We start from the raw sequence: 57,671 nt of genomic DNA on the forward strand, positions 1-57,671 counted from the left end.
GGGCTTATTCTCAAGCATGCGCTTCGCTACTTGCCAACTCCCTTTGGTTCCGTGTACACCAAGTGGGATAGAGCGCTCATCGTACGTATGGCTCGGTCGAATAATCGTGATCGGGAAGCCTTGTTCTCTGTATTGCTTGACCAAATATTCTTCACAAGCGATTTTGTTTCGGGAATAGGCCCATAATGGGTTGGATAATGGCGTGCCTTCGGTGATGCGATAATCCGAAAGCGGCGTTTGATAAGCCGAGGCCGAGCTAATGAACATGAATTGCTTTGTTTTGCCTTCAAATAAACGATAATCCCGCTCCAGCTGTGATGGCTCGAACGCGATAAAATCCGCGACAACATCGAACGATAAGTCCTCGATCAGCTTCGCCACATGAGCTTCATCGTTAATGTCAGCTTGCAGGATACGTGCACCTGCTGGCAAGTCCGCATTGCGAGTGCCTCGATTCAATAGATACAGCTCGCACCCTGCGGCTAACAGCTGTCTGGTAATTGCCGAGCTAATGGTTCCTGTTCCGCCAATGAATAGCGCCTTCATACGATCGCCTCCGTCCTTTTTATGTACAGCATATTACGCTTGATCGGTCATGTATGGATCTGTAAGCTGCTTGTATTTCTCATACCATACAGCCCATATTTCTTTACGCGAGGTGATGGTTCTTCCCTCCAATAATGCCTCGATCACATCCAGGCACACATGCCACCCAGCCAAGTCCCTTGGCGTATGGGTTGTTATTTTATGTAAATGCTCGCTGAAAATTAATCGACATCCGCCATCTGATTCTGCATATAGCTCAAATAGTACCCGGTCCTCGTCCCAGGTGTACGCCAGCACAGATTGGGTTGTAAGCTCCAGAATCTCCATTGGAATAAACGTTCCGTCCGGCATATTAAACTTAATGATACCGCCTGCTCGCAGCTCCTCGACCTCTAGCTCCGGGAACCACTGCACCAGCTTATCGTTCTCCGTTAACCATGACCACACATCCTCTACAGAATGATGCCAATGACGCTCATAACGCGCTAAATATCCACCTTGAACCGGTTGAAAGTCAGCTAACATGTGATTCCTCCTCAGATCTCTATCTAAGAAATGATGACAACTTTTCCTAGTTTCATATTACCTGTTGATGCTTGTTCAATCAAGAAATGAGCAGATACTCGCATGTAGATACGCTCCGAAAGACTTTCGTAAGATTTAGGAAAGAGTCTTGCATGGTGTGTCCAGTAAGATAAGCGTATGAAACTTAACTTATTGGAGGTACGCACATGAACATTCAACCCGTAGTCGAAGTTCGCCAGCTGACGAAACGGATTCGAAATAAGAACATTGTGGATCAGATCAGTTTTGATCTTTTTCCTGGAGAGGTATTCGGCTTTCTCGGGCCTAATGGGGCCGGCAAAACAACCACCATCCGCATGATGGTCGGCCTGATCGGAATGAGCGACGGTGATGTCGCCATTCATGGTCACAGCATTCGCAGCAGCTTCCGGGAAGCGATTCGTCACGTCGGCGCGATTATCGAGAATCCCGAGCTATATAAGCATCTCACGGGGATGCAAAATCTAAAGCAATTCGCCCGCATGGTAGAGGGGATCCCGCAGAGCCGCATCGACCAGATCGTACAGCTAGTCGGGCTGTCAGCCCGCATCCACGACAAAGTGAAGACGTACTCGCTCGGCATGCGCCAACGATTGGGTATCGCCCAAGCCCTCCTGCATAAGCCAGCTGTGCTCATTCTAGATGAGCCGACCAATGGCCTCGATCCCGCAGGCATTCGTGAAATGCGCCAGCTCGTCCGCAAGCTCGCCGCTGAAGAAGGCATTGCCGTAATGGTGTCCTCTCATCTACTCGCCGAAATGGAGCAAATGTGCGACCGCTTCGGTGTCGTGACGGAAGGCCGTCTGCGAACAACCTTCTCGCTGTCGGACTTACAGACTCAGACTGAAACGCAAACACTCGAAGAGAAGTACATCAGGCTAACGGAGGTTGCCAACTATGCGTAATTTTACAACTTTAGTACAGAATGAATTCATTAAAATATTCACCAAAATCGGCAGCTGGGTGATGATTGCGTTCGTGCCGATCCTAGTGATCACAGCAGGCTTACTCTGTCGATACGCAGATCAAGATGAGCTTAAAGTGAACAATGTGTGGGAGTTCATGGACTTAATCCTCTCCGCTATTCCAAATCTCATGGATATCGTTACTTTGTTTACGATCATCCTCGCCGCGGGCATTGTGGCCTCCGAGTTCTCTGGCGGTACGATTAAATTGCTGCTAATCCGTCCGTTTAGCCGCTCCACGATCTTGCTTTCCAAGTTCGGGACCGTCCTCTTGTACGGACTGGGACTTACGCTACTGCTCTTACTGTCTGCGTATATTACCGGAGGTATCCTATTCGGATTCGGCGGTGCTTCTGATCTTCATACTGGGGCTGCTTTCTCCAATGTTGCTTACTTCTGGAAAGCTATAGGTTACAGCAGCATCGAAATGATCGTCATGGTCACACTTGCGTTTATGTTCTCGTCCGTATTCCGCGCAAGCTCCATGGCCATTGGAATTTCCTTGTTTTTCTTATTAACTGGTGGGCAGCTTGCCTACGTTCTCAAAAAATTTGAATGGTCCAAATTCCTGATTTTCGCTAATACAAATTTGCTTAGTTATCTAGACGGCAGGCTGCTCATGCCTAGTATGTCACTCTCTTTTTCATTGATCATGTTGGCGTGCTATCAGCTTCTTTTCCTTGGCCTTGCTTGGTACGTATTCGCAAAGCGTGATGTTTCTATTTAATCGTGGTGTGGTTTCAATATGCGCGAGGAAAGAAGTATACTGAAAGCACATGAAGTAAAAAGGTGGAAACGACATGTCCAATCACATTTTGCTTGTAGAAGATGACACGGCAATCGCTGAAATGGTGGAAAGCCATTTATTGAAGGAGGGTCTCACCGTTCGTCATGCCCCTGATGGGGAGGCAGCGCTGCGGCTCTTTGCCGAGGAAGCTTATGATATGATCCTGCTCGATCTGATGCTGCCTGGCGTGGATGGCATGGAAGTTCTGCGCAGGGTACGGAGCGGCAGCACAGTGCCGGTTCTCATTCTGTCTGCGAAGGATAGTGATGTGGAGAAAGCGCTGGGTCTCGGCTTCGGAGCTGACGATTATTTGGCCAAGCCCTTCTCACTCATCGAGCTCTCCGCACGGGTCAAAGCAATGCTGCGAAGAGCATCCCAATATGCCAGCCCTCCCGCGAGTGCTGAGCTTGCCCTCTTGCGCATCCATGAGCTGACACTTCATCCAGAAGAGCATCTCGTTACCAAAAATGGAACCCCCTTGGGCCTCACGGCGAAAGAGCTCCTTATTTTAAAACTGCTAATGTCCCATCCGAAACGCGCCTTCTCCAAGGAGCAGATCTATCGCTCGGTATGGAATGACGCCTATTACGACGATGTGAATGCCATTCAGGTCCATATTTCCCGTCTAAGGGATAAAATTGAGGACGATCCTGCGAACCCTCGATACATCAAGACCGTATGGGGGATCGGTTACAAAATGGGGGATTTCTGATATGAATCTGCTTTGGCCCAGCTTGTGTATCCTGTTCGGGATATTTACCATCGTTCAATTAAGACAGCGCATCAACCTATCGCGTGAACTCCGCTATTTACAGACGAAGCTCACTGACATTCTTGATAAAGAATCCGCTGAGAAAATTCTCCTTCATACCGATTCTGCTCAGCTCCAAGGCTTGTTAATCGCCATCAACCGGCTCTTAGATGCGAATCGCAAAGGCGAAGCGGATTACACCCGCAAGGAAAATGCGATCAAAAAAATGATCGCCAACATGTCCCATGACCTGAAAACACCGCTAACGGTTGTGCTGGGTCTGACGGAAACGATCGTGCACGACCATTCGGCCAGCAATGAGGAGCGCAGACGCCTCTCTCTCAAGGTTCACGATAGAACGCTCGATATTCTTAATCTGACGAATCAGTTTTTCGATCTGGCGCGGCTAGAATCGGGGGATCGTCCTGTCCCTTTGTCCAAAATTAATCTCAGTGAGGCGTGCCGGAACGGCATCCTTTTCTATTACGACATGATCGAAGCACAAGGTCTGGATGTCGATGTAGCTATACCAGAGGAACCGATCTATGCGTACGGGAACACTGAAGCACTCGGGCGTGTGCTGCAGAATCTGCTGTTCAACGCAATACGATACGGAAAAGACGGCGGTATCGTTGGCATTACGTTGCGACAAGATGCAGACAGCGTCTATATCGACGTCTGGGATCAAGGAAAAGGCATCGGGGAACGTGACCGCATGCATGTCTTTGAGCGACTTTATACACTGGAGGATTCCAGAAATCAGACCTATCAGGGCAGCGGCCTAGGTCTAACCATTACGAAGCGGCTGGTTGAGCTGATGGAGGGGAGCATTTCCCTGCACAGTGTTCCCCATGTGAAAACCGTGTTTACGGTCCGTTTTCCCACACTCCGCTTTTGAAAGGAAACCGATCTGAATGAGTATCATCCTTCAAACGAAGCAATTATCGAAAAGGTTCAAAAAGTCCGAGGTCATCTCTGATGTCAATATGCAGGTTCGTCGTGGTGAGATCTATGGTTTTCTTGGTCCCAATGGTGCGGGGAAAACGACGGTGATGCGCATGATTACGAATCTAATTCGCCCAACAAGCGGAGAAATTGAACTGTTCGGTGCCCCTCTGACTCCCCACTCCTATGAAGCAATGAAACGAATGGGCAGTATCATCGAATATCCTATCTTCTATGAACATCTGTCTGCACGCGGTAACTTGGGGCTGCACTGCGAATATATGGGCTATTATGATAAAAAGGCGATTAGCGAAACGCTCGATCTGGTCGGACTTTCTGACATTGGCAACAAGCCGGTGAAGGATTTTTCGCTTGGTATGAAGCAGCGGCTGGGCATCGCTAGGGCTATCTGTACGAAGCCAGAGCTGCTCATCTTAGATGAGCCTGTCAATGGCATGGATCCGTCGGGGATCCGGGAGATCCGCGATCTGTTTCGCATGTTGAGCAAGGAATACGGCATGACGCTGCTTATTTCGAGCCATATTTTACAGGAAATGGAGCAACTAGCCGATACGATTGGTATCATCAACCATGGCAAGCTGCTTGAAGAAGTATCGATGGAGCAGATTCGTGGACGGCACAGCGAATATATCGAAATTGTCGTAACTGATGTACGTCGAGCTGTTATTGTGCTGGAAGATAATCTCGCTATCACCAATTATAAAATCATGGACCGTGGCACCTTACGGATCTATGATCCAAGCCTTGCACCTGCCGTGCTGAATCGCTTGTTGGTGCAGCACGAGATTGGCGTCGAGGCACTAAATAAAATGACGCGCTCACTCGAAGACTATTTCCTCGGATTAATTAAAGGAGGAAACCGTGATGCTGTGGAAGCTCATCAAGCTGGAAATTAAGAAAACCAAATGGCGTGGGTTGTTGCTCAGCGTTGTGATCACCAATATCTTGCTGATGCTGTGGGTCGTGGGTAGCGACGTGCCGAATAATGAAATCCATACCTATGACCGTGCCTTTCTGAGCATCATGAATTATGCCGGGATCACGTTTATCGTCTTCGCCTCGGTGCTCATGTCCCGTATGGTCATCGACGAGTATCGGAACAAAACGATTACGCTTCTCTTCGCTTACCCAATGCCTCGCAACTTGTTGTTCCTAGCGAAGCTTGTCATTATCGGAGTTTGGACATTTGCCACGGTGTTGATTGCCGACGTCTTCATTCTATCCGCGCTCTTGTTCGTCAATTCGCATCAACACTACATTACCGAAACGCTGACACAAGATCGGCTTATGGCAGAAGCCATTCGTATACTGATCTTCGCCTTTACATGCGCGAGCGTATCGATGATTCCGCTGTATTTCGGCATGCTTCGGAAGACCATGCCTGCGCTGATCGTGAGTGCATTCATTTTATCTAACGCTGCGATGGTGATCGTCAATAATATATCCGTCGATGATGGCTACAGTAATTATTTGATGGCGGCCTTGTTGTGCTTCGCTCTCGGGGCTCTCATGGCTTACGCGGGTGTGCGCAGGAGTCAGTTGTAGTTGGGTAAACGATGGACGTCACAAATAAAGTAAAATACCATCCTTAATAGGGATGGTATTTTTTGCTGCGCTTTTATAATTTAATTAATAAAATCTACGTATTGCATCAACCGCTTCAACATAACAACAGCTTGAGCGCGACTTGCATTAGCAGAAGGCACCAAAGTCGTATCCGTCATTCCGGAGATGATCTTGGCTTCAATTGACTGTGCTACAGCCACTTGAGCCCAGCTGCTAATGGAGGCTCTGTCATCGAAACTAGCCAAGGACTTGCTAGACGTAGTGGGGTCAGCAACTTTTTTTCCTGCGGCGCTAATGGAACTTGCGATCATAACCGCCATTTGTTCGCGTGTGATGGTATCATTCGGCTTGAAGCTATTATCTTCAAAGCCACTGACAAGCTTAGCTTTGACTGCTGCGCCTACAGAGCCAGCAAACCAATCACTGGATAACACATCTGTAAAAGTTGCTGAAGCTGCATCCGAAGTTAATCCTAGTGCACGAACCAACAAGGCCGTAAATTCCGCTCGGGTGATATTATTATCGGGAGCAAAACTAGTATCCGTTGCCCCTTTGACGATGAGTTTATTAGCCATCAATATATTCGATCCGCAACCAAGGTACGGATAAATACGTATTATAACTCATGCTTCTAGCCCCCATGCCTGAATCCTCTATCACCCTAGCTCTTCTATGTTATCAAACTTGCCATGAAATTTGTTGATTTTTAGCGAAATAAAGAGAAGCAACGCAAAAAGGCCGAAACCTATCTGAAGGGCTCCAACCTTTTTTTGTCAAAATCAACCAATCACCGTATAATTATGCTATACAATTATTCTATGGGGGGTTCAGTGTATATGGAAGTTCGAAAAGACTTCATGACAAAGGCAGAAGCAATGGACAAGCTTATGAATGTTTACAACAAAGAAATTAGCACATCTGCCATATTCGCCATTGTTCATCAAATCTTTCAATTCGATATCGAATCCATTTCCGACTTGCCCACGATGCCTAGAACTGTCATAGACGCGTACTTAGCAATCGCTGAGAACGATAGGACTGGCCCAGGTATCCGCCGCCTAATTAATCAAACATTAGGCATCAATCTCGATGCCCTCTCCGCCTTGGAAGCGGCGCGATTTTCCTTGTACTCCAAAGGTCATTGGATGCTTCAGCAGCCGAAAGACTTATTCATCATTCATACCGGAACCGGAGATGTAGATGTGCGCATTGTCACAACGCCCTACTTTGCTGATCAAACCGGCTCCGATAAGCTGCCAATTGATTTAATTAACGAGTTACTTCCATTGGGGTTCAACTATGAGGAGAAATCCAGAGGCTACTATTACGCAAATCCGACAGGTGAAGCTGTTTCGGATGCCTTCAAGGGACAAACGATTATGGCGATCCGGAAAATTATTCAGCAATCTTACTCTCAGATCTAAGCTGCTCAATTATTTCCCAAACGAGGATAGAAATTTAACGCGATCCCCCATTGGGGGCGTATTGTTGTCTTGCAGGGCGACTTCCAGAATAGAAGGTCCATTTGCATGGAGTAACCCTTGAATGACATCAGATTGGATCTCGTCCAATTGGTTAATTCGATAGCTTGGAATACCCATCGCCGCAGCCATCGCTGCAATATCAACAGGTTCCTGCTCGAAGGAAGGATGCGTGCGCTTAAACTGCAAGGAATGTCCGTGATACACCATGCCTAAACGGGCATTGTTCATGACAACAAACAGGATCGGCAAGCCTTGCTCTTTGGCTGTCAAAATTTCCATGCCATGCATGAAAAAGCAACCATCCCCTGTGATACATACGACAGGACGCTCAGGTTCCGCTAATTTGGAGCCTATCGCTGCGCCAATGCCCACGCCCATCGCTCCAAAATGAACATTAATCCCAAAAGAATCATAATCTAGGACCTTCATGTGGTGAATGACATAGGACATAAATTCACCAATGTCTACGGCATATCGCGTATTGACAGGCAGACACTTTTGAATCGAAAGCAGAACATTCTTCGTATTGTATTCCTCTGTTTCATGGACAGAAACCTCACTCTCTTGAAAGACCAGATGAGTGCTTCCCCGCGTCACGCCCAAAACTCTCAATTCCTCAATAATCATCAATAAAGCCAAATGAATATCCCCTAGAACTGGAATATCAATTTTATATTTCCGATTGAATACGGTCTGATCAAAATCAAGTTGAATCGTGAACCGACCTTTCGTCAGGTTCTCATTATAGTTATTCGTCGCGGTTTCACCCAGGCTTGAACCTATGATGAGCAGGGCTTTGCCTGCTCCATCCGCAATCAAAGATGAGGCCGCTTCATGTCCTGCAAAGCCAAACACACCTACAAGCAACGGGTGATCCTCGGGAATATATCCTTTGGCTTGCGGCGTTGTGAGAATCGGCCAATTCAGCATCTCAGCCAGCTCAATCAAGAAGTCGACGGAGCCTCTAACGCCTTGCCCCACAAGGATGTAGCCATCTCCATGTTGCAATAAGGCTTGAGCCGCCGATAGGATCGTTTCCAACTTAGGGAGAATCGGCTTTCTTTCAGCGAGCACGGGTATCTCTGGGTTGCCGACATCTGCATGCTGCACATCAATCGGAATGGCAATGTGAACAGGCCCTGGCACGCCAGATATCGCGATTTGACTAGCTTTAACCACTTCGCGAAGCAATTCCTTGCCATCTTTCACCATTACGCTATATTTCGTAACGGAACTGAAGACAGGAACAAGATCCAATTCTTGCGATGCATTCAATCCCATTGTGTTAACAGGAACAGCTCCTGTTATAAATAGTACAGGTAAATGCTCGCGCATGGCATTGGCTGCCCCAGTGACTAAATTAGCCCCTCCAGGGCCGCTGCAGCCGATGCTCACACTCATTTGCCCTGCGTACTTCGCATAAGCTGCTGCCATGTAGGCTGCGGCTCCTTCATGCTTAGTTACCACCGTTTCGATTTCTGGCATTTCATAAAGCTGATCAAAGAAGGCATTGACAGAGCCTGCCGGAATGCCAAAAATATGCTTAACGCCACTTCCTTTTAAGAACTCTAATACTGCACGCGCTGCTTTCATCGTAGTCATCCTCCGGAACTAAAGTTGAACGCAATTGACAAGGAATTTCTCTGCAATATCTGCTGCATTCATAGGTCGACTGAAATAATAGCCCTGCATCAAATAACAGTTTCGAGCGGATAGGAACTGCGCATGTTGATTGGTTTCAACACCTTCGGCAATCACGCTAAGATTAAGATTTTGTGCCAACGTAATAATTGTGTTGGTGATAGCTTCGTTTTTCTCATCCTTGGTAATATCCTGAAGGAAAGATTTGTCGATTTTCAATGTGTCGATCGGCAAGCTTTTCAAGTAACCCAAGGAAGAATAGCCCGTCCCGAAATCGTCGATGGCGATTTTGATACCCAAACCTTTTAAATCTATCATTGTTTGTAACGTCAGGTCTCTGTTCTTAATAATTAAATTCTCGGTAAGCTCCAACTGTAGATACTCAGGGGACATATCCACTTCCTGCAGGGCGCTTTTGACCATTTCAAATAAATTATTCTGCTCAAATTGACGCGCCGACAAATTAACCGACATATTGATCAAAGGATATCCTAAATCGTGCCATTCCTTTAATTGGCGGCAAGCCTCTCTTAATACCCACTCCCCAATAGGCACAATGAGAGCCGTTTCTTCCGCAATTGGAATGAACTGGTCGGGTGCGATCATACCCTTCTTCGGATGGTTCCATCTCAGCAGTGCCTCTACACCTACAATTTGATTCGTCGTATAGTTGATTTGCGGTTGATAATAAAGGATAAGCTCCTTCTGATCCAAAGCTCGGTATAACGCATTCTCAAGTTTAACGCTCTCAAATGTCCGTGTATCCATGCCTTCACTGAAGAAATGATAACTATTTCCCGATATTTCTTTCGATTTATACATCGCTGTATCGGCGTTTTTAATTAATGTTTCTGATGTATCGCCATTATCGGGATACAGACTGATACCAATACTAGCTTTCATATAAATTTCGTTGTCCATCAATTGGAATGGATCCATAAATGAATCGATAACCAGATGAATGACCTCTTTCACTTCATTTTCACCTGTTATATGAGGTAAAACGATCGTGAATTCATCGCCCCCTTGTCTGGATACAGTTGCACCCTTAGGCACACAAAGACTTAACCGTTTCGCAACATCACGTAATACATCATCGCCATAACTATGTCCTAACGAATCGTTGATAAATTTAAACCGATCTAAATCCAAGTAAAGAACGGCTAACTTTTCACCCTTTTTCTGCGCGTACGTGATGCCTTGATTCAGTCTATCCTTCAAGAGAACCCGATTAGGTAAATCGGTTACACTATCAAAATAAGCATGGTACTTTATTTCTTCCTCCATTTGCTTCCTTTGGGTAATGTCCTTGAACGTGACAACTTCGCCTACCATCTCATTGCCTTCTCGGATGGAGGAAATGACGAACTCTACGGGAAAACTAGAATTATCATTTCTATAAAATCGACTATCCTTATCGTAGTTGTTCCAATTACTATCACATGCAGGTGAGGTGCCCTCCTGATTCTCTTGGTTCTTCCCGTTGAAAATAAGGCTGGCTTTCTGCCCGACTAACTCACGCTTCGTGTCGTAGCCCAACATGGCAACACCAGCTGGATTACAAAACGTAATGTTTCGGTCAAGATCTAGACCAAATATCCCTTCACCCGCCGAGTTCAGAATCAATTCCTTTTCCCGACTAAGCTGCTTTAATTCCGTGACAACTCTCTCGAGTTCTTTATTTTTCACCGTGATTTCAGAAGTGCGCTCTTCAATAATGATCTCTTGCTTTTCCATATACAATAAGTTGGAAAGCGTCGAGGCTGTAGCATCCACAATCGATTGAGCAAGTTGCATCGTGGCCAACGAATATATAAGCTGCCCTTCGTCTAAATTAACAACTGATATAACACCCAAGACCTCGCCCATGGAAACTAGAGGAAGCATAAATAGGCCTTTTATACCAAAATTACGACAAAGCTCATAGTTAGGTCGTTCATCTGCAAAAACATCGGGAATGAGGATCGCTTTTTTCGTCCGAATAACCTCTTGGAAGACAAGGTCGTTGCTTTCGTCAATGCGCATTTTGCCATGTGTCTGCATCCAGTCTTCTTCGGTCCAGTCACTGTCCTTACTTAATCTCGCTGGCCTAATTTTTCTTTTCGTAATCGGGTCTAAGAGATGAACGCCAATGTTAGAGTTATTCAACACTTTTCCCATGTAGAAAAAACAGCTGTCTAGGCTTTCTTGCATAGTGGAGCACATCGCCAAATCGCTTGTTACATCAAGCAGCAACTGCTTTTCGGCAATGAGATTTTCTTTGAACGTTAGATTATTGGCGTTTTGGATAGCAACAGCCGCCATGTTCACATACGCCTCAACCGTTTGAATTTCTGACTCCGTCAAGTTCATTGGAATCCCATAATCAAATAGGAAAACAAGTCCAAACAAGTCTTGCTCGAAGGAAATCGGAAGAACGAGTAATGACTTTATTTGAAATCCTTCTACAGCCCTAGGATCAGGTCGATTGTCCTTGGATGTATCCGGGATGTACACGGTTTTTTTGGTTTCGACGACCTCTTTGGCAAGTAAGTCGACTTCCATGTCAATGACATGCATATCCAGTGTCCAACCGTTAATGACCTGCGGTTTGCCAACATATCCTCTGAATGTCCCGTCTTCCTGCGGCAAATAAATCCCGACAGAATTACATTGAACGATTTCTTCCGATATAGCCGTCGTCACGTGCTGCAGAACTTCACGTAATTCGAGCTTGGTATTGATCAATTTGGTGAGATGAGCAAGGCGAGAATATCTCATTTGTTCTTTAAACATGCATCAAACCTCGCTTCCGGAAAATGTGCGCTATTTTCAATAATGAATCATCGTTTCTGCGTTTACTTACCCTCAATTATTTCTTATTCTACAAAGTTCTACAATAAGTACTTGTTTCCTTTTATTAACCTAAATAATTCATGCCCTAATTATGGAAATAGGTCTAAAGAACGAGAGAGCACCCTCTCGGGTGCCCTCTTTTACGCTTATATCATGTTACGCAGCCACATCTCGCTTTGTAAACACGAGCCATGCAGTTAGATTGAACAGGATGAAATAGATACTCAGCATGAGAATCGAAAAGTCCATCGTCATCCCTTTTTGATACGGACGACCGCTAAGGTACTGCGACAGGTCAATATTGGCGAACAACAAGTATTTACTCCACGCGTACGGCTGCAGGAGCCCCATAAAGATCGTGCCTGCAAACAGAGCAAAGATGGAGAATCCGATTGCCATGATACTGCTGCGGAAGGCAGAGGAGATCATGAACGCCATCGTGACGAAAATAATGGTCGATACCCCGTTCAGCAAATACGACTTCCACAAGTGCCCAAACATATTACTCTCGACGATGCTGCCAGCGTCGTTCATGCTCACAAGCGGCAAGTTCCACAGCTCAAACTTATACAGCAGTCCGTTCAATAGAACAGAAACGATAAACAGGATGACGAGCAGAAGCAAACCAAATATAATCATTGATACATATTTCGACACTAAAATTTTGGTGCGGTTCGCAGGCCGAATCAGCAGCAGCTTAATCGTCCCCGTTGTGAATTCCCCAGCCAAGCTATCCCCCGCTACGATGACGGTGAACAACGTGATTAACATAATCAGTTGTGCAGAACCGTTAATTCCGCTCCACATCGTCCCCCCTTCCGGGTGAACATTATGTTCTAGGTGGTAATCGTACACGGCGATTCGCTCTTGAAAGGACTTCCTGCTCTGCTCATTCAATTTCGCTTCCTTCAGCACTTCTGTGAGTTCCTGCTTTTGCTCAATCACATGATCCCGCCAAGCATCTGTCTCTCCCGATTTGTCATCATAATACCAATCCATAAAACTGCCTAGGAATACGACAGCAATCATAATGGCGACCATGAGCCATGTACGTGCACGCCGATAGAGCTTCATATTCTCGTTAAGAATTAAATTAACCAACTTGTTCGCCTCCTGTCATTTCCAAGAACCGATCTTCCAGTGATTGCCGCACTACTTGTACACCATAGATGCGAACATCCTGACGCATGAGATGGGCTAGGATATCAGGTATGCAATCCCGCTCCGTAACGACTTCCACACCCTCAGGAACAACCTTCAACTCTTTCACGCCAGTCATGCCAATAAGTGCCGCATGAACCTGTTCAGGCGGCGACGCTTCGATCAGATAGGTTTGTGTCCCATCCTTCGATTCTTGCATGAAATCTTGTATCGTCTTCACATCGACAAGCTTTCCTTGCTGAAGAATCGCAACCCGATCACACATCAGCTCCATTTCGGTTAACAAATGGCTGGACACGATGACGGTGATTCCCTCGGTTCGCGTCAAATAACGCAAGTAATCTCGCAGCTCACGGATGCCCGCAGGGTCAAGACCGTTCGTCGGTTCGTCCAAGATGAGCAGCGACGGTCTGTGGAGCAGTGCTTGCGCAACACCCAGCCGCTGACGCATGCCTAGCGAGTACTTCTTCACTTTGTCATGAATCCGAGTTTCCAACCTTACTAGCTTGACCACTTCGTCGATCCGTTCCTTCGTAACCCCAGGCACCATGCGTGCGTAATGAACCAAGTTGTGATAGCCGCTCAAGTACTTGTACATTTCGGGGTTCTCAACAATAGCGCCAACATGGCGGATGGCCTGCTCAAATTCATGCTGAATGTTCTTCCCTTTAATCACAATTTCTCCCTGCGTGATGGACATTAAGCCAACCATCATGCGGATGGTTGTCGTCTTTCCTGCCCCATTGGGCCCTAGGAATCCAAATATCTCACCTTTCGGCACATCAAAGGTCAGATTATCAATAACCGTGGTGCGGCCGATTCGCTTAGTAACGCCCCGCAGACTTACGATAGGCTCACTACTCATGAGGAGACCTCCTTCTCAATTCGATTGGTTTTGCAGCAATCATTAGTTAACTTGAAAGGTCATATCGCCCGACTTCAACTTGGCGTCTACTTTCCTTGTTCCTTTTCCCACAACGCCGCTCATGCGGGTTTCATATTCGCTGTCTTTCACCTTTTGGATCGGTATTGGCAGCAGGGTCCGAATGCTTCCCTCACTCACCGCGGCATCCAACGTATAGCCCTCTTCTTTCGACAAAATGAATGTCATATTGCCTCCTGCGTTCGAGACCACTCGGGTATCACCCTGGATATGGTCGAATTGCATATCGGAGCCGCGTCCTATTACGTCTACAGAACCCTTTATTCCTCGATAATAAACAGAGCCATATTGCGCATCCCCGGTAACCTTACCCGTTATGTCAGTTATGTTGGTATTACCGGATTGGCTGTTGAGATCAAGATTACCCTGTGAATTGTCAATATTCACTTTACTAGAGCGGCTTACCAGTGCCATATTCCCCGTAATATTGGCCATATATAGACTTCCATACGAGGATTTTACCGAAAGATCACCCTTTACATCGACGATTTCCATAAGGCCACTAGTCGAAGTAGCTGAAACATTCCCGTTAACTCCGCTGATTCGTACGGCTCCCTCTTCATTCTGGACCGTCACCTTCATGGCATCGGGAATAGAGAGCACATAATCAATCGCGATGAAGTCTTGATCAATGGGCTTGTCATTGGCCTTCGTCACGAGGGTTAGCTGTCCACTCTGGATTTCCTCTTCTACCTTGACGGCATCTCGTCTGCGATTGGCTGACTCTGTATCCGCGGCCGTTGCTGTAACGGTATATTGCAACCGAATGTTGGGAGACTCCGAGCGTATGACAGATATTTTGCCGCTGCGACTAGAGAGCAGCACTTCTTTGATGTCTTGCTTCGTGATATCCGATTGAAGCTGAGCTGTTGCCGTTGCGGCTCGATTCGCCCCCCAATAGTCATCCATCTTCTCTTCATTCACAAATTGCTCACCAAAAGTTTGAAAAACATCTTCCTTACGGAAGGACACATCCAGAATCGCGAGTACGAACAGAATGACAACCGAGGCTAGAAGAACACTCCTTTTTTTGTGAAAAGACATCTTCACACCTCCACTTCTTTCTCAAAAATAAAACCATTCAGGGCAGTTAACCCGATACTAAGCAAGGCAAGTCCAATAAAAGGACCCGAATGTAAAAAGGCCATATCTGAACCTTCATGTCCAATAACGATCTCTGGCGTCCAAGTCAGCAGGTTAGCTAGCAACGGGCTGAATCGGAGAACCAACCAGCTGATGCCAAAAAATGCGCTGAGCATCACAAGCCATTTGAACTTTGCAACGAGCTGCCCACATAGAAACGTGAACTGCACGACAATTAAAAAGAACAAAATAACAAAAATGCCGATCCAAAACATATGAACCGCTAGACTAAGAAGACTCGGACCTAAATCGGTCCAATCCTCGCTTGCGCCTACTTCATCCCACATGACACGCAGTAGCACGATCGCAAAGCTTGCGCTAATCCATAGGGACGTTGCAATGAGCCAAGTTAGCACTGCCGCCAGCTTGGCCGTCAACACCTTCCACCCGCGAATAGGCAAGGACAAAAGGAGATAAATCGAGTTCGTTCTCCACTCCACATGTAGCTGATAATAACCTGTCCCTATCGCTATGACGGCTAGGAATAAGTACGGACCAAATAGGGATAGCGCGACAGCCGAATCGATATCCAAGGCGGCATTTTTGAATAATAGAAACAAATGCAGGGCAACAACCGCCACCGCGAAAAAACCGTATAAGGGAAAAATACTCTTTACTTCTTTCTTGAATAGGTTCCAGAATGCCATCTACCCGTACACCTTCTCCCAAATGTTCTCTAACGAACAACCGTACGCCTCACGCAAATTTTCGGTTGAGTCGAATATCGTAATCTGGCCATTCTGTAGAAAAATAACATCGTCGAACATGGGCTCGGATTCATTCACGGAATGCGTAGAAAGCACAATCGTCTGCTCATCAGATTGAAACTCGCTTATAATCGAGCGGATAATTTTGGCCCGAGATGAAGGATCAATGCCCGAGAATGGCTCGTCCAGCAGAACTAACGGAACCTTGCGCGACAACGCTGCGATCAGCTTCAACCTAGCCCGCATTCCCTTCGAGAGGTTCCGAACCTTCTGATTCTCATCCAGCTCCATCTTGACCAGCATGGCTGCTGCTTTATCTTCCTGCCAATCTTTATAAAATCCAGCTATAAACCGCAGTGTTTCCTTCACCGTCATCCACCCATAGAGATGATCAATCTCAGGCAAGTAGGCCACCTGTTGCTTATTGTGTACATCAGGCTTTCTGCCGCCTACGAGGATGCTGCCTGAAGTGGGATAAATCAGACCGGCCAGCATCTTGAGCAAAGTTGATTTGCCGCTGCCATTAGGCCCCAGCAATCCAACAATCGTGCCCTTCTTGATCTGAAGATCAATCCCTCTTACGGCTTGCTTCAATAAATATTTCTTATGTATATCCTTCAATTCGATCATGTAAGGATTCTCTGCATTGGACACGGTCTACCCCTCCTTGTTTAACGTATCACGGAGCATATGCGCCATTTCTTCCGGCTCAATGCCCAAACCGCGCATTTCTTCAATGAATTGCTGCACCGCGGCTTGCGCCATCTCAGAGCGAATCGATCGCAGAATGGCAGGATCATTCTTGATAAAAGTTCCCTGTCCTCGTAGCGTCTCCGTCAACCCCTCACGTTCCATCTCTTGGTAAGCCCGCATGACTGTATTGGGATTCACTTGTAAGAGTTGTGCCTGTTCCTTGTGGGACGGGATTTTGTCCCCTGGCGAGAGTTCACCTCTGGCTAGCGCCTTCTTGACCTCATCGACCATTTGCAAATAAATCGGTTTCGGGCTGTTAAAATTAAGTTGCACTGTCCTACCCTCCTCTGCACCGTGAACCAGTACACTATTAAACTAGTGCACTATAAGAATATTTCCATTTGTTCGTATTGTCAATGTCTATTTATGGACATGACCAGTTGGCGAGGCTTTCTCAACACCCAACTCGTTTAGTCCGAATATATCGAACAACTTGCGCTGTTCGCGCCAGCTTTCCTTGATTAGTCCGAGTTTGCCCAATTAAAACGCTCCAAACCGTCATTAATTAAGAAAAACGGCTATTTAATTCGGCAGAATCGAACTATTCGGCCTCTTTCGACAGGAACCCCCGATTTAATTCAAAGAAATCGGACTAAACGCAGATTCCGGTCTGAGAGAAGCACAACAGCTACTTGTGGCGGTAGCATTCCGCAACCCCAAACCCACACGGAACAGTAAAAAAGCTGCCCCACACTGGTTCATGTGGGACAGCTCTATATTATCTTTGTGGGCGTTGTCCGCCTCCACCGCCACCCTGTCCGCTAGGGCCGCCGCCTCCGGGGCCACCCATCATCCCGCTTCGAGCCGTGGTTACGCCTGTTTCATTCAACCACGTGATGAGTGTCGACGTTTTGAAGTCGACGACCTTCGTCCCGCCTTGATACGTGCCGCCGTCATAGAGACCTTTCGTTGCAGTGCCACTCGACGAGCCTCCCGAACTCAGCGTGTACGAAGTGTCTTGCTTCAGATTCGGTGAGCTGACGAACACCGATTGGTAGTTCTTCGCTGGCGCAAAGGTGATGATCGCGTTGCCTGCGCTATCAGCGAGATGAACCAGCGCACCCGCCTGCTGGGTCTTCGTGAACGTCATCAGGACGCCGGCTTGCGTCGACTTATCAGATGTGGCTTGCACCATGCCGGAGCTGCCCGCGGCAACAAGGAAGCCGCCTGTCATCACGAAGTTGCCGTCGTAGTCGAGGGAACCGTTGTTGTTCTCCGTCGGTCCATTGACGATGACCGTACCGCCGCTCATCGTAATGGAGCCGTTCGAATCCAAGCCGTCGCCTTTGGAATTGACGGTTAAGCTGCCGCCGGTAATCGTCAGCATATTGCTCGAATTCGCGCCGGACTCCCCTGGCGCGCCGCCCGGGGCGCGTCCTTCAGGTGCTGCGCCGCCATTCGCCGCTCCAGGAACAGCAGCCCCGCCTCCCGCAGCTTCGGCGGCTCCGCTAGAGATATTCACCCCGTCGTCACTGGAGACTACGCTGGTTTTACCACCTGAGATCACTACGGCAGGCGCCTCGATCCCTTCATTGCTTTGCGCAATATCGATGGTGCCCCCTGCGATCGCAATCGATAGCTCGGCGTTAATGCCATCATCGCCAGCGTTAATGTGAAGTTCCCCGCCGCTTACGTCTAGGCCGCCGCTGCTATGCAAAGCGTCCTCGCCGGACTTGATGTTGAATGTTCCCCCTGCAAGGCTGATGTAGCCTTCGGAGCCCTCTTTATCGTTCGATGTTTTGATCCCATGGCCACCCGCATCAATGGTCAAGGTGCCCGCCTGGACAGCAACCAGATCACGGCCCATCACCCCATCGTCAACCGCATGAATATCCAGTGTGCCTCCGGTGATTCTCAGCTTATCCTTGCTTGTAATCCCATTGTTGAAGTTGCCTTTCACAACAAGCTTTCCAGTTCCGTTGATCGTCAGATTGTCTTTGCTGAAAATCGCAGAATTGGGCTCGTCTGTCGTAGCATCCGGATAGACGTACTTTGTTCCATCAGAGACTACGTTCTCGGTCCCTTCTTGTAAGCTGATGATTGTCTTACCCGCCTCTGCAACATAGATCGCCGAAGTCGTGCTGTTCGAGATCTCAGCTCCGTTTAAGACTAAGCGAACGACGCCTTTATCCTTCACCTCGACCGATAATTGACCATCGTTCAATTTACCGCTAACGACATACGTTCCAGCCTTCGTGATCGTAATCTTTCCGTCCTTCGCGGCTGCGCCCTCCCCCTCAATCGTCGCGCTAGTACCGGTTAGCGCAATCTTCGTCGGGTTCGCAGAAGCCCAATCCGTGTAGGCATCCTCAGCCGCATACTCGACCTTTTGGATGACCTCCGTTGTCGTTATTTTTCCACCAGAAGCCGTCGCTGACGTATTTGTTGCAGTAGGTGCACTCCCAGTATTGGTGGCTACTTCTGCCGGTTCATTGCATGCGGCTAACACAACAGCACATAATAACAGGACATTTGCGCCCTTCATATTTAAAGGTTTCTTCATAGGGATCCTTCCTCTCATTTACATATTTATTAGAATTCAGATGCTGTAGGACTCATCGTTAATGTGATATCTAAATTCCCGTTTCGGCATCTAATGGCGTCTAGGAATTCTTTCTGACTCGTCAAATGGTCAATCGTCACGATGTAGACCAGCTCATAAAGGCTGCCTAGCTCGGTTGTTCTTACCTTTTTCAATTCATAAGCAATGTCGAACATCATGAAAACCTCGTCAAACGCTTCCTCGTACCCCAGGGTCTCTGGGATCGTCACTTTCAATAGCTTCTGAGCGGCTTTCTTGGCCCCAAAGTTGGTCACCTTCAGAACGAACATCAATACACAAAGTATAAGCGTGAAGAGCACCGCATAACCAAACGATCCAACCCCGCAGGCCAAACCTGCCGCCATTGTGAACAAGACGAATGCGATATCCTTCGGATCCCCGGGAGCGCTTCGGAATCGAATGATGGAGAAAGCCCCCGCAAGGCTGAAGGCTCTAGCGATATTACTGCCGATTAGAAGGATAATGATGGCTACAATGACCGGCAGGACGATCATCGTCAATGTGAAGCTTTGGGTGTAGTTGATTTGTGTTTTCATATAGGTGAAGCTGATCATAGCGCCTAGCGCAATCGCAATAATAAGCGTTAATAAGGCATTCATTAGCGTTAATTCTGTGCCAGCTGTGACCTGTGCAAAAATAGAATCGATCATATTTGTTTCCTCTCCCCCGCTATTTGTTCGTGTTCATTCATTCGCATTTTCTTATACTCATTGCCGTACTTCGAGAAGCTCGTTCGAAACATCTGAAGCTCCGACAGCATATGGGACAGCCAGAGCGGGATCGTCTTCTCCGCCTTAACTTCCATGAGCCATTGCCCGCGGGCCATTAGCTGTTCTCCATGATCCCCGCTCTCCAGTTTGAGATCATATCGTCTTGAACGGATATTCGTGTCGAAGGTGATCCGCAAATCTCGGTTATTTTTGCAAAACATCGCAATCCGGTCATACGCGAGATACACCTTCGGCTCCAGTTCATAACGCTGTAGGAAATACTTTATTTCCTGAATGACTTGCTTGTTCATATAGGACTGAAGCTCAGGCTCTATTCCTGATTGTACGAACGCGTACGATTCGTTCAACTTCAGCGCTGTTCTTCTTTTATTCACCAGTCCGAACACCTTTTTCTTCAGCTCTAGATACACTTTAGCATCCTCTTTAGGAACTCCATAAGCTCGAATCCGCAGCTTTTCTCGGTATTTCGGCTTGGCCAAACTAGTTCGAATTAACGAATTATGCTCTGTATCGAAGTAAATGTTGCTGATGGAATAGAATTGATCGTTCTTGTTATAGGCGTCCATCTCCATGTAGGCAAGCAGACGATTGTAAATGGTGTAAAAAGCTTTGGTATCCATCAGATACTTATTTTCGTATCGATTAAATACTTCAATGGCCATTGGGTGTGCCTCCTTCTACTTGATTTGCTTGATGTTGCTTGTTGTTCGCCGTTCCATGACTGTATCTTAGCCCCCAAACCTTTAGTGAAACTTAAATATATGTAGTTTTCGTAAATCCGCATGAAGGTGCTACTATTAAGGTTGATTAAAGGTTCACTGCCTATAATGAAGCCATGCCATTCAGAAGCATTTTGACGGCACTAAGGGGGAAACGAACATGAGAATACTAATCGTAGAAGATGAGGTTCATCTTGCCGAGGCTTTAACCCAAATTTTAAAAAAACACCATTACTCCGTCGACGCCGTTCATGATGGCCAATCTGGTCTGGACAATGCGTTAAGCGGTATATATGACCTTCTATTGCTCGATATCATGCTGCCTGAGATGGACGGCATTACGATACTGAAGACGCTGCGCGCCAACGGGATCTCTACACCTGTGATTCTGCTTACAGCGAAGGGTGAAATTTCGGATAAAATTACAGGACTGGATTACGGCGCCGACGACTATGTGGCCAAACCGTTCTCAACCGAGGAGCTGTTAGCCCGCATACGCGCGGCGTTACGACGCAAAGGCGTGGTGATACCGGAGGATGCGCTAAGGTTCGGGGACATCGAATTGCATACGGGTAATCTCAAGCTGACGTGCGGGGGGAAGGAGCTTAAGCTGATTCTAAAAGAAAGTGAGCTCCTGGAGCTGTTAATGACGAGAAAGCATGCCGTAACATCGAAGGAACAGATCATCGAGAAGCTATGGGGCTTCGATTCCGAGGTGGAGCATAACAACGTGGAGGTTTATATCTCTTTTTTGCGCAAAAAACTGACCTTCCTACAAGCGGCGGTCCGAATCTCGACCCTTAGAGGCGTCGGATATGTGCTGGAGGAGGTGACTTCCTAATGTTCAACAAGCTCCGCAACCGGTTTCTGATTGTGAATCTCGTTATCATTTCTTGTATCATGCTTCTATCCTTCGCTACGATTTACTTCATCACCTATCAGAACGTGCGGACCGACATTGATATGGAGCTGCACCGTGTCTCTGATTTCTATTTGAAGCCTGATGGAAAAAAGGGTAACCCGAAGCTCGGACCTGACGGAGGTCCTCATCAGCAAGAGACTAAGGGAGCTAGTAACCCGCCGCCAGAGCGGTCGGTCTCTTTCCAGCTCCAGACGGACGCTCAGTGGAACATAACGGCGACGGACTCCCGTTACGACATGGACACCGCGTTCTACGAGCTTGCCATTCAGAAAGCCGCTGCCAGCACGTCGGATATCGGCCAGTTCACGCTTGACGGCAACCGCTGGGCTTATATGGTTCAAAAGAATGACACCGGCTATTGCGTCGTCTATCTCGACGTCACCGCTCAGCAGAACATCCTGACGAATCTCGTGTATACGTTCTCGCTCGTCGGATTGGTGATGCTGATTGTCATCTTTTTTACAAGCCGATTTTTCGCCAACCGTTCCATCGCTCCGGTCCGAGAAGCGTTCCACAAGCAGAAACAATTTATCGCTGATGCATCTCACGAGTTGAAAACGCCGCTAGCCGTCATTAACACCAATGCAGACGTGCTCTTGGCTAACAGCGATGATACGATTGAGAATCAATCCAAGTGGCTGCACCGTATCAAATCCGAAACGGAACGCATGAAGACGCTCACCAATGATCTCCTATATCTCACAGAGATGGACGATTCTAGGGAGCGTATGCTTTACAACAGTTTCAATGTGAGTGAATCTGTGGAAAGCGTCCTTCTCACGATGGAAGCCGTCGTGTTCGAGAAGGATATTTCGCTGGACTATGCCATTGAGCCTGCGTTGACCCTGTATGGCAACAGCGAGCAAATCAAGCAGGTGGTCATGATTCTCCTGGATAATGCGATCAAATACACGCCACCGAAGGGCGCTATAACGCTCACCTTCAAGAAACATCATAACGATACGCTTCTGACGGTCACGAATTCAGGCGAAGGCATCTCACCTGAGCATGTGGAACGGATCTTCGATCGCTTCTACCGCGCGGATCCCTCGCGTTCCCGCAAGCACGGCGGTTACGGGCTTGGATTAGCGATAGCCAAATCGATCGTAGAGCAGCATAAGGGGAAAATTTATGCGAAAAGCGTGCAGCACGAGACGACGTCGTTTTATGTGCAGCTTCCTTCATGAGAAAAAGTAAAGAGTAAAGGCAGCCTCCGTAGATACATCTACAGGGGCTGCCTTCTTTTTGAGTCTGTTACTTTTTGATCCACAACGTATTGAGAAATACGCTCTTAAAGCCTAGCCTCTCCATATTCGCGTGACTCGTTGAGCCGAACTCCACGTCCGTGAACACGGTTGTGATGCCCAATCGGGCTGCATCCGATAATCTTTGTTTCAGTAGCTCTGCCTGGCAGCCTCTGCCGCGGAACGACGGAAAGGTAAAATCATTCGCTATGTACCCCGCTTCACCACTTCGGAAGAGTGACGCCATCGCCGCAGGCTCCCCCTCAATGGTCAGCATATAATTAATGAAATTGGGACTGTAGAAATAAGGCTTCGCACGCGCGATCATGTCCTCATTGATAGCCATCTGCCCATGTGACTTCTGGATCCACTGGATCAATGTCTCCGCACTCGCCTCCGTTACTCGCTCAATGGGATAAGCTGATATGTTCTCCAGCGCGTCGGCGGGATGTATCACCATGAAAACCAGTTGTTCCACGGGGACCAAACCTCGCGCGATCAACGCACTAGTCACCTCTTCTGTCATGTGATTCGGTGTCAAATCGAATGAAGGCAGTGCAGCCGGCTCATATTCGCTGAACAATACATCAAGATTGTGCAGGTCCTCCGGGCCGAAGCCCTTGATCCGATTATAGTAAGCTGAGGGTTGCCCTGTTGTGTCCCTTAGCAGTGTACATTTGCCCACTTGTTTAACTTCAAGCTTCCTTGCCACAGCGGTCAGTGACCTGCTTGCATTCAGCTGTGTGAGCTCCGTTTCCATTTTTTCGATTTGTTCCATATAATCAAAAGGTTTTAGGCTAGCCATGGTTGAATTCTCCTTTATTGTTGTTTATCTGATCAGCCGATGTCCGGCATAGATGGGAGTTTTGGATGTATGAACCATATCACGCAAGCTTCATCCCTATCACCTGCGGCTTCAATTGCGCCGTGGCTTTCTGTGAACAACGTCGCTGCTGCCGCTGAGTTCTACAAGTCCGCGTTCGGAGCGTGCGAGTTGTACCGCCTTGAAGAGGATACCGGCCAGATCGCCATCATCAACCTGTCCATCCAAGGAGCCGATTTGTGGCTGCAAGAGGATCCTGACTTCGACGCTGCGTACGTAAAGCAAGGTTCATTTCGCATGATCGTGACCGTCCACGATCCGGATTCTTTATTCAAGCAAGCGCTGGCCGCTGGAGCAACGCAGATTGCACCCATGAATGAAGGCCATGGCTGGCGTATTGGGCGTGTTGTCGATCCTTTTGGCTACCACTGGGAAATTGGCATTCGGCTTGGATAGTTTTTTCTTGTCACTAGAGTGAGACTACGAAAAAGCGCAACCTACTTAGGTGAGCGCTTCTTTGCATTGACCTCGTTGTTGCCCTGCATAAGGATCGCCCCTTCTTCAACTTTCGACGGGGAATTTCCCTAGATGCTCATCCAGCATCTCTCCGACTCCGGGTGTTTCATAGAAGGCAATTTTCGCATCAATGAGTTCCAAATTATGCTTCATATCCTCGATTTGCTTCAGCACCATCTGACGATGCTGTGCGATCATCTCTTTGCGAATGCCGATCGTTTCGCTGCCTCTCATGCATAGCGAGACGTAATCCTTGATCTCTTTGATCGGCATGCCTGTATTTTTCAAACAGCAAATGAGTGCTACCCAATCTAAGTCCTTACTGGTAAACACGCGATTCCCCGAACTGCTCCTTGTAATAAAGGGCAGCAGACCTTCTTTATCGTAATATCTTAACGTATGTGCGGACAGTCCAAATTGATGGGCAACCTCATTGATTGTGTAATTCATAATATTGGCTCCTTCCAACCCTTGACTTAGAGTTAACTCGAAGTGATACCCTCATCATAGCCCATCCGATAGCGAGCAACAAGTGATGGACAATAACGGATTACAAGGAGTGTATACAATGGACAATCGCAAACAAATCGCTTTAGTGACGGGCGGAAGCCGAGGACTTGGTAAAAACACAGCTATGGCATTAGCAGCAAAAGGTATTGACGTAATCCTTACGTATCACAAAGAAAAAGATCAAGCGGAGCTCGTTGTACAAGATATCGAAGCACTCGGTGGTAAAGCTGCCGCCTTACAGTTAGACGCTAGTCATATCGCTTCATTCGATGGATTTGTTGCACAATTGACTGGCGTGTTGATGGAGCACTGGCAGCAAGATCAGTTTGATTTTCTGATCAACAACGCTGGATTTGGCTTGCGTACGCCTCTTGGTGCCACGACTGAAGAGCAATTCGACAGCCTATTGAACATTCATTTCAAAGGTGTATACTTTCTAACGCAGCAGTTAGCGCCTCTTATTGCAGATCATGGTGGCATCGTGAATCTTTCGACTGGCTTGACCCGGTTTGCTATGGAAGGCAGCAGTGTCTATGCAGCTATGAAGGGCGCAGTCGAAGTGCTAACGAGATACTGGGCCAAAGAATTGGGCCGTAGAGGCATTCGCGTCAATACCGTTGCACCAGGTGCGATTGCCACAGATTTTGGCGGCGGGGTGCTGAAGTCTAATCCAGATATGCAGAATTACATTGGTTCCATCACGGCCCTTGGGCGAGCTGGGCGGCCCGATGATATCGGCGGCTTAATTGCTTCTATGTGCACGAAAGAGATGAGTTGGGTGAATGCACAACGGATCGAAGCTTCAGGCGGCATGTTCCTGTAAAAGCTATTAAAAAGTCCATGCCTCTGAGTAGAGGCATGGACTTTTCTTTTTTATGCGTGAGGAAGCATTCTCAGCGTTATTTTCCACCCTTATTGCTGCTCTGATCCTGTGTTCGCGTAGTTGTATTTTTTCTGGATTGCCCTTGCTGCTTGTGACCTGACATGTTGTTCACACTCCTTGAAATGTAGGTTTTAGTTAGTGCGAGTTTATTATAAGCAGTTGACCGAATTTGATACGATAAAAATAAAAGCTTTACTTTCATTATTGGAAATACCCAACAATTAGTAAACGACCAAATAACCACCTCTTATGAGAGTGGCTTAAACGTTATCATATATTGTAACTTTTCCTTCTTTAGGACCCTTTCAAGCCCGCTTTCAAACGGGCTTGGAGACAAGCATATTAGATCTTCAAAACCTACTTTTTACCTTTACCTTCTTTGCCCTTTTCCTCTTTACCTTTGCCTTCTTTGCCTTCTTTACCTTCTTTACCTTTTTCTTTTTCCTCTTTGCCCTTTTCTTCTTTACCTTTGCCTTTGCCTTCCTTGCCCTCTTTGCCTTTGCCTTTTTCTTCTTTATGCTCTGATCCTTTTGCCGCTTCCTTACCTTCCTTACCGCCCTTTTCCTCTTTTTGTTCTTTTCCCTTTGTTCCCTTTGTTTCTTTTGTTTCTTTTGTCTCTTTCGTTTCTTTGGTTTCTTTCGTTTCTTTTACTTCTTGTTCCTTACTGCCATTCTCATTCTTGTGTTCACCATGCTCATGGCCGTGTTTACCAGGACCCTTTCCTCCAGGCATATGCATTACCTCCAAATTTTATAGTTACATGGTCGGCGAATGGACGCTTTTAATATGCTGAATGTTTGTATAAAAGGTCCTGCCTTCCGCTGTAATCATGTGGACAGTATTGTTATCTATTTCTTTTAGCAATCCTATCTTACTAGGGGTTCTCCCTAAATCAAAAACAACTATTTTGCCTTCCAGCTTTTTCAGCTGCTCCTCGAAAGATCGAGATAGAGGCAAATCAGAAGGATTTACAGGAAAAAATTTTTTATCAAGAAGGTAGGGTGTTTGGTAGTCATTGTATGGAGTAAGCCACTTCAGATGGCTTAACGGTATGAACATCGTTTTGTAAACAGGGGAATAAAATTCGAAATAATTTGTCATGACATGGGTAATATAACCATGCACGGGCTGATTCCCTGAAACAAAAATTTCTGTAAATACCCCTTTAGAATTCATTAGTATTTTCCTATACGAAATTTTATCACTATGAATTGGCTTTTCAGTAAGAGCAGAGAAGTCCGTTGAACTTTTTTGAGTATTCATACAGAGGTTGAGAATATGAAAAGAAGGAATATAGATATAACGATCCCCGTTATATATAACTAGAATATCTTGCCCTGCATCTACCAGAATGCCTGTATGCCATTTATCACCAAGCAATTCAACATCAATAACCGCTCCTAGCATCTTCTGAAAGTGGTCCATCAATGTCACCCCCTCTCACTTCTATAGACAGCCCGTCCATACAGCAAACCTAGTATTAAGGTTAAGTATTCTCTCTACAACGCTAGGCACTACAATAGTTGATATTTATGATTAGGCTGGTTCTACCAACAACGGAGACAATAAGAGGGAGGTGAAGGTTTTTTTGAATGCTGCTCCTGCAGAACTAAAATGTTAGGCATATTTCCCCCTCCTCCCACCTACGATTCAAATTCAGAGACGTGTTATTTTTTTTCGCTATTATCTTGTTTTTTCTCGCTACTATCTTGTTTTTGTTCCTTTTTCTCTTCTTGATTTTCCTTTTTGATACCGTAAGACATACTCTTAATATGAAAGTTAAAAATAGTCACCAATTCATGGTTTACAACCATGGTAATATAATCATCATTCGCTTCAGCTAAAACGCCTTGAACACTTTCATGACCACCACGGTTCACTTGGCACCAAAGATTCTTCATTCCTTTCAACAAAGCAACAAAGTTGTCAGCTTCCATAACTTTTAATGTTTCAGGATGCGTCGGTGCAGTCGTTAAATACTCCACAGAGTCCTTGGTATTTACTGTAAGACTCTTCAGATGACTCGTGTTGTAGTAGATGAGTCCATCCTTCTCATTATAAATACCAACATAATCGAAACCTACTGCAACAATCTCACCTTGTCTAGACTCAGGACCTCCACGATCAAGTCTAACTTGTTTACCCATCAGCACAGAATATTCAAATGCCATGATAATCATTTCCCCCTTCAGGTAGTGGTTGGTTGTTCTTGCATGATGTATATATACGCACCCGGCAACGGTTTGTACTAAACGAATGACCCGTCTCTTAAAAACTCCACGCTTATCACTAGAGGGTATTTGTACGTGGATATAAACACAGACCCCCTCCGATCATTAGAGAACAAGTTATCTATTTAAGAAACACTTCTCACGATTGACAGGAGGGGCATAAATTATATGCTTTTTACATTTGAAATATCGGAAATACTGCTTAAGGTAACAGCATAGACCGTATCTCGCGTGGACAATACGACGATACCCTCGTTAAGTCCGATCACTGCCGCATTGGATACATCGTTTAACTGTTCGGCTAATGTGTTGAAATCGACCTTCGACTTACCGACTAATGACTTAAATAAACTTATCATAGCTGAGCTATCGCTGTTATCGGTTTCGTTTTTATCTGAGTTTTCTGCAGCATCCAGCATCTTACTATCAAAATCTCCCGCCCATATCTCCAAACCTGCAATGAGATGAATAGGTACGAATCGCTCGACTCCATTGCTAGCAAAATTTAATATACGGTTTTCGGCGGAAATGATTTTCACATTCGAATATTTCCCATTGGAGTAGTCTAGTGTGTGCAGCTCTTTCAATTTAATGTTCTTGAGTTGATTTAGAAGATTTTGCATAGCATCATTCGCATTGTGGCAACATTTGCAGCCCTCATTGCTAGATCTATCTTCCTGTTTATGTGGTCCCGGTGGCTTAGGTGGTCCTGGTGGTTTTGGTGGACCTGGTGGCTTAGGTGATGGACCTGGCGGACCTTCGTGCCCTCTCGGTCCTTCTTGCCCTTCTGGTCCTTCGTGTCCTTTCGGTCCTTCTGGTCCTTTCGGTCCTTCTGGTCCTCTCGGTCCTTTTGGTCCTTCTGGTCCTTTAGGTCCCTTTGGTCCTTCTGGTCCTTCTGGTCCTTTTGGACCTTCTGGCCCTTGTGGTCCTTTTGGTCCCGCTGGCCCTTGTGGCCCCGCTGGACCTGCTGGACCTGCTGGACCTGCTGGACCCGCTGGACCTGCTGGTCCCGGTGGACCTGGCGGCCCTGCTGGACCTGCTGGACCTGCCGGTCCCCTTTCTCCCCTAGGGCATCGCTTACAGTGATGTTTTTTGCATTGAGGCCTTCTTTTTACCTTGTGGCATGCTCTTTTCTTCTTTTTCTTATGCTTCGCACATTTGCATGGCTCTTTATGTTTGCATATTATGCAAATCTCCTCTAAGCCACTTTCTTGAGATTGGGAGATGTCAGCCTTTTCCCTTACCTTGTACGGACTAAGTTTGGCAACAAGTTTTTCAATACGAAATGTTTTCGTACCAAAAGCTCTAGGATTAAAAAAGACTTGCGATCGATTCATAATGATGAACCCCTCCTTTCAGAAATGGATGTATTGGCTACTAGGGAACATTTATCTAAATGGGTGTTTGCAATATCAGTGTATGAACCTATAAAATGGCCTGTTCTAGTGAAATAGCACATTAATTGCTATTTAGAAGAAATACGGGCTATACACTAGACCGTTTACATTGACGAGACATATACATGCAGTATAAATATCAATCCAGGTGATCTGTCAGGTGAAATACAACTACTAGAGAATAATAGAGATTTACAATTCCGGTTTATTATTGAGAATTATTCCAAATAAAAAAAGCTACCCTCGTTAGGGTAGCAATACTCAAAGCTTATTACTGAACAAGAACTAACTATTGCTCCATACGGTCACTGAGGGCGTGGAAGTAATAATCCATGATCTCTACGTTCGTGGCGAGCATGCGGGCGAACAGCTCCATGGTAAACTGGGCATTCTCTGCATCTATGCTTGTCCGATAACGCAGCTCTCCATCTTCTGTATCCAACTCAAAGTTGCCGACAACCAGATCATAGTTTTCCTCGGTTAGGAACACAGCCATATCCGCTCGATGCTCTTCAGAGACGACCTCAGGATAGATAGAATATACGATGCAGACCTGCTTTTCTTCGTCTGTGCGAACTAAAACAATCCATGCGCCTTGCTCGCCCGTGTAATCGAATCGAAGAATCGATTCTCCTACCCATTCATAGGGCATAGCTATGCGATTCAAATAGCCTTCCACCACTTCGTTCAAAATAGGCTTGGTTTCTTTATAAACGTGCAGCCCCTTGAACTCCGCCCAAAGTGTCTTGTAGCCTCTCTTCAACACGCCAGCCTCAAACTCGTCAGGCAGTTCCATTTGCTGTTTCACTTCAGTCACCAGCCAACTTTCGCTCAGTCTGAGCTTATGCGCTTCTTCCGTGTCCTGCAGCAAAGTTTGCAGCACATGCTCAACTTCTGCTCCCTGATGGAAGGCTGCTTTCAAAAGGCTTTGCCTTAACCTAACTCGAAGCTCGATCAAGCGATCTTCCTCGAAATCAATCTCCGACGCTCTTGCAGTTGCGAGCAGACCCATCCATTCTCCTGTGATCATCTCTTGATACACCCGCCACTCCACTTCAAGCGAGAGCGAACATAGCGTTGTCTCTTCTGTTACGGTTAGGGTGATGCGTTTCACTGAAGCCTTAAGGCTGTCTCCAGTTAGCGTGATGAACGAGATCGGATGGTCCAAATCAATCCGTGACTTCCCAGCGTTGTCACCGGTTCCTATATTAACCATCTACTAGCCTCCCTTCCTATATGTGCATTATTTATGGCGTTGGCACAATGACTTGGCCTCCCGTAGCTGTGGCCGTTGTTGCTGGCGCTGGTGTGGGTTGACTTCCCGCGCTTCCCGTACTTGGCGGGGCTTGAGTCGGCGCTGATTGACCGCCCGTTGCTGTACTAGCTGGTACTGGCGCTACCGTTGGCGCCACTGTACTAGCTGGTGCTGGGCGATCTTGACCGCCCCCGCTAAACCCTAGGAACTCACCTTTTACCTTTTTACCTTTGGCGAATTCGATTTTGCCCAATCGTTTCGCTTTCTCAACAGCGACCTTCACAATCTCGGCATCAACTTCGAGCGATTTGACTTGGCTAGCTTCAATCGATATTTCCCAATTCCCTGGGTTGCCCCAGCCATCGTACTCTTTCTTGAATCCGACAGAAAGCTGCAGGGCATTGGACAAGCCGATTTTATTAACTTGCTCAATATCAGATGCACTGTCGTCTTGCCCAGGAAGCCAGGAGCGCATCGTGTCGTTCACGGTTTCGTCGCCCTTTATCTTCTCTGCAAAGCTAGCTCCAATGTCATCGAAGTAATTGCCAGTGAAGAGCGCATCGCTTCCCGCATCAAGTGCAGTCCCCGCTGATCTTTTTTTACTATCTGCCTCATTCCTCTTTTCCTTACTAAAAATTTTGTGGAGTAAGGCAGACACATTTTTACCACCGCCGATGGCTGCTGTCACGATTTTGGACACATATTTAGTGAAATCGTCGCCTTCTTCACCGAATTGCGACGGAATGCTTGCGGAGAGCTGCAGACTCAATTCTTTGAGCAACCATTCATTTTGAGCTTCATCTTTCGCTTTTGTCATAGAGCCTTCAAGTCCAAATGCTACTTTGTCTTTCCCAAAGCCAACTTCAATTTCTGTCCCCGCTTCAACAGTCGTGTTAACTTCGCCTTTGCCAATCGCGTTTTTATTACCAGCTAACCGCTCGCTTGCTGACATCGCCGCTCCGGAAGTAGGATCCTTCCCTTTCTTCTCAATAATCTCCTTGTTGTACTTACTAAGACGTTTGATCGCAAGCTCTGCGGAGAACTCGGCAACGCCTACATTCGCCTCCATCGCCAGCTTCACTAGTCCGCCTACATTGACCTCGGCATTACTGTCCATATGCTGCTCTTCGATCATCATGGCCCATTTCTCGGCTTCGACCAGCTTGGAATCTCCGGATCTTCCGCCCATGCCCCAGAAGTGCGCAGCAGCAGCAGGCTTAATGCTATTCATTTCCCTGTATAAGCCGTAGGAGAGTAAATTCATGACACTGTCTGTATTTTTCCCTTTTCCTTCTAGGAACAGACCGAACCGGGCATTCGCGTCAAAACCAAAGGTTGTGAACCCGGCACCGAACGTCAGTTGGGTGTTTACGGTCAAGTCCTCCGCTTCTCGCTCAGCCTCACCCCCGAAGCCGAACAGGAAGTACGCATTCCCTCCGCCCGCGGCCGATGCAATCGGGATCTTCAGCTCAAAATCCAATGAACTGGAATCGCCTGCATTCGGTGTAGATAGATCGATCAATTTACCCATTTTGTTAAAGCCCGTGTTTAAATCAGGTGCTTCAACTGTCTTTTTGATGACAGCTTTCGCAAGTTTCTCGGTCTTATCGTTATCCTGAATAGCTGCTTTCACTTGTCCAGCCTTAACTGCATCTGGGGTAGTTGCCGCCGTAGTCGCGGTTTTCTTCGTGCCCTTGCTCAGCTTTCTCGCTTCAAGTACAGCCTTATCCTTATTATCTTTCAATAATTTCTCTGCCAGGGCATTAGCCCCTACAATACTCGCAGTTTGAATTTTAGCCCTCTCTGCGGGACTTTTTCTAGCTATTTCATAGGCTGAGCTCTTTCCAGCAATCATCAGCTTTTCAATCGTTGCGGCCCTCGGAAGAAGGAGCTCAATAATCTTGATAGCTTCCTCTCCCATGACATCATCTACAAGTTGTTTAGAATCCTTATAAGCAGCTGCTTTCGTAGCCATTTTCATATACTCAGCTTTATTCATGCCACTTGAAGCAATGACACTAGCAGGCGCTTGGCTAGTAGGCGTAGCCGTTGTTGGTGCACTTGTTGATGGGACACTCGTTGGCGCAGTCCCAGTTGGAGCTGCACCCGCTGTACTTGCAGCACCCGTACCGGCAGCCTGCCCTGCACGTGTGATTTCGGCATCTATTTGCGCATTAACCTTCTCCCGAGCCGCTTGCTTAAGTCCATTGCGATACTCGTTCAGCTCTTTGGATCTTCTAAATTCACGTCGACCTACACCTAATTTCAATAAAACAGCCTTTTTCAACGGTTCAAAAAGCTTGCTTAAATAAATATGCTCCATGTCCCTAATTTCTTTCGTACTACCGCCAGCGCCAGTTTCCGTTCTGAGCACCGTTTGATCAACCAATTTGTCATCTAGACCAATTCGCTTTGTTAATTCTTTCGTCCCAACATCTCCTACGTCAATACGATCAAAACCAGCTACGCCTCCCGGTGTAGTCGGGGTTGCAAATTTGGCTTCGATCACTGTTTTGGAACTTGCTACTGCATTCGTAAGCAACGTTTTAGCCAGTGTATTCAACTTCTTCTGTGCGTCAGCGGCAGCTTTCGTCTTTTGCTTCGCAAACGTGGCCTCGTTGAGACTAGGTGTAACATTGTAAGCACTATTTGCCTCTGCCTTTAAAACGTTCTCTTTATCAGCAAACTTAAACTCACCATCCGTTACGTCTTCCGAATACTTTTTTAGCTTTGCTATCATAATGCCTTCTGCGCTCTCTTGCGCATATTTCAAGGCGTCATCTTTCTGTTCTTGCGTACCCGTCGTCATACTGCTCTTTATTTCGGAGATGGCTTTGTCTTTTACATTTTTACGTATCGCACTCGCACCCGAATCTGTCGTCAAATACGTCTCGAGATTTGTAATCACTTTTTTTCTAATCTCATTAAAGGACGCTATTGCAAGATCCGCAACCTTCGTGTCACGTTCTGTGTCCAATTTCGCTTTCTGCTGCTGTGCTGGGGTTAATGTTCGTTGGACGATCGATTGGCCGCTGCCCATCCTTTGAATCATGCCCTGCACAGCCCGATTACCCATGGTTCTCTGCATTTGCATAATTCTTGCTGATGTCATTTGACGTGCATCCATCGTACCTTGAGCTACCGTCTCGGCTGAAGAACTCGTTGGAGATTGGACCGATGTCTGGTTATTTGTTGTCCGCTGTGCAGATGCGTGTTCACTCACGACGAAGCCCCCCAGTAGCTACTTTTCAATCACGATTCTACCTATTTCTATTGCTTTCATTGTAGCACCTTCGGCGAGAGGCCGTATATATAGGGATAGTAATAAAGTCCTATTCCTTTTAAAAAAGCCACCCTCATCAGGGCAGCTCGGTGTGGCATATTTTCCTAATGGTTACCTAACTCATCTTCAGAAGCTGGCGTGAAAAAGCAGCAATTGTTCTTGCCTCTCATCTTGGCTTCATACATCGCTTGATCCGCGCGCTGCAGCAAGGTTTTCCCTTCAGATCCGTCATTTGGATAGATGGCAACGCCAATACTCGCCGTAACATGGATCTTCATACCGTCTACTTCACGCAGATCCTGGATAGCTTGTATAATGCTCTGAGCGATTTCTTCCAGCTGCTCCCGACCTTCAATGATCTCCAGCAAAACGATAAATTCATCGCCTGCCCATCTAGCGCAAACGCCGCGATTCCCTACGCACAACTGTAGAATATGGGCGACTTCTTGCAGCAGACGATCCCCCATCTCATGCCCTAACGTATCATTGACCTTCTTAAATCCATCCAAATCCATAAAGAATACGGAAAATGTTGCAATACTGTCTTTCGCGCGCTCTAATGCTTCCATGAGACGCTCCCCCAGATATCTCCGATTAGGGAGTCCGGTTAGTTCATCATAATAAACCATACGTACCTCGTCCGTGCGATTATGGAAGCCGAATAGATGGCCATGGAGCATCCCATCCGCTTCATCGGCAAGTGGACTAACATAGCACTCATAATATCTTGTCTTTTCTCCACTCGTAACCATTGAAATTCGCTCACGAAACGGCTGCATTCGCCCTTTGAAATAGTTCTCGATAATGCTAGCCAATGTTCCATGCGCTGCCTTCATGCTTACACAGTAATCCGCCAGCTTCTGGCCGTTCAATAGAGGTCTTTCAAACAACTGCTCGAAGCGCCGATTTGCAAAAACGACATGCCCCTGAACATCGCACATCACAATCGCTTCATGGCTGGATTCGAGCATACGTTCGATGATCTCGTTCTGTTTGGCAATCTTCCGTTCCGCCAGTTGACTTTCACCGAATAAAACCTTATATCTACTTTCGCTTTCGGTCACTTTGCGATACAGTTCCGTCATGCTTACATACATTTTAGTAAATTCATAAATCATTCCCAGCAATACCGCATTCGCACATACGAACGTGTTCCATTTGGCCACATACCAGCCGACGCTGAACCTGCCCCCGCCGCAAAGGACAATGGCTACGTCAAGTAATGACGCCAACAGCGCGACACAAAGCCAGGCCGCGGTCACCGTACTGCCCCTCGTCATTCTATAGAAAAGCACCAGAGCAATCGTACTGAACAACACGATCGGCAATCCAATTCCATATGTGAACAATGGCTTGAGACTTCCGTTAAAGAAAACAACCGGCATCCGATCATGGAAATACGTTGAAAGCACGGTAAACCCGCTAATGAGAAGAATGACGGCTAACACGGTCAGCACCGATACATTCCGGGCCATCCGTGGGCTTAACTGCACATCTTTGCATTTATATTCAAGCAGCATATATACGAAAATAGCTAACGGGAATCCCGCATGCCAGAATAGATAGATCCAAGGTGCTGTCTGAGTGCCTGCGTGAAACAAACCTGACGGGGCAAATATGCCAGGGAAAGTCAGTAGATACATCAAACTCATGCCGCCGGAGAAAAGATACCCCGCAGTAAGCACGATCATGGAAGGTGCTCGGCTGACCCGGAATTGACTGTACAAAACGTAAGCTGTAATTAATTCAAAGCAAATAACCGTCGAAAAGATCGCTGGTTGATACGCTTGCAATTCCGACAGCTTCACTCTGGCATAAGGGATGGAAAGCATCGAAATAAAGCAAACAATTGCACCAATGATGAAGACAAATCTTCGTTGTGAACGATTCGATGGCATGTTTAATAAGTTATGAACTGCAATTTTAGAAGCTTGCGCTGGGTTCATTTAGGCCTCCAAATAGAATCGTTTTTTACATGATTCGACAAAAGATTCCGAACTCCTCTTGTGCCCAGACGGAGATGCAACACAGCTCTCCCCCAGCCCATTTTGATGTGAAAAGAGCCCCGTATGGATGCCCTTCTACGCCTGCACGCTAGTCAATTTCGTTAAACGATAAACTTTTCATTCATCTCTTGAAGTTCAATTGCCATCTTAGCCAAGGTCTCTGATGACGCCGCTATTTCCTCCATGGATGCAAGCTGCTCCTGTGCCGCCGCTGACACATTCTGAGTTGCCGACGCGCTATTCTCCACGACTTGATAGATGACATCCATCGCCATGATGGTCTGTTCTGCTCCGCTCGAAATTTGCTGTGAAGACACGGACACTTCCTGAATTTGTGCTTGGTTGGACATGCTTTGCGCTAGATAATCAACATCCTTCTGGATGGGTTTGATATACGCGTCGATAAGCTTGTCTAATGATTTCACATTTTCAGCAGTCGCGTGCATAATCTGTTCTTTGACCTTATCTTTAGAGGTCTGGTAAGCAAACCAGCCTACAGTCAAACACGGGATGATGAGAATCATGGTGAAGGATAGAATAAGCTTACTCCGTAACGACATTTTAAGATCTCCCTTACTCGTATAATATAGTTTTCTGGTTCTACAGGGACTATTTTACAGGGTAAATGTTAGCAGAGTTATCCAATGACTGTTTGTAAAGTATTAAGGATCTCCCTCTACTTCCATAAGAAATAAAACAGACCATCCTAGGCGTAGGATGGTCTTACGGTCTTACTTTTTAAACTCCCGTTATTCGTGCTGTCCCTGATCGTTCAAATCCTCTGTCGAGGAAACGTCGCAAGCCTGATTGGCTGCCGCTGCGAACTCCGCCTCATTGCTCGACCCCAGCGTGTCGCCATACTGGTCAAGCCTGCCCGGCTTCCCTGCTGGACCGTCATTATCCGGCTTATTATTTCTACCGCTCACATGATCACCTCTTAACGTTAATGGTTGGGTTGCCAAACGCGTTGCCTTGGCATACGCCTTAATGTGTCTCATTTGGCCCCAAACTATCCTCACTCGGGATCAGTTCGCGATTTGTCGCCATTCTGGATATTCATCCAGATAGCCGTGCTGGCTTAACTCTCGTATCGAATTGCGAATGCTGAGCTCATCCTCGCCCGATTGGCTGGATAATTCCAGCAAGTCATGTAAGTGAACATGCGGGTTCTCCTTGCAAAAGATGAGCAATCCCTTTGCCGCCCAGGAGAGACGGTCATCTTGGAAATCACCGACCATCCGCTGGAACAGCTTATGCGGCAGAATTCTCAGATCTACGAGATCTTGCAAGGCCTTTATCGCCTGCTTGTCTGTCATACGACCAAGCTTGGCAATCTCAGATAGCTGAGGGAAATTCGACTCAGAGCCGAAGCTTTTCAAAATAATATAGACCATTTGAGAACATAAATCTAAACCTGGTTGACGAAAAATATCATCCGAAAGTGTAAAAGTACGCTTACCCTCTTGTGCTTGTTCGTTAGACATTTCGATGTCCCCCTTTTCATGAATGATCGGAGTTCACCCCACCCAGTTATATCCTACAATAGCTTGCCAGCATTCCGGCTGGCTTGCCGAAATATGTCTTCCAGACTGAAGTTCTTCTGGCTGTTAACAACCGAGGCATCCCTAGATGCCTGGTCTTCCCTAGGTGCTGTGAAGAAAATATCATCATCTGCAAATGATTCGCTAACGTGATTTAGAGCCTCTTCGCCAACCAACGCCGCTAGCGGTTGTTCATGAAGAATATGCTTTGTCAAAATATCCATAATACCATGACTAAACATGCCCTCAGCTTTCAATTGGTTCATATAGGCAATGACCTCTGGCGGTGTTTCTGTCGGAATGTAAAGCGTCACATCCTTACCCGGACTCACCAAAACAGTCGATCTCCGTTTCTTCAATCCGCTCCGCTCCCAGCCTCAGTTTCCTTCTGGGTTTCAATGCCAGCCGCTGCTTCATTATTCGTATGTTTCAAGGCATGCTCCAGCAAAAAGAAAGTACCGCGAGCATTGCGGAATTGACTGTACTCTGACTTATCAAATCGGATCGGTAAGCCTAGTTCGGCATTCAATTTCTCGATCCAAGGTTGCAGTACGATCGCCCCGCCACCGATAAACCAAAACTCATTGGCGTAACGAACATGCTTCCATGAGTTACGGGCGTATTTCAACACCTTTTCGGCTAGGATGCGCATGTGACGGTTTACGAGGTTTGTCATGTCAAAAGCAACTTTACCCTCGGCGTAGATTTCATACTCCTTGTTGACGAGCATGAGTGTCAGTTCCGCTGTGCTGGAGATTAACTCCTCGCCTTGCGCATTGATCTCGTTTCGTATGCTCTCCAATGCGTCGTTTAAGTAGATTTTGGCACCTGTGGAATGCCGTTGATCCAGATCCAGCCCTGGTCGGAAAAACGCGATATCCATATCGACACCGCCAACATCCGCTATCCCGAAGCCTTTATGTGACAATTGCGACTTGGAAGTAGCTTCCATGTCATAAACACCTGATACATCATCAATGCTAATATCCGATGGCAACGTAAACTCCATCTCCACCGTTACACCTTTAAGCCCCGGTGTCGTAACAAACGTGATGGTATGTACACCGCCTGTTATTTTATGTGCAAATTCTTCGCTAAACTTCGTGATCTCTCTGATGGGCAGTCCCGTTCCTAAGTGTACAGTGGCCTTAATGCGATTCTTGCCGCGTTTAATTGCTGCCTCATGCTTCATCGCAATGGCGTATGCCGCAGCCGTGAGGAGGGTTACCATCGTTTCCGGCCGCTGGGCCTTCTTCTGAACGGCTTTATCTCCTACAATCTCATGAACGATCCCTTCATCCCCGATTGCCAAATTTCCAACGTAGACATGACGGTATTGCTCCGTATCAATCGCCGGCGATGTGATCTGCACATCTAAGAAGTCTAAGGGATCCCCCTGTTCCATCAACAGGAAGCGCTCCCCAAACGGTTGTGCGACAACATTAGGGAAAATAAAACTGTTGTTCAAATCATCGTAGATGCCTTTAATATGACTGCTGCCGTTATCGATGGATAAGTGAATGGTTGTGGTAAGAATATCCTGTTTGGCCATGTCTATTTCCTCTCCCAACCTTATTGAGATAGTATAATAGATTCGGATTGCTGGGGAGTTTTGGGAGGGTTATTAGGAATTTTTAACAAATTTGATTTGGGGGAGGAAGTAAAGTTTAAGGTTTGAATGTTAAAGTTTAGAGTTTAAACTTTAGCGGTTGAAATTTGAAGTTTAAACTTTAAAGTTGATATGTGTTGGGTAGCTTTAATATGCGGCAACGATACGAAAGAAAGACCACCAAGCTAGACTCGCAAGGTGGTTGAAAATTAGTTCCAATTTATAATAATTGCTGACAACACAGTCATACACCCTCCTACCGCTCAAACCGGAACCATCCAAAGTCAAAATGGCTTCCTGGCAGAAAGATAAAGGTCACTTTTTGTATGCCGGTCACTTTTTCCAATGCAAATACTTGCTCTACGTACCCCTCAGACTGTACAAAATCAATCAGTTGAACACTTTCACCCTCATCAGTAGCGAATCGAATATGAATGGTGTTCTTATCAATAGGTGACCTGCCATATACGACAAGCTTCGCAGGACCCTCACTCGTAAAATCCATATGTTCAAACTCGAGGGAAACATTATTTCCGATACCTTCCACACTATTCTCGGTGATTGTGAACGTATCCCCATAAATGCGGTCGCACTCCGTAGCGATATTTTGCTCGAAGGCCCTATTCTTCTTTTCAAAAGAAAACCCCTTAATGTGCACCTTCTGGCGGAGGACGAAGCAAATCGAAGTAATACCGCGAAGTCTTTTGGATAAGCGATAGGTCTCTTCTTGATACACGTTCCACTTGGATTCTTTTTGATATATGACATCCGCTACTAACGCACTGCCCTCTTCATCAGGCATTCCTTCCCAAATCTGCACAGCATACGGGTCACTTGATAAAGCAAAAATGGAAGCCGTAATCGTATCCGAGCCATACGCACCAAAGTCTATCTCATGAAAACCTACTTGGGTTTCGCCATCTCTACTTGTAGCTACGCCTCTTTCGTTTCCGTTGCCAACTTCACCTTTACTATAATCATAGAGTCCTGCAGATATAAATGCATAAGGATCTTTGTAGGCTGTGCCGAGTCCAACTGCCTTGAATTCCAGCTGGGAAATAAGCTTTGTCTTGTCCGTGCCGTTCTTACTCATGCAGCGAAGTCGGAACTCGCCATCACCTAAAGCCGTAATCTTTGCTTCATGCGCAGACGCTTCTACTTTCGCAATGTTGGAAGCAATCCCTGCATCATTCACAACTTGCCACTCCACTTCTTGATAAGAAGTATCTGTAGGATATAGCTCAGCCCGTACAACCATTTCTTGTCGTGTTGGATCAAACATTTGGCCAAGATCACTTATGATGTCCATCTTCCGAAGCGGTATTTCCTCTTTATTTCCCATGACATAAGGCAACTCTATGTTCCTCGTATGAGCAGAAGTCCCCTCTGTAACCCCATCCCTTACTGGAAGAGACTCCAATTCAGCTATCTGGTTTTCAAAACCCAGGGAAGACACTTCGATCCCAATCTTTCCGGGTTCTAACGTTGCCGCTATGATGGCCATGAGCTTGCCACTGAATAATCTTCTACTTAACCCTTTGTACGGGTCAGTGTCGGCACTGTCGCCATTGTCCAGTCCAATTAGACGTCCCGCTCCTGTCACATCAACACGCACGCGATTATTCGCATTCGCTACAGGATGGCCCGCTTCATCTTCCATGGATATTTCTACAAAGATTAAGTCCGTACCGTTCGCAATCATTGTCTCCTTATCCGCTTGCAAAACAATCTTCTTCGCATCACCAAAGGATTTGATAACATCGGTCGCAATCACATGGCCTGTTTCATCGTAGGCTATCGCTTTTAATTCACCTTTTGCATAAGGAAGCTTCCACCAGCCCACAAGTTGAGTGCCATTCGCATGGTCAATAACGTGAGTACCAATGGTAGTACCATTGAATTGCAGCTCGATTGTCGGCGCATTCGAACACACACGAACATCAATCAGTTGACCTTCATTGAAATCCCAATAGGGGAAAATATGCACCATTGGCTTCCTCTTGTAATCTGTCCATGCTGCTTGATAGATGTAGTAAGAATCCTTTTTAAAAGTAGCTGTATCGATCTGCCCAAAATAAGAATTCTTCGTATGATAAGGCGTTGGTTCTCCGATATAGTCAAAGCCCGTCCATATGAATTGACCGAGAGAGAAGGGTGCGTTTCTTTCAGCTAAAATACATGCTTCTGCCGACTTGGCTCCCCAGCTCGTTGAACTGTTCCCTAGTGCCGAACATTGCTCGTCATCATCAGCAAGAATCGATCTTTCAAAAGGGAAATGATAGATCCCCCTACTTTGTACAACAGAGGCTGTCTCACTGCCATAGATGATCCAATCTGGATGTTCCTCATGGTGCTTGTGATAATATTTCTCTGCGTAATTATATCCGGCAACCTTTACGATATCCGCGCATTTCTGAGCGTTCTCCCAAGGCATATAATTCGAGCCAATGGTCGCGCGTCCATTTTGCATAGGGTCATATTTCAATACTTCATCCATGAGCATTTTCGTTATTTCTTGCCCTCTCGCGTCTGCATGCGTATCATAAATCTCATTGCCAATGCTCCACATCAGCAAGCTCGGACGATTCCGATCTCGCATAACCCAGCTTTTCACATCGCTAGGAGCCCATTCTTTAAAAAATCTTGCGTAATCATAAGGCGTTTTGGATCTTTCCCACATATCAAAAGCTTCCGAGACGACCAGCAGTCCCATCTCATCTGCCAAATCCATCAATTCTACCGCAGGCATATTGTGAGCCGTTCGAATCGCGTTAACGCCCATTTCCTTCAAAATCACAAACCTTCTTCTCAGTGCCTCCTTATTAAACGCAGCTCCTAAGGCTCCGAGATCATGATGCTCACAAACCCCATTTAGTTTCATCTTCGTTCCATTTAAGTGAAAACCTTGCTGAGGATCAAGGGTGATGTCTCGAAACCCGATATGCTGAGTTATCGTTTCTAGGGTTTGATCTGCCTCAATTAGCTGCAATTGCGTAATAACCTGATACAAATGAGGAGTATCTGTGCTCCATAATAATGGCTCTTTCACCACTAGCCGTTGCTGCTGACGTAAGCCGGTGATGCCCCCTGCAACAACTTTCTCTGAGGCCGATATGATTATTTGATCCTTATATAAAAGCGTATGTGAGATTTGCACATCTTCATGGATGCTCATCTCTGTCTCAATCTCTACCTGCCAGCCATCCGCTTCCTGTTTCGTTGATATATAAATGCCATCCGTGACAATATGACTCCGATCTCTTGTTTTCAGCCACACATTCCGATAGATACCAGCCCCCGAGTACCATCTGCTATTCGGACTCTGGTGTACCACCTTCACTAGAACTTCATTCTCGCCATCCATCAGCGCATCTGTAATCTCGTGTTCAAAAGAAGAATAACCATTCTTCCATTCCCCTATAAATTGACCATTCACATAGAGGGATGAGTCCATATAAACGCCATCGAAGCACAATAGGATCGAATTGGCTTCTTTCGTACTGGTAAACCGCTTACGATACCAACCAATGCTATTTTCGTACAAATCTAAAGTATTATAGATCAGCCAATCATGGGGGATATCAACCGGCTCAAACTCCAAAGCAGCGCTTTCAGTAACTTCTAGGCCGCTTTTGGCAAATTCCCATCCATTATTAAACAGCGTTTTCTTATTCATTATGGGTGTGCTCTCTTTCTATGTACAATAGATTATGCGAAATGCCGTTTCTTTCTTCTAATTGTCTCTATTGAAGTATAGTCTCTATGAACACAAATGGAAATATGTTTCCTTTTTTGTTCACCCAATCTCAAAATAAAAAAAGGCTCTAGAAATTCTAGAGCCCCTTTTGATAAAGCTATGATTAGCCACGAAGTAATTGAAGAACGCCTTGAGGTTGTTGATTCGCTTGAGCAAGCATCGCTTGTGCAGCTTGTGCCAGGATACTAGCTTTAGATTGGTTCATCATTTCTTTCGCCATGTCTACGTCACGAATACGAGATTCTGCAGCCGTTAAGTTCTCGGAAGACGTATTCAAATTGTTAATTGTATGTTCCAAACGGTTTTGGTAAGCACCTAAGCTCGCACGTTGTGTAGACACTGCGTTAATCGCATCATCCAATACGCTAATAGCAGCGGTGGCTTTTTCAGTGGAGGATATATCCAACGCAAATTCTGTGTTAGTGTTGCTAGTGCCATCCGTTACTGTTGATACTGCTGTGTAGGATGCTGTTTTGCCATCACTAGCTGTTACAGTCCCCGTAGCAGAATCACTGATATTTAATGCTTGGCTACGCATATCAGATACACCTACAGCAATCGTTTGCTCAGCATTTGCGCCTACTTGGAAACGCAAACCTTTATCTGCAGTAGCAGCGCCCGCAGTGCTAGTTGCATTGGATACATCTAGCTTCAATGTTTTCGCCAAGTCGCCAGCTGAAATGCTTACACTTCCACCAGCTCCGTTAGTACCGGAAGTAATTTGGAATGCTCCGTCCGTAAAGTTTACAGATGCATTCTCAAGACCTGCAGTTGCACGAATTTGCGATTGAAGATCAGATGCTAGACCACCAGTTGTGTAATTTTGAGCCGCAAGTGTAATGTTAACAGCAGTTCCATCAATTGTGATTGTTCCTGTATTGTTAGCATTGCTTCCTTGCGTATTAGTCGTGGAAGTTAAGCCTAAAGCGTTAGCTGCAGAACCAGTAACTGAAGTAATGCTGCTTTCAGATCCCGATAAGCCGTTTGTTAATGTCAATTTGTTGCTTGCATCAAAGGAAGCAACAATATTTCCTGCTCCAAATGCCGTGTTCAACTTCCCGTTTAGATCAGCAAGGAAGTTAGTTTTGTCTGTAGCGTTAGTGAAATCATACGTTGCATCAGCCAATGTAATGCTTTTGCTAACACCATTTGCAGTAATATTCAGCGCATTGTTACTGCCTGACACGCCTGTTGTAAAGGAATCCGCAGGAGCTGCTTTCAAAAGGGCTGCCGCTCCACCACCATCAATAGATAATGTGTCGGACGTATTCTTAGCTGCGAAGACTACTTTATTGTTAGCATCAAAGCTTGCATTGATGTTGCCTGCTCCGAATGCTGTATCCAATTTGGATTGAATGTCAGCAAGGAAGTCAGTCGCTTTGTCATTTCCGCCAGCACTATAATCAGCTGTAGCAAGTGTTACTGTTTTTGATACACCATTGTACGTTAAATCCAGCTTGTTGGACTCTGTTCCTTGCGCACTGCCGCTCAAGCCTAGAGCTGTTGCTGCTGTACCACCGATGTTATCGATAGTGCTCGCAGTACCAGTTGTATTGTCGGTAAGTACCAATTTACCACTGCTGAATGATGCGGCAACATTTCCTGCGCCAAATGCAGTATCCAACTTAGCATTGATATCCGTTATGAAGCTAGCTTGCTGACCAGCATTAGTAAGGTCTGTATAGTTCCCTGACAATGTGATTGTTTTGTTCGTACCATTCACAGACAAGGACAGCGTGTTGTTAGCAACTGGTGTACTAGCAGTCAAAGTGTCAGCCGCGCTGTTTTTTACCACTTTATCAAGCAAACCGCCATTGTCAAGCGATAGCGTGTCACCAGCATTTTGTGTTGTGAATTTAATATTATTGCTTCCATCTAAGGAAGCAGTAACTTTACCTGCGCCATATGCTGTTGTCAGCTTAGCGTTTAGATCCGTTAGGAAATCCGCTGTCGTTGTACCAGCACCACTGTTATCGTAGTTCTTCACTCCCATTGTGATGGTCTTTTGTACGCCGCCATACGTTAATGTTAAGGAGTTATTTTCAGTACCTTGCGTAAGTGTCGCAGTATCCAACCCAAGCGATGCTGCTCCGTTACCCGTAATACTGGTAATCGTGCTTCCGGAACCTGTAGCACCGTCAGTCAACTTCAACTTACCTGATCCATCAAATGATCCAACAACGCTACCCGCCCCGAATTGAGCGTCCAGTTTTGTGTTAAGATCAGCCAAGAAAGCTGTTTTTCCTGCGCCTGCTGTTAAATCGTAACCAGCAGATGCCAACGTAATGTTTTTAGTCGTACCATTTACAGTCAATGATAACGTGTCATTTTGCACGTAATCCGTTGTTGCTGGTATACCACCAAGGTGCGATGTTAAATTACCGCCATCGATGCTGAAATCTTGGCTTGCTCCTGAATAACCAAACTCTATTTTCCCGCTTGTTGCATTGTAGCTTACAGTAACATCAGGATCGGCTACTTGCATCGCAGTTTGAAGATCAGCTACGAAATCATTAACGCCATCTCCAGCCAATGCTCCGTCATAGTTCTTGACAGTCAAAGTGACAGTGTGTGATGTCCCATTGGATGTAAATGTAAGTTCGTTATTCGCAGCGGTAACATTCGGACCTACAACTTCACCAGGTGCAGCACCGGCCACGGAATACGCAGTTGTTCCAACTGCCTCTTGATGTACAGAAGACGAGACTTTGAAATTAGAGTTCCCCGTTAGAACTGTAGAACCAACTGCTGTTGCACCTGTAGTCGCAAGGTTAGGTCCTACTGCAGTTGCATAGTCATTCGTACCTGTAACTGAAGGAGGAAATGCACCAACGTTTTGTGCAGTTAGCGTTGCGCCTGTAAGAACAGCCTTCGTCTCGCCAACGTTTGGACCGGAGTCAGCAACGCCTGGCGTAGTGAATGCTTTTGTACCAGTAACTGTTGGTCCGCCTACTGCAGAAATTTGTGTTGAAGTGCTAGTAAGAGCACTACCTTTCGCTGTAGCTTGCGTAGCAGCAGCTAGAATGTCGATGTTACCGGAAGAAAGATGTCCACCCTTAACATTTGCTGTAACAGCTGGTGTCACGTTAATTTTTCCGTTTAGCAATTTAAGATTATTGAACTCAGTTGTATTACCGATACGGTTGATTTCAGAAGTCAATTGGTTTACTTCTGACTGAATCGCATCACGGTCATTCGCTGTGTTCGTACCGTTAGCTGCTTGTACAGATAGCTCACGCATACGTTGAAGAATGTCGTGAGTTTCGCTAAGTGCACCCTCAGCTGTTTGAATCAAAGAGATTCCATCTTGCGCGTTACGGGAAGCTTGATCTAAACCGCGGATTTGACCGCGCATTTTTTCGGAAATTGCTAGACCTGCTGCGTCATCACCTGCACGGTTAATGCGAAGACCGGAAGACAATTTCTCGATAGATTTGCTTTGGTTTGCTGTGTTCGTGCTCAACTGACGGTGCGTGTTTGTTGCTGTAATGTTGTGATTAATTCTCATAATTAACTACCTCCATGTGGGTTTTTGAATACACATCCGTTTGCATTCATTAAAGCTTTGGGATACGTTCCCACAATTGCTCGTTGGATTGCGCGCTTATCCAACATGAATTGTAAGATCCGTAACCCCGCTCATCCCTGATCCACACCACTCGGCCTTGAATGGAAGGTAATCTTATTCGATATCTATATGTTTATTTTTCATTTCCTCTTCATACAGCTCTCCACGAACAATAGAAATATCCCGCGGTGCATCGATCGCTAGGCGCAAATGCCCCTCTTCACTTTTTATGACTTTCACCATAATCTTGCCGTCAATCAACACATACTCTCCAGGTCTTCTTCCCAAAACCAACATCCATCTCATCTCCCTATGAGTTAGTATGAAAAAAAAAGATGAGCAAACGACTCGATGTCCGTCTTCATCCTGAAGATTGACAATCGAGCTGTTTGCTCATCCGTAAGTCTCTATGCTATTGTTATTGCTTCAAATCTCTCTATCTAAAAAACACAAAAAGACGAGTAAATTCGCATAGGTATTTTTTCATGCAACCTGAAAAAATGCCATGCTTATTCACTCGTCCTTGAGTGGATATGATATCCTTTACCTCATATATCGGCGGAAATAGTTGAATTGTTAATACCTATTTTAAAATTTAATTCTATAATTTGACACCAAATTTCACCTAGAACTTTTTTTCACAGTTCTTGTCGAATAAAATCGAATATAACTTTCGTTATACTCCTCTGTAAAATCATCCTCCAACTTTCTTTATGGATGAATTCAACCCTCTCATTTCTACCGAAAACAAAGGACTTTCGCCTTCTTTTGCTGCCATATTTAAAATTTTTAATCCGCTGTAACTTTCGTCTGATTACTTTTTCATGGGAACAAATTAAGATAATACTCATTACCGAGGCTAACGAGTCTCATGAAAAAATACGATTTAAGGAGTGCATAAGATGCTGGTCGTTGGTAGAAAACCAGGTCAATTCATCGTGATTGACGAGAAGATCATTGTTAGAGTTATTAAAAGTGATGAGGGCCACTTACGCCTTGCAATCGAAGCACCTCAAGACATCCCTATTGTGCGGGGAGAGTTGCTTCAACAGGAATTAACACCATTAGTCCAATAGTTGGAGCTCTCTTGCTTTGGAGATTGCTTGTACCCTTCGATTTACTTGCAGCTTTCCATATATGTTGAAAGCGTGACTTTTTACGGTCCCTTCCGTTATTTCTAACCGCAAGGCAACTTCCTTATTGGACAAGCCCTCTGCCAGTAGACGAAGAATTTCTATTTCTCGACTCGAAAGCGATTCAACCAAAGTAGGTGATTCCATGACTTCAACACTTTTTGCATCCTCAAGGGAATTGATTCTTATATAGGCCATTCGCGAGAATACCATCTCTAATACTTCCAAACGATCTGCAGTAAATGCATCGGATGTTAAGTTGTTTTCCAAGTACAGAATGCCATCTCTGTGATCCGGATATCGAAAAGGCAAGCACAGAATCGATTTGGGTTGATTCAGTCGAATATAAGAATCTGATACAAATATACTTTGACGCGCATTGCCAAGAATGATGGATTCCCGTGTTCGCATCACGAATTGTGCCACCGATGTTGAAAAGCGGGCTCTGGCATCCCCAGGGCTCTCTTTATTATGGTTGATGTCCTTCTCGGCCTCTACGATCCATGCCCCCTCGATTCCTAAAAGGATACACCCCCTTTCGGCGCCAGCATTATTCATGGCCAGATTAAGAAAATCTTTCAACAACTCTTTCTCAGCCTTGCCCTTGGATACAATTTTGGAAGCCTGTCGAAGCGTATCCATGTCTAATTCGCTATTAAATCCATTATTGAGACTTTTATCAACTGCCGCGGCTCCTTCCGTTGCATGGCCGCTACGATCTTCGGACTCATTCAACTCATTAAAGGAGAGGGTCCTTAGTATTGGATAGCGTTCCTGTAAACTTTTCAGCTTTCCTAATGCCCCCCATTTAAAGTAGGCCCTACAGGCATCCTTAAGGTGCGCCTCCGCCTTTTTATGATTATCTATCTGAAAGTAATAGAGCGCTGCCCGTTCATTTACAATCGCTTCATCCTGCGAACATTCGTTATCTTGCGCCCATTGAATAGCTTGATTATACAGCGTCGCCGCTCTAGCATATTCTTGATCCAAAACAGCCAATTCCGCAAGCATGGCCCAATATTTAGACAATGTGCTTTCCGGAACGAGCTTTGTCCATTGTTTCATTTGAGCCAGTAACTGATTAAGTATTTTACGATAGCCGCATCTCGAACGATACGGAGCACTCGGATATATAGCTATAATCGCTAATGCATGATAGAAGCAGTGCTTCTGCTTAACTGGCACCAGCACAGCCGCCTCGAGGTCCTTCGATTGTTCCGCTATTGCCACAGCTTCCGAGTAATGGGCATATAAATAAAAAATCTCTAGCTTACAGGTGTAATAATAATATAGGTTTACTTTTTGCTGAGTTACTACGAATTCTTCCTGCTTCAGTTCGCTCTCGTCAAAATGCCCTTTGTTGAAACTCAGATGGTCGGAATCCGTCGTGTTTTGTAAGAGATCAACGTATTGCATGGTTTGATTCAATACCCTCAACGTCAATTTATCCAAAGCTCGAGCAGTTTTCACAGCATTCGTTTCACATATTTGACTTAAGTGCCGCAGATCCTTGCTGCCCGTAATTAATTGGCAGGAAAGGGCATGTCCAGCATAAAGCAAATCACCGCCTTCCAAACTTAACTGTCCCGCTTTCTGAAAATAAGAACCCGCTTCCTGCGGGCGTACAAATTGTAATATGAGTCCTACAATTACTTGGATTTTCCCTTTTAGAAGGCAGCTATCCGTTTTTTCGGAATAATGAAGCGCGATCTCGGCTAGGCGTAACGCAGTTCCATAACATTTAAATCCAAAGGCTAACGTAATGGCATAAGAACCAAGCGCAATAGCCAACGCATCGGAGTGACCCTGGTTCAAAGACATTCGTACGTATTTTGCAAACAAAATCACAGCTAGTTCCTCATTGACAACAAATAATATCGATGATGAGGCCATAACAATTTCCGCTAATGCTTTATACATGGGCTCTTGGCTCAGCGATAAGTCCTTTAAATGACTCCGTTTTCTCGCAAGCTTTAATTGTGTGTAGATAATCTCCCCCATAATGGATAGACGCGAGGATTTGGAGGGAATACGAAGCCCAAACTCAGCCATCGCTTTTAGAGCAATGTCGCTTGCTTCTCTCACTTTTTTTTGAAATGCATACATCGTAATCTGGATAACATAGATCTTGGCTCTATCTGTAACGTCTTTGACATTTAGCAATAACTGCTCTAGAACTGTTTCCGCCTGGTCAAAGTGACCGCAGAAGTACTGGCATTCCGAGCTTTCAATCAAGAGTTTGGCATATAGATCAAAGTGCTGGGACCATCCCTCGGCTGCAATTAATTGAGCACCCTTCTCTAATAGTTCCAATGCCTGAACATAGGCTGCAGAGGCTTTAGCCTTTCTTCCTGCTCGGAGACAAAGCATGGCCAAATGTTCAATTTCCGTCTTGTCCGTCATAAGCTCGCTGCCTAAATTCAGATGATGTACGACCTCAAATAGATGCTCATCCCAAGAATCCGACTGAAAATAACAAAGCATGAATCGGCCCATTGTCAAATGGACTTGCTTCTTCTCTTTTTTCGGTATGAGATCATAGGCGGCCCTCTGCACCTGATCATGCAAGAAAACATAGCGATCCTTTTCAATTAATACCAAACCTACACGTAATGCGGGCAATAAATCCTGTTCCGTCTGATCCGTCTCCTGCCCACATATCATGGATAACATGTGAATATCAAAAGAATTTCCAATACAACCCGCTAAACGCAGTACTTCACGAGTTTCATCCGGAAGCGTGTCAAACCTGCCCATGATCAGGCTAATGACATCCTGAAAGCCGTCGCATTCTCTAATCTCTTGTATCTGCCACTCCCATCGCTTCTGGTCCGAATTGAAATAAATTAGCTTTTTCTCATAAAAAATTTGCAGCATTTGCTTTAAATAAAAGGGATTCCCCGCTGTTTTTTGATATAGGATTTTTGCCAACGACACTATCCTGCTCTGGTCGGTATGAAGCGCATCACCAACATATTGGATTACGCTTAGATAACCCAGCGCTTCTAGATTGATGAAACCAATAGACCTTGTAGGCGAGATGTCCAAAAACATGCCAGTTAATTCGTGGCTTTCATCTACTTCATTATTTCGAAATGTCCCGATGAGGAAAAGATACTTATTCGATGGATCATTCATTAAAACCCTAAGCAAATCAAGCGAGGCTGAATCAGCCCATTGCAAATTATCCAGCCAAATTACCAATGGATACTTCATATCTGCAAAGACCTTAATAAAATTACAAAACAACGTTTGGAATCGGTTCGTCGCTTCTACTGGGGGCAGTGCCTCGACTTGGGGTTGTTCTCCTATGATCAAGGCTAACTCGGCTATCACTTCAATAAGAACGATTCCGCAATGTCCTACTGCCTCTAAAATCTTTTTTCGCCATAAGAAAATATTGTCTTCGTCCTCTGTCAGTAACTTCCTTATTAAATCACGAAACGCCGCGATAAGTGATGCATACGGGATCGATGGATTTAATGAGTCAAACTTACCTGAAATAAAGTACCCCTTATTATGCATAACGGACGTTTGAATTGCTTGGACTAACGTCGTTTTACCACTTCCCGCATGACCGCCGATGAACAAGATCTCCTTGGAACCCGAGCAGGTGCGTTCATAAGCGTCTAGCAGTTCCTGCAACTCTTTTTCTCGGCCATAAAGCTTATCTGGTAGCCGAAAACAGCTTAGTTTATCTGTTATACCTAGTGGGAAGGGCTCGATCATTCCATACTGCTTTAACTGATCAGAGCATTTTTGCAAATCTTCCTGAAGACCATAAGCACTTTGATAACGCCTCCCCACTGTTTTTGAAAGCAACTTCATCACGAGATCGCTTAACAATTGTGGAACTCCCCGTTTAACTACGCTCGGAGGAAGTGGAAGCAATGCCATATGGGCATGTATCCACTCATTTGCTGTGTTAGCCTTAAAAGGAAGTTCCCCTGTCAACAATTCATAAAAAAGCACACCTAAAGTATACAAATCGCTGCGTTGATCAATCTTCCACTTCATGCGACCGGTCTGCTCTGGTGAGATGTAGGCAAACATTTGGATGAGATCCTCTTGCAGTTTCAAGGTTAGCACATCGATTCGGGTTGAGCTGGAATCGTGGGTCAGCTTTAACTTCAAACGCCCCTCTTGGGGTTTAACGAGAATATTCTCAGGATTTAAATTATGCAAAACGACACCGCTTAGATGCAGCTGTCTAATCCACTCCACTAATTCCAGTGCTACGGAGAAAAAAAACCAAAGATCAAAAGTATTTTTATGTATATATGAGCTTAATGTCATCTCGTTGTGATCTTCCAAAGCTCTATCCCCCCATGCGGATAAACATGTACTTAGTGCTTAGGTACAATACGGTGAGCCCTATCTCTAGTGAGGCAAGAATGATAAATTGAGCAACTTGCGGAATGTGGAAAATCGATTATACGTGGAGGAGTGGCCTATCGTTGAAGGAAACATGCTGGTGAATTGAATGATTAAAATTTTTTGAAAATAAAATAAATACAAAAATAAGCCAATAGCTCGTAATTGGCAGTTTCTATTAGTATTATTTCCCTCCTTCCTATTTCAGAAAATTATAACACGAACTTTGTCGATAAAATAGTACTTTTGTATTAGTTCATTTTTAAAATGATTAATTTATAGTAGTTTGTACCTATAATCTCCTGTGCTGCTTAAGCAAATGTAAATCAAATGCTAATGGTCCCTTATTCCAATCGGCAAAGAGATCTTTTCTCTATTTTCTGCTAAATATTAAGACATAGAGAAAAGAGACCGTCTGCTATCGACGATCTCTTTCGTAGGGGTTAAGGCATGGATGATACTCCAATCGTCCACCTCTAGAGTTAATAACTAATTTTTACCGTACGTGTTTTATCCTCATATTCTACCTTAGCTCCAAGCACTTCAGATAGCAGTCTCACCGGAATAATCGTAGAATTGTTGTCCAAAATGGCTGGGGAATCCGTCGCAACCTCCACACCATTTAGTGCATAGGCACTTTTGGTCGTATAGAGTGTTATGGTCCTGCCTTGTTTCGTGTATACGGCTGCCTTCTGTTTATCGTCCCATGTTACAGATGCCCCGAGTGCCCCTGCTAAATCTCTTATCCAAAGATAAGAGCTCCCTTCTTTAATGATAGGCTTTTGCTTCATAGGCACCTTGACATCATCCAAGATAAATTTATTATCTGTTAGTCCAAAAGAAACCACATGTTGCAGCTTGCCAGGTTCATTCATTTTCTTTAAATACTCGGCAGAATCGCTATGCAATTTATTTTTCCCTAAATTATCAGTAGGTTCCGTACGAAACTCCCACTTCTTTTCATAGATTTTGGGTTGATTATCTTCAATAACAGACAATTTAACGTATGCCGTGTAGACCGTATCTGGGGAGAGCGGCTTCGTCGGAATCAACATTACCTCATTCTGCAGATGATCGTCGTCTGTCGGCGTATTCAGCAATAGGTCCAGCTTCTTGCCCGTACTGTCCGTCAGCGTGGATTCTACTAATTTTACATCTTTAACAAATCTTCCTGATAGATGAGCCATGATCGGATAACCGACAGGGTACTTCGTATCAGAATGGTTACGTATTGGATCCGGTGCCTCATGGCCATCAAAATCAATCGGAACATAAGGATCGCCAGGAGCCGGAGAAACGACTAATCGCGAGTTCCATTCATTCTTTATTCCAAATTCAATGACCGTATAATCACCTTGTTTATCGAGACCAACTTCTACGGCATCAAGCGTTAAGAATGGCGTACGGTGATAAGGGGCATCGAAAAGACCATCAATCGCTTGCGTAATCGTTACTTGCGAGCTTCCATTATAAGATACGTCTTCATAGAAACTACCGGCATAAGCCGCGTACATACCTCGCTCATTCAGTTTACTTCCGATATAGCCAGGAAGCTTACTATTTTCTTCGTGCATCGATACCCCAGATTCGACGACCTTGTTTGTTTCTAAATATTGAGCATGCAGCTTTGCTGCATACGTTAGGTTCTTATTGAAGGTAAGGGGATTTAATTCATACATAGCCCTGTAATCGTTTATCGCCTTAATGCCTTCTAATTGCTGGGTCGTAGGCTTTGAAGGCAAATCAGAGATCGCTTTTTCATCAATTTGAAAAGTCCAACTCTTCTCAATCGGTAAATAGCCAATATCCTTAAGCTCCAATACAATATTAACGGTGTGCTCTCCCGCTTTTAAATCTGCCACTGGCGTATAAGACAGGATCATACTACCCATGTCCCAGTGTGCATCCACCTTTACTTGGTCGATTTTCATCGTATAACTTCTGAATTCGGGTGTGATATCGCTTTTTTTAAATTCAAACACGATCGTTGGTTTCATCAATCCAACTTTATCTTGCGGATACCAATAAGCAGAATATGATGCCGCCTCAGCTTGTGGTTGAGCAATAAATAACCCTGAAACTGCAATAAAAAGACCAAGCAGCACTTTTAAAAACTTATTTCCATATACCATCGACGAGTTCCCCCTGAGTTATTGTCTTAAATTGTAAACATGTTACTTTACCTTAGGTCTACCATTTATTAACATTCTATGTTTTTAGACCCATTTCCTTTTTTTTCAATAAATCACACTTAATCTCGACTAATTTTGACAAAAAAAATGAAGAACCTTTATTTACCAAAGGTTCTTCATTTTTTTGTCATTTATAACACGGTGCTCCATCCTTTGTGAGATGGCCTTAATCTACGTTATCCCTCGTAAGCTTGCTCTAACGATTTCATATCAATTTTAGCCTTCGTCTGAAGCACTGCCTTCATCACTCGTTCAGATCTTTCCGGATCGGGGTCGCATATCATGTCTGTTAAATTGCTGGGGATGATTTGCCACGATACGCCGAACTGATCTTTCAACCACCCACATACTTGAGCCTTCTCGTCTCCTCCGTCAGAGAGCTTCTCCCAAAAATAATCCAACTCTTCTTGATGATCACAATGGACAATAAACGATATAGCCTCTGTGAACTTAAAGTGTGGGCCGCCATTTAATGCTACGAAATCTTGACCTTCCAGTTGAAACTCCACGGTCATAACTTTTCCTTCAAATGTCTTGTCATAACTTTCTTTGCCATAGCGAGTGGTTCTGCCCATCTTGGAATTATTAAATATGGAGATATAAAACTTAGCCGCTTCTTCCGCTTGCGAGTCGAACCACAGGTTGGGCGTGATCTTTTGTATTTTGTTTCCCATCTAATATTGCCCTTTAATTACAAAAAACGAGCCCCGAATGGTTCCAGCTAATTTAGACTTCTGCCTAGCAAACTTAAACTTCGCTTCTAACTCCTTTGGTATCTCCATCCCCTCAGAAAGCTTAAATCCAACGGCCCGCTTCTTAGGGTCATCAACCGTATACATGACATTAACAGAAAGACCATCTTCATAAAATACATAGGTAAATTGGATATTTTCCACTTGAAACCGCGACGTTTCTAAAGGCTTAGCCGCAAACGCAATATCACGTTCTTTCAAAATTAGGTTCACATAGTCAAGGCTCTCCTGACTTTCGCTAGCTGGCACAACCGTAAATTCATGCTCATATTTGTTCATAAAATAACGAGCTTCATTAGCGCGTAACCCAGCAAGCGCATCTACTACAGGTGAAGACTCTAAACCAACCGTAGACACATTTTTAAAATCAACGATATACGACATTTCCATCCCTCGTTTTCTCTCATGATTTCCTACTATTTCAATCTTTCTTCTCTACCAAATATTATACCAAAAATAATTCAATATAAACGTTCGCATTTTGGTTATGATACCTTTACTTTTGAGAATCAAGAATAAACATAGATGCATCTTGTCCCATGAATATTTTACTTCCAGTATAAATAGTTTTGGATTGAATATTCCTGTACCCTATTTTCGTCATAATGTCAGCTAGCTTTTCTTGATGAAAGCCGTTATGAACAATATCCGAAACTACCTTTTCATTTTTATCAAAATCTACGATTAGTAAATGACCTCCCTCATTTAGAACCTCAAATAATCTTGATAAAACGAATTCAACATCAGGAATATGGAGTAGAACCTGCGCCATAAAAATATAATCAGCATGTAAATCCGATAGATCTTCCTTTTCAAAATCAAAGCATAATGTATCTACATTTTGAATATTCGAATCAGAGATTTTTTGCTTTATTTGATTAATCATGTTTGGTGACGTATCCAGAAAAAGCATAGAATTAAAATCGTTTAACAAGTTCATTCCGACAAGACCTGTTCCACACCCAAAATCAATAGCATTCTTACTTTTAGCGTCAACTAAACATTCTCGAATGGCATCAGATGATACCTTTGCAATCTGGATTCTTTCAGGAGTGTCATAACTATTAGCTATCATTTCAAACTTATCTGTATTTCCCATGATTACCTCTCCAATCGACCTTTTATTAATACTTGGACTCTAAAATACTTGTCCTTATTTAGGATACGGCTCACCGAAATCAAGTCCATCGATTGCCAGTTTCGAATTAACGATCCGCTAACAATCTGCCTTTATACTAGACTTACGGCAGCAGCAAGCCAACCCTTCATCTAAGAAAGGAAACCGACTTTATGGGCATACATGCGTATTTCCAATCACTAACCGACTTGGAGCGAATCATTCGTTGTCCCGGCAAATTCAAATTCCAAGAGCATAGCGTTGCTGAGCATTCATGGAAAGTCGTCCAGTATGCCAAAACACTGGCCGATATCGAAGAAAGCCATGGCGTCGCTGTCGACTGGAAGAAGCTCTATGAAATCACCAGCAGTCACGACTACGGTGAAATTTTCATCGGCGATATCAAAACGCCCGTCAAGCACTACTCCCTGGAGCTTCGCTCCATGCTACAGCAAGTCGAAGAAGGTATGGTGGCCCATTTCATCGAAGAGCATATTCCCGAGGGATTCAAGTCGATCTTCCGTAGACAACTGCGTGAAGGGAAAGATGATTCGGTGGAAGGGCAAATTCTCGTAGTTGCCGATAAAATGGATCAAATCTACGAAGCATTCGCTGAGCTGCAGAAAGGGAACTCTGAGCAAGAATTCATCGTGATGTACCGGCATGCGCTGATCAAGATCAAAGGCATCCGGCTGCACTGCGTCGATTATTTCCTGCAGCACATTTTGCCGGACCTCGTAAGCGAAGGAGCCCGCTCTCCGATCGACATTGAGCAGATAACGAAGGAAGCATTGTCTTCCTAAAACTGCTCGCCGCGTTCCTAGAATGCCGATTGCCGTCCTTCTGTTTATCCCGGCCACACTGAGGCAGACCCAGCCTTATTTATGATACGGTTCCCCACGATTTATCCGCATCGCGCGATAAATCTGCTCCACCAGCACCAGCCGCATCAGCTGGTGCGGCAGCGTCATGCGGCCAAAACTCAGCCGCATATCCGCACGGCGCAGCAGCTCGCTGGACAGCCCCAGCGAGCCGCCAATAACGAAGGCCACCTGGCTCCGCCCGTAGGTGGCCAACTTATCGAGCGAGCTCGCCAGCTGCTCGCTCGTCCACATCTCGCCGTCGATGGCCAGCGCCACGACGTAAACATCCGGGCGCAGCGCCGCCAACAGCCGCGCGCCCTCACGATCCCGCACCTGCTGCTCCTCAGCAGGGCTCATGTTCTCAGGTGCCTTCTCGTCCGGCACCTCAATCATTTGCATCTTGGCATACGGCCCAAGACGCTTCACGTACTCCGCGATCCCGTCCACGAGATAGCGCTCTTTTAATTTACCAACGGTCAGTATCTGTATGTGCATAACGTGCCCCTCTTCATCTCACTCTCGTCATTCTTCTCATCATACCATTCGTTGCATGAGCATACCAACGACACTCGTCCTCTTCTATTGGATCATTTGCAGCCACCGTCCCTACAAAGAAAAAAGAGGCCCACAGGCCTCCCTTCAAACTATAAGAAAACGTGATAATGACTGGCAATGCTCGCAATGCTCAGGCGGTGCCCAGTGGGCGAAGTGGGTTTTCTGCAAATCCACCACGTCCGGAGCTTCCTCATACTCATCAACAAATTCATCTATGGCTATTTCCACATGATCTTTACAAACGACATGCATGTTTAGTACCTCTCATCCGCAACGGTTCTGTAGATTTCTTTTCTTTCACTTAATCTTATCTTT

At 45.5% G+C, this 57,671-nt stretch carries 51 protein-coding genes and 2 pseudogenes (1 of these 53 running past the window's edge); 14 read left to right on the forward strand and 39 right to left on the reverse strand.

What is annotated here, in order from left to right:
* Together AC58QO_RS19975 and AC58QO_RS19980 are read right to left on the reverse strand one after the other, a co-directional pair.
* On the reverse strand, positions 1-546 hold the 5' portion of the coding sequence (locus AC58QO_RS19975; RefSeq protein WP_497268573.1) for an SDR family oxidoreductase. The gene continues 474 nt to the left of window position 1, outside the view; the window shows 546 of its 1,020 coding nt (coding positions 1-546); the start codon lies at positions 544-546; the stop codon falls past the left edge of the window.
* A gap of 33 nt (positions 547-579) precedes the next feature.
* Complete coding sequence (locus tag AC58QO_RS19980; RefSeq protein ID WP_497268575.1) at positions 580-1,071, reverse strand: SRPBCC family protein; 492 nt, start codon at positions 1,069-1,071, stop codon at positions 580-582.
* A 206-nt stretch (positions 1,072-1,277) separates the two neighbouring features.
* On the opposite strand from AC58QO_RS19980, the pseudogene AC58QO_RS19985 reads away from it, so the two are divergent.
* From AC58QO_RS19985 to AC58QO_RS20010, 6 genes and pseudogenes are all read left to right on the forward strand, one after another.
* Positions 1,278-1,916, forward strand: a pseudogene (locus tag AC58QO_RS19985) (ABC transporter ATP-binding protein); the annotation flags it as partial.
* 91 nt (positions 1,917-2,007) lie between these two features.
* Entirely contained in the window at positions 2,008-2,802 is a 795-nt protein-coding gene (locus AC58QO_RS19990) for an ABC transporter permease (protein WP_497268577.1), read from the forward strand.
* Positions 2,803-2,875: 73 nt separating this feature from the next.
* Entirely contained in the window at positions 2,876-3,574 is a 699-nt protein-coding gene (locus AC58QO_RS19995) for a response regulator transcription factor (protein WP_497268579.1), read from the forward strand.
* A 1-nt stretch (position 3,575) separates the two neighbouring features.
* The gene (locus AC58QO_RS20000; RefSeq protein ID WP_497268581.1) at positions 3,576-4,511 is read left to right on the forward strand and encodes a sensor histidine kinase; all 936 of its coding nucleotides are present in this window, start codon (positions 3,576-3,578) and stop codon (positions 4,509-4,511) included.
* 16 nt (positions 4,512-4,527) lie between these two features.
* Positions 4,528-5,475: an ABC transporter ATP-binding protein gene (locus tag AC58QO_RS20005; RefSeq protein WP_497268583.1), complete on the forward strand. Its 948-nt coding sequence runs from the start codon at positions 4,528-4,530 to the stop codon at positions 5,473-5,475.
* Positions 5,444-6,124 (forward strand): ABC transporter permease, encoded by a 681-nt coding sequence (locus tag AC58QO_RS20010; protein ID WP_497268585.1) that lies wholly within the window; start codon positions 5,444-5,446, stop codon positions 6,122-6,124. Before AC58QO_RS20005 ends, AC58QO_RS20010 begins: the two co-directional genes overlap by 32 nt.
* A gap of 80 nt (positions 6,125-6,204) precedes the next feature.
* Here the strand turns inward: AC58QO_RS20010 and AC58QO_RS20015 are convergent, their stop codons facing one another.
* A complete protein-coding gene (locus AC58QO_RS20015; RefSeq protein ID WP_497268587.1) occupies positions 6,205-6,720 on the reverse strand; it encodes an S-layer homology domain-containing protein in 516 nt (171 codons plus the stop codon).
* A gap of 261 nt (positions 6,721-6,981) precedes the next feature.
* On the opposite strand from AC58QO_RS20015, the gene AC58QO_RS20020 reads away from it, so the two are divergent.
* Positions 6,982-7,569, forward strand: a complete 588-nt coding sequence (locus tag AC58QO_RS20020; RefSeq protein ID WP_497268589.1) for a hypothetical protein — start codon at positions 6,982-6,984, stop codon at positions 7,567-7,569.
* Between the two features lie 9 nt (positions 7,570-7,578).
* Here the strand turns inward: AC58QO_RS20020 and AC58QO_RS20025 are convergent, their stop codons facing one another.
* The 11 genes from AC58QO_RS20025 to AC58QO_RS20075 all read right to left on the reverse strand — a co-directional run bounded on the left by AC58QO_RS20025 (position 7,579) and on the right by AC58QO_RS20075 (position 20,768).
* Positions 7,579-9,222, reverse strand: a complete 1,644-nt coding sequence (locus AC58QO_RS20025; RefSeq protein WP_497268591.1) for a thiamine pyrophosphate-binding protein — start codon at positions 9,220-9,222, stop codon at positions 7,579-7,581.
* 18 nt (positions 9,223-9,240) lie between these two features.
* Positions 9,241-12,045: an EAL domain-containing protein gene (locus AC58QO_RS20030; protein WP_497268592.1), complete on the reverse strand. Its 2,805-nt coding sequence runs from the start codon at positions 12,043-12,045 to the stop codon at positions 9,241-9,243.
* Between the two features lie 216 nt (positions 12,046-12,261).
* Positions 12,262-13,206, reverse strand: coding sequence for an ABC transporter permease (locus AC58QO_RS20035; protein WP_497268594.1), 945 nt, complete (start codon positions 13,204-13,206; stop codon positions 12,262-12,264).
* Positions 13,199-14,131 (reverse strand): ABC transporter ATP-binding protein, encoded by a 933-nt coding sequence (locus AC58QO_RS20040; protein ID WP_497268596.1) that lies wholly within the window; start codon positions 14,129-14,131, stop codon positions 13,199-13,201. The genes AC58QO_RS20035 and AC58QO_RS20040 overlap by 8 nt, the downstream gene beginning before the upstream one ends.
* Before the next feature lie 42 nt (positions 14,132-14,173).
* A complete protein-coding gene (locus AC58QO_RS20045; protein ID WP_497268598.1) occupies positions 14,174-15,253 on the reverse strand; it encodes a DUF4097 family beta strand repeat-containing protein in 1,080 nt (359 codons plus the stop codon).
* Positions 15,254-15,255: 2 nt separating this feature from the next.
* On the reverse strand, positions 15,256-15,999 hold the full coding sequence (locus AC58QO_RS20050) for a hypothetical protein (RefSeq protein WP_497268599.1): 744 nt from the start codon (positions 15,997-15,999) through the stop codon (positions 15,256-15,258).
* Positions 16,000-16,713, reverse strand: coding sequence for an ABC transporter ATP-binding protein (locus AC58QO_RS20055; RefSeq protein ID WP_497268601.1), 714 nt, complete (start codon positions 16,711-16,713; stop codon positions 16,000-16,002).
* A 3-nt stretch (positions 16,714-16,716) separates the two neighbouring features.
* Complete coding sequence (locus tag AC58QO_RS20060) at positions 16,717-17,085, reverse strand: GntR family transcriptional regulator (protein ID WP_497268603.1); 369 nt, start codon at positions 17,083-17,085, stop codon at positions 16,717-16,719.
* Between the two features lie 445 nt (positions 17,086-17,530).
* On the reverse strand, positions 17,531-19,315 hold the full coding sequence (locus AC58QO_RS20065; protein ID WP_497268605.1) for a carbohydrate-binding domain-containing protein: 1,785 nt from the start codon (positions 19,313-19,315) through the stop codon (positions 17,531-17,533).
* 29 nt (positions 19,316-19,344) lie between these two features.
* Positions 19,345-20,025: a DUF4956 domain-containing protein gene (locus AC58QO_RS20070; protein ID WP_497268607.1), complete on the reverse strand. Its 681-nt coding sequence runs from the start codon at positions 20,023-20,025 to the stop codon at positions 19,345-19,347.
* Complete coding sequence (locus tag AC58QO_RS20075) at positions 20,022-20,768, reverse strand: polyphosphate polymerase domain-containing protein (protein WP_497268609.1); 747 nt, start codon at positions 20,766-20,768, stop codon at positions 20,022-20,024. The genes AC58QO_RS20070 and AC58QO_RS20075 overlap by 4 nt, the downstream gene beginning before the upstream one ends.
* Before the next feature lie 217 nt (positions 20,769-20,985).
* Here AC58QO_RS20075 and AC58QO_RS20080 point away from each other — a divergent pair, with 217 nt between their 5' ends.
* On the forward strand, positions 20,986-21,666 hold the full coding sequence (locus tag AC58QO_RS20080) for a response regulator transcription factor (protein WP_497268610.1): 681 nt from the start codon (positions 20,986-20,988) through the stop codon (positions 21,664-21,666).
* Positions 21,666-22,934: a sensor histidine kinase gene (locus tag AC58QO_RS20085; RefSeq protein WP_497268612.1), complete on the forward strand. Its 1,269-nt coding sequence runs from the start codon at positions 21,666-21,668 to the stop codon at positions 22,932-22,934. The genes AC58QO_RS20080 and AC58QO_RS20085 overlap by 1 nt, the downstream gene beginning before the upstream one ends.
* Before the next feature lie 67 nt (positions 22,935-23,001).
* Here the strand turns inward: AC58QO_RS20085 and AC58QO_RS20090 are convergent, their stop codons facing one another.
* Entirely contained in the window at positions 23,002-23,796 is a 795-nt protein-coding gene (locus AC58QO_RS20090; RefSeq protein WP_497268614.1) for a GNAT family N-acetyltransferase, read from the reverse strand.
* Between the two features lie 39 nt (positions 23,797-23,835).
* On the opposite strand from AC58QO_RS20090, the gene AC58QO_RS20095 reads away from it, so the two are divergent.
* Positions 23,836-24,270: a VOC family protein gene (locus tag AC58QO_RS20095; RefSeq protein ID WP_497268615.1), complete on the forward strand. Its 435-nt coding sequence runs from the start codon at positions 23,836-23,838 to the stop codon at positions 24,268-24,270.
* A gap of 105 nt (positions 24,271-24,375) precedes the next feature.
* On the opposite strand, the gene AC58QO_RS20100 is transcribed toward AC58QO_RS20095, so the two are convergent.
* A complete protein-coding gene (locus AC58QO_RS20100) occupies positions 24,376-24,780 on the reverse strand; it encodes a MerR family transcriptional regulator (protein WP_497268617.1) in 405 nt (134 codons plus the stop codon).
* Positions 24,781-24,898: 118 nt separating this feature from the next.
* Between AC58QO_RS20100 and AC58QO_RS20105 the strand changes: the two genes are divergently transcribed.
* Complete coding sequence (locus AC58QO_RS20105; protein WP_497268619.1) at positions 24,899-25,663, forward strand: SDR family NAD(P)-dependent oxidoreductase; 765 nt, start codon at positions 24,899-24,901, stop codon at positions 25,661-25,663.
* A gap of 417 nt (positions 25,664-26,080) precedes the next feature.
* Here the strand turns inward: AC58QO_RS20105 and AC58QO_RS20110 are convergent, their stop codons facing one another.
* The 4 genes from AC58QO_RS20110 to AC58QO_RS20125 all read right to left on the reverse strand — a co-directional run bounded on the left by AC58QO_RS20110 (position 26,081) and on the right by AC58QO_RS20125 (position 28,577).
* Positions 26,081-26,461, reverse strand: a complete 381-nt coding sequence (locus tag AC58QO_RS20110) for a hypothetical protein (RefSeq protein WP_497268621.1) — start codon at positions 26,459-26,461, stop codon at positions 26,081-26,083.
* 18 nt (positions 26,462-26,479) lie between these two features.
* On the reverse strand, positions 26,480-27,148 hold the full coding sequence (locus tag AC58QO_RS20115; RefSeq protein WP_497268623.1) for a YwrJ family protein: 669 nt from the start codon (positions 27,146-27,148) through the stop codon (positions 26,480-26,482).
* Between the two features lie 242 nt (positions 27,149-27,390).
* On the reverse strand, positions 27,391-27,894 hold the full coding sequence (locus tag AC58QO_RS20120; RefSeq protein ID WP_497268625.1) for a hypothetical protein: 504 nt from the start codon (positions 27,892-27,894) through the stop codon (positions 27,391-27,393).
* 224 nt (positions 27,895-28,118) lie between these two features.
* Positions 28,119-28,577 (reverse strand): hypothetical protein, encoded by a 459-nt coding sequence (locus tag AC58QO_RS20125; RefSeq protein ID WP_497268626.1) that lies wholly within the window; start codon positions 28,575-28,577, stop codon positions 28,119-28,121.
* A gap of 25 nt (positions 28,578-28,602) precedes the next feature.
* Between AC58QO_RS20125 and AC58QO_RS20130 the strand changes: the two genes are divergently transcribed.
* Positions 28,603-29,040: a hypothetical protein gene (locus AC58QO_RS20130; RefSeq protein WP_497268628.1), complete on the forward strand. Its 438-nt coding sequence runs from the start codon at positions 28,603-28,605 to the stop codon at positions 29,038-29,040.
* Between the two features lie 600 nt (positions 29,041-29,640).
* Here AC58QO_RS20130 and AC58QO_RS20135 read toward each other — a convergent pair.
* From AC58QO_RS20135 to AC58QO_RS20190, 12 genes and pseudogenes are all read right to left on the reverse strand, one after another.
* Positions 29,641-30,567, reverse strand: a complete 927-nt coding sequence (locus AC58QO_RS20135; protein WP_497268630.1) for a type III secretion system chaperone family protein — start codon at positions 30,565-30,567, stop codon at positions 29,641-29,643.
* 31 nt (positions 30,568-30,598) lie between these two features.
* Entirely contained in the window at positions 30,599-33,829 is a 3,231-nt protein-coding gene (locus AC58QO_RS20140) for a hypothetical protein (protein ID WP_497268632.1), read from the reverse strand.
* Between the two features lie 164 nt (positions 33,830-33,993).
* Positions 33,994-35,835 (reverse strand): diguanylate cyclase domain-containing protein, encoded by a 1,842-nt coding sequence (locus AC58QO_RS20145; RefSeq protein WP_497268634.1) that lies wholly within the window; start codon positions 35,833-35,835, stop codon positions 33,994-33,996.
* A gap of 161 nt (positions 35,836-35,996) precedes the next feature.
* Positions 35,997-36,455, reverse strand: coding sequence for a methyl-accepting chemotaxis protein (locus tag AC58QO_RS20150; RefSeq protein WP_497268636.1), 459 nt, complete (start codon positions 36,453-36,455; stop codon positions 35,997-35,999).
* Positions 36,456-36,644: 189 nt separating this feature from the next.
* The gene (locus AC58QO_RS20155) at positions 36,645-36,893 is read right to left on the reverse strand and encodes a hypothetical protein (protein ID WP_497268638.1); all 249 of its coding nucleotides are present in this window, start codon (positions 36,891-36,893) and stop codon (positions 36,645-36,647) included.
* Positions 36,894-36,920: 27 nt separating this feature from the next.
* Positions 36,921-37,379 carry a hypothetical protein gene (locus AC58QO_RS20160; protein ID WP_497268640.1) on the reverse strand — a complete coding sequence of 153 codons (459 nt, stop codon included), beginning with the start codon at positions 37,377-37,379 and terminating at the stop codon, positions 36,921-36,923.
* Positions 37,380-37,432: 53 nt separating this feature from the next.
* Entirely contained in the window at positions 37,433-37,795 is a 363-nt protein-coding gene (locus tag AC58QO_RS20165; protein WP_497268642.1) for a hypothetical protein, read from the reverse strand.
* On the reverse strand, positions 37,792-38,988 hold the full coding sequence (locus tag AC58QO_RS20170) for an Alp7A family actin-like protein (RefSeq protein ID WP_497268644.1): 1,197 nt from the start codon (positions 38,986-38,988) through the stop codon (positions 37,792-37,794). The genes AC58QO_RS20165 and AC58QO_RS20170 overlap by 4 nt, the downstream gene beginning before the upstream one ends.
* Positions 38,989-39,301: 313 nt before the next feature.
* The gene (locus tag AC58QO_RS20175) at positions 39,302-42,721 is read right to left on the reverse strand and encodes a glycoside hydrolase family 2 TIM barrel-domain containing protein (protein ID WP_497268646.1); all 3,420 of its coding nucleotides are present in this window, start codon (positions 42,719-42,721) and stop codon (positions 39,302-39,304) included.
* Between the two features lie 184 nt (positions 42,722-42,905).
* Positions 42,906-45,287 carry a flagellin gene (locus tag AC58QO_RS20180; RefSeq protein ID WP_497268730.1) on the reverse strand — a complete coding sequence of 794 codons (2,382 nt, stop codon included), beginning with the start codon at positions 45,285-45,287 and terminating at the stop codon, positions 42,906-42,908.
* A 608-nt stretch (positions 45,288-45,895) separates the two neighbouring features.
* A pseudogene (locus AC58QO_RS20185) lies at positions 45,896-46,310 on the reverse strand (flagellin N-terminal helical domain-containing protein); the annotation flags it as partial.
* Between the two features lie 174 nt (positions 46,311-46,484).
* Entirely contained in the window at positions 46,485-46,667 is a 183-nt protein-coding gene (locus AC58QO_RS20190; protein WP_497268648.1) for a carbon storage regulator, read from the reverse strand.
* A 605-nt stretch (positions 46,668-47,272) separates the two neighbouring features.
* On the opposite strand from AC58QO_RS20190, the gene AC58QO_RS20195 reads away from it, so the two are divergent.
* The gene (locus AC58QO_RS20195) at positions 47,273-47,446 is read left to right on the forward strand and encodes a carbon storage regulator (RefSeq protein WP_497268650.1); all 174 of its coding nucleotides are present in this window, start codon (positions 47,273-47,275) and stop codon (positions 47,444-47,446) included.
* Here AC58QO_RS20195 and AC58QO_RS20200 read toward each other — a convergent pair.
* The 5 genes from AC58QO_RS20200 to AC58QO_RS20220 form a co-directional block, all read right to left on the reverse strand.
* Positions 47,435-51,817, reverse strand: a complete 4,383-nt coding sequence (locus AC58QO_RS20200; protein ID WP_497268652.1) for an AAA family ATPase — start codon at positions 51,815-51,817, stop codon at positions 47,435-47,437. The genes AC58QO_RS20195 and AC58QO_RS20200 overlap by 12 nt on opposite strands.
* 542 nt (positions 51,818-52,359) lie before the next feature.
* Positions 52,360-54,009: a stalk domain-containing protein gene (locus tag AC58QO_RS20205; RefSeq protein WP_497268654.1), complete on the reverse strand. Its 1,650-nt coding sequence runs from the start codon at positions 54,007-54,009 to the stop codon at positions 52,360-52,362.
* A gap of 236 nt (positions 54,010-54,245) precedes the next feature.
* Positions 54,246-54,743: a VOC family protein gene (locus AC58QO_RS20210; protein WP_497268655.1), complete on the reverse strand. Its 498-nt coding sequence runs from the start codon at positions 54,741-54,743 to the stop codon at positions 54,246-54,248.
* Entirely contained in the window at positions 54,744-55,205 is a 462-nt protein-coding gene (locus AC58QO_RS20215; protein WP_497268657.1) for a DUF8821 family protein, read from the reverse strand. It lies immediately after the preceding gene.
* A gap of 112 nt (positions 55,206-55,317) precedes the next feature.
* Positions 55,318-55,920, reverse strand: coding sequence for a class I SAM-dependent methyltransferase (locus AC58QO_RS20220; protein ID WP_497268659.1), 603 nt, complete (start codon positions 55,918-55,920; stop codon positions 55,318-55,320).
* A gap of 191 nt (positions 55,921-56,111) precedes the next feature.
* Between AC58QO_RS20220 and AC58QO_RS20225 the strand changes: the two genes are divergently transcribed.
* Positions 56,112-56,741: a YfbR-like 5'-deoxynucleotidase gene (locus AC58QO_RS20225; protein WP_497268660.1), complete on the forward strand. Its 630-nt coding sequence runs from the start codon at positions 56,112-56,114 to the stop codon at positions 56,739-56,741.
* A gap of 75 nt (positions 56,742-56,816) precedes the next feature.
* Here AC58QO_RS20225 and rlmH read toward each other — a convergent pair whose 3' ends face one another.
* The gene (gene rlmH, locus AC58QO_RS20230; protein ID WP_068666955.1) at positions 56,817-57,296 is read right to left on the reverse strand and encodes a 23S rRNA (pseudouridine(1915)-N(3))-methyltransferase RlmH; all 480 of its coding nucleotides are present in this window, start codon (positions 57,294-57,296) and stop codon (positions 56,817-56,819) included.
* 144 nt (positions 57,297-57,440) lie between these two features.
* Positions 57,441-57,608 carry a CxxH/CxxC protein gene (locus AC58QO_RS20235; protein ID WP_063795715.1) on the reverse strand — a complete coding sequence of 56 codons (168 nt, stop codon included), beginning with the start codon at positions 57,606-57,608 and terminating at the stop codon, positions 57,441-57,443.
* Positions 57,609-57,671: the final 63 nt, after the last annotated feature.

The sequence above is a fragment of the Paenibacillus sp. J31R30 genome (assembly GCF_059692115.1).

Coding starts and splice junctions, on each gene's coding strand:
- AC58QO_RS19980 (WP_497268575.1), bottom strand. CDS start 1,071: ATGTTAGCTGACTTTCAACCGGTTCAAGGTGGATATTTAGCGCGTTAT.
- AC58QO_RS19990 (WP_497268577.1), top strand. CDS start 2,008: ATGCGTAATTTTACAACTTTAGTACAGAATGAATTCATTAAAATATTC.
- AC58QO_RS19995 (WP_497268579.1), top strand. CDS start 2,876: ATGTCCAATCACATTTTGCTTGTAGAAGATGACACGGCAATCGCTGAA.
- AC58QO_RS20000 (WP_497268581.1), top strand. CDS start 3,576: ATGAATCTGCTTTGGCCCAGCTTGTGTATCCTGTTCGGGATATTTACC.
- AC58QO_RS20005 (WP_497268583.1), top strand. CDS start 4,528: ATGAGTATCATCCTTCAAACGAAGCAATTATCGAAAAGGTTCAAAAAG.
- AC58QO_RS20010 (WP_497268585.1), top strand. CDS start 5,444: ATGCTGTGGAAGCTCATCAAGCTGGAAATTAAGAAAACCAAATGGCGT.
- AC58QO_RS20015 (WP_497268587.1), bottom strand. CDS start 6,720: ATGGCTAATAAACTCATCGTCAAAGGGGCAACGGATACTAGTTTTGCT.
- AC58QO_RS20020 (WP_497268589.1), top strand. CDS start 6,982: ATGGAAGTTCGAAAAGACTTCATGACAAAGGCAGAAGCAATGGACAAG.
- AC58QO_RS20025 (WP_497268591.1), bottom strand. CDS start 9,222: ATGAAAGCAGCGCGTGCAGTATTAGAGTTCTTAAAAGGAAGTGGCGTT.
- AC58QO_RS20030 (WP_497268592.1), bottom strand. CDS start 12,045: ATGTTTAAAGAACAAATGAGATATTCTCGCCTTGCTCATCTCACCAAA.
- AC58QO_RS20040 (WP_497268596.1), bottom strand. CDS start 14,131: ATGAGTAGTGAGCCTATCGTAAGTCTGCGGGGCGTTACTAAGCGAATC.
- AC58QO_RS20045 (WP_497268598.1), bottom strand. CDS start 15,253: ATGTCTTTTCACAAAAAAAGGAGTGTTCTTCTAGCCTCGGTTGTCATT.
- AC58QO_RS20050 (WP_497268599.1), bottom strand. CDS start 15,999: ATGGCATTCTGGAACCTATTCAAGAAAGAAGTAAAGAGTATTTTTCCC.
- AC58QO_RS20065 (WP_497268605.1), bottom strand. CDS start 19,315: ATGAAGAAACCTTTAAATATGAAGGGCGCAAATGTCCTGTTATTATGT.
- AC58QO_RS20070 (WP_497268607.1), bottom strand. CDS start 20,025: ATGATCGATTCTATTTTTGCACAGGTCACAGCTGGCACAGAATTAACG.
- AC58QO_RS20075 (WP_497268609.1), bottom strand. CDS start 20,768: ATGGCCATTGAAGTATTTAATCGATACGAAAATAAGTATCTGATGGAT.
- AC58QO_RS20080 (WP_497268610.1), top strand. CDS start 20,986: ATGAGAATACTAATCGTAGAAGATGAGGTTCATCTTGCCGAGGCTTTA.
- AC58QO_RS20085 (WP_497268612.1), top strand. CDS start 21,666: ATGTTCAACAAGCTCCGCAACCGGTTTCTGATTGTGAATCTCGTTATC.
- AC58QO_RS20090 (WP_497268614.1), bottom strand. CDS start 23,796: ATGGCTAGCCTAAAACCTTTTGATTATATGGAACAAATCGAAAAAATG.
- AC58QO_RS20095 (WP_497268615.1), top strand. CDS start 23,836: ATGTCCGGCATAGATGGGAGTTTTGGATGTATGAACCATATCACGCAA.
- AC58QO_RS20100 (WP_497268617.1), bottom strand. CDS start 24,780: ATGAATTACACAATCAATGAGGTTGCCCATCAATTTGGACTGTCCGCA.
- AC58QO_RS20105 (WP_497268619.1), top strand. CDS start 24,899: ATGGACAATCGCAAACAAATCGCTTTAGTGACGGGCGGAAGCCGAGGA.
- AC58QO_RS20110 (WP_497268621.1), bottom strand. CDS start 26,461: ATGCATATGCCTGGAGGAAAGGGTCCTGGTAAACACGGCCATGAGCAT.
- AC58QO_RS20115 (WP_497268623.1), bottom strand. CDS start 27,148: ATGGACCACTTTCAGAAGATGCTAGGAGCGGTTATTGATGTTGAATTG.
- AC58QO_RS20120 (WP_497268625.1), bottom strand. CDS start 27,894: ATGGCATTTGAATATTCTGTGCTGATGGGTAAACAAGTTAGACTTGAT.
- AC58QO_RS20125 (WP_497268626.1), bottom strand. CDS start 28,577: ATGCAAAATCTTCTAAATCAACTCAAGAACATTAAATTGAAAGAGCTG.
- AC58QO_RS20135 (WP_497268630.1), bottom strand. CDS start 30,567: ATGGTTAATATAGGAACCGGTGACAACGCTGGGAAGTCACGGATTGAT.
- AC58QO_RS20145 (WP_497268634.1), bottom strand. CDS start 35,835: ATGAACCCAGCGCAAGCTTCTAAAATTGCAGTTCATAACTTATTAAAC.
- AC58QO_RS20150 (WP_497268636.1), bottom strand. CDS start 36,455: ATGTCGTTACGGAGTAAGCTTATTCTATCCTTCACCATGATTCTCATC.
- AC58QO_RS20155 (WP_497268638.1), bottom strand. CDS start 36,893: ATGAGACACATTAAGGCGTATGCCAAGGCAACGCGTTTGGCAACCCAA.
- AC58QO_RS20160 (WP_497268640.1), bottom strand. CDS start 37,379: ATGTCTAACGAACAAGCACAAGAGGGTAAGCGTACTTTTACACTTTCG.
- AC58QO_RS20170 (WP_497268644.1), bottom strand. CDS start 38,988: ATGGCCAAACAGGATATTCTTACCACAACCATTCACTTATCCATCGAT.
- AC58QO_RS20175 (WP_497268646.1), bottom strand. CDS start 42,721: ATGAATAAGAAAACGCTGTTTAATAATGGATGGGAATTTGCCAAAAGC.
- AC58QO_RS20180 (WP_497268730.1), bottom strand. CDS start 45,287: ATGCAAGTAGCCGATCCTGATGTTACTGTAAGCTACAATGCAACAAGC.
- AC58QO_RS20190 (WP_497268648.1), bottom strand. CDS start 46,667: ATGTTGGTTTTGGGAAGAAGACCTGGAGAGTATGTGTTGATTGACGGC.
- AC58QO_RS20195 (WP_497268650.1), top strand. CDS start 47,273: ATGCTGGTCGTTGGTAGAAAACCAGGTCAATTCATCGTGATTGACGAG.
- AC58QO_RS20205 (WP_497268654.1), bottom strand. CDS start 54,009: ATGGTATATGGAAATAAGTTTTTAAAAGTGCTGCTTGGTCTTTTTATT.
- AC58QO_RS20210 (WP_497268655.1), bottom strand. CDS start 54,743: ATGGGAAACAAAATACAAAAGATCACGCCCAACCTGTGGTTCGACTCG.
- AC58QO_RS20215 (WP_497268657.1), bottom strand. CDS start 55,205: ATGTCGTATATCGTTGATTTTAAAAATGTGTCTACGGTTGGTTTAGAG.
- AC58QO_RS20220 (WP_497268659.1), bottom strand. CDS start 55,920: ATGGGAAATACAGATAAGTTTGAAATGATAGCTAATAGTTATGACACT.
- AC58QO_RS20225 (WP_497268660.1), top strand. CDS start 56,112: ATGGGCATACATGCGTATTTCCAATCACTAACCGACTTGGAGCGAATC.
- rlmH (WP_068666955.1), bottom strand. CDS start 57,296: ATGCACATACAGATACTGACCGTTGGTAAATTAAAAGAGCGCTATCTC.
- AC58QO_RS20235 (WP_063795715.1), bottom strand. CDS start 57,608: ATGCATGTCGTTTGTAAAGATCATGTGGAAATAGCCATAGATGAATTT.